We start from the raw sequence: 57,671 nt of genomic DNA, 5'->3' as shown, positions 1-57,671 counted from the left end.
CCCGCCTTTTGCGGAACCGTCTAGTTTAGTGAGTACTACGCCGGTTACATCTACTACTTCTGCGAATACTTGTGCCTGGCGTAAACCGTTCTGTCCGGTGGTAGCGTCCAATACCAGTAGTACTTCGGAAACTGGACCGCGTTTTTCCATTACGCGTTTTACTTTCCCAAGCTCATCCATGAGGGTGGACTTGTTTTGCAAGCGACCAGCAGTATCCACCAGTACTACGTCTGCTTCTACTTCTTGACCGCGTTTTACGGCATCGAATGCGACGGAAGCTGGGTCTGCGCCTTCTTGCTCAGAGCGGACGGTTTCAATCCCAACGCGGTCGCCCCAGGTGGTGAGCTGTTCTGCGGCGGCAGCGCGGAATGTGTCTGCAGCACCCAGTACTACCTTGCGATCTTCTGCAACGAACAGACGCGCTAGTTTACCCACTGTGGTGGTCTTACCCGTACCGTTTACACCTACCATCAGCACTACCGCTGGGTGACGCTTTCCTTCTGCGGTTTCGGTGACTGAGAGGTTCAGAGAACGGTCAAGTTCTGGATTTACCTGCTTTAGAAGCTCTGCACGCAGCAGTTCTTTAACTTCCGCTGGGTCAGTGGTGTTCTTTACCTGCACGGCTTTACGCAGATTCCCCAGGATTTCTTCAGTTGCGTCGAGCCCCAGGTCAGCCATGAGCAGGGTGTCTTCAAATTCTTCCCAGTCGGCTTCAGACAGATCGCCCTTGGAAAGAATTGCCAGCAGGGTGGCACCCAGGCGTCCGGATCCTGCCAGGCGAGAACGCAGACGTTCCATGCGTCCCACGGCAGTTTCTGGTTTGTCGTATTCTGGTTCTGCTTCAACGGGTGCGTCCACCGTTTCCACATTTTCGAGGGCGCCCTCTGCAGCTTCTCCGTGAGTTTCTGAAGCTTTAGGAGTTTCCAGCTGTGGTCGCTGCGGTGCTGGAGGTAGTTCCTTACGGGATTTAGCGACAGCAAAGCCCACGCCAGCTACGGCAGCTAAGCCAAGCACAACGTAAATAATGATTGCAAGAGTTGAAGTCAGAAATTCAGTCATACTGTCAATGATACTAAACCTCTGCTGTATCGATAGGTTAAGTTTTGTGGTGCTTAACCATTCCTTAGCTTATCCACAGGTTTTTGAATCTGGTTTCACTTTATGCCTACACGTAATAACCTTAAAGTAATAGGTAACAACATGTACTCAAGGAAGATGACATGCGTAAAAACCCTCTCCCCGCACTACTAGCACTGCTACTAGTCGCCACACCCGTTTCTTTAACAGCCTGCGGTACCTCAGACTCCGCTGACAAACACCCTGTTGTTGAACACAACAAGGTAATAGACAAACCTGAAAACCAGGATGAAACCCAGTCTAAAGAATACGCCACCGTTGATGAGCAGATTCAAGCGTGGAAAGACACGGGAGTCCTTAAACCCACCGATGACCCTAACGTGTGGAAAGCTACGAAACCACTGCCACGACCAGCTGCGAACCTGAAGTACCCTAAACCTGAATACCCCGCCAAAGGCTACGAACACACCCAAGAAGGTGCTGAAGCAGTAGCAATCTACCTGCAAGAACTAATCACATACGCATTCACAACCGGTGACCATACATACCTGGGGGAAACCTGTAGCGAAGCATCAGATATGTGCAACAAAATGGTTGCAGCAATCCAGAAAACGAAACAAACAAAGAATGGTTGGCTAACTACAACGAAACGAATGTCACGGTTCTAGGTGTAGGCATTCCTGACGGCGTTGAAAACCCCGGTGAAATATCATTCCGGATTTCATCCGATGTCTCCAAATATCTTGGTTACACAGCTCCGACTATGACATTAGAAACTATCCCTGCGGAAACACTTGTTAAGCGTGTAAGTTTCGCATTCGCTAATGGTAAATGGGTTGTAGTTGCGGCAAATTTGGAGCATTAAAATGAAAAAGTATGCTCCGCTTGCGGTGATTTTTTCGCTTACGTTTACCATTACCTTTTCTTATTCCGCCCTAGCAGTAGAAGTGCCTAAGAATTCACAAGATGATTCTACTGATAAGACTGGTGTTGTTTATACGGGTCGTTCTGATCAGTTTCATGGTTACTCACCCGACGGATACGAACTCCACCTACTCACCACCACCCCTACCCCACAAACCCAAACCCTAGACTCCGAACTCGGCAACGTAAACATCAAATGGATCCCCCAATCCTACACCTACAACTTCGGAGGCGGCACCCAACTACAAACCCAAGACCCCGGCAGCCCCTACCCCAACCAGACAGTAACCCACCCCTACGACAAAACCGGCATCTACTACCCAACACTCACTACCACCTGGGACGCGGAAGTAACCTTAAACAACATAACCCTACGCTTCAACGGAACCCACCAAACCCAAAGCCCACCACTAAAACTCGAAATCCTCAAAGCCCACCAAGACCTCACCGCCCTAGAAAACTAATTAATACTGCGGGAGAATTTTTATTAAAAATCCTCCCGCAAATTATGAAAAATATAGTTTTCAGACACTACGGGAGGAAGAGCTAAAAATCCTCCCGCCAGCAAAAACAATGGGTTAAAAGCTAATATTTTCTACCGCCGGTAGCTCAGCAGCTTCATTTGCTGAGGGATACACTTCCAAACAGGAAAGCTGGTTATCGTCGATGAATACTAGAATCCCCGCACCTTGAGTATCGTCAAAAGCACTGAGCACAATCCGGTGGTTAAATTTCGCTTTCGGATCGGTGAAATCGATGGTTGGACAGGCTCCGCATCCACATTCATGGACTACCTGCAAATTTGGAATTTGTGCTACCCACTGGTTGCGTAATTCCGCGGTTGGCTCAGTTTCTTGGTCGGAGCTGGCGTTCAGTAAGAGAACTTCTAATACTGCGGCTTCTGCTGCTGTCAGATTTCTTTCCATTTGTCTTCAGGGTTTTTGATAGTACGACGGGTGATTTGTTCCGGCAGAGTTAGTTCTTCAGCTGCCAGATAACCGGAGCCTTCGGTAGACTCATCGACAATGTCATAGAAATCAGCTTGTTCAGGGGTAACAGAAGCGTAAACGATTCCTTCTTCATCCTGTTGTTTCCACTGGCGATTTTCAGCAGTGTAATGCTCTTGCCAGCCGCGTAGGGTACGTCGGCTTACCAGCATACTTAGAATGATGCCTACTGCAAGCAGCAGGCTTAAGCCCATTACGAAACAGAAGATAATAATCAGTTTAACCACGGATTCATTCTACAATGAGACGCTGTAATTCACTGCGGAAACATGCGAGCTCTAGTTCCCATGCAACAAAAACGCGCGAACTTAAGTTCGCGCGTTAGTTGAAGTTAGAAAGCTCAGGCGGTTAGTTCAGGGAACCACAGGCCGATTTCACGTTCAGCGTTTTCTGGGCAGTCGGAACCATGCACAATGTTTTCAATATTGCCTGAGTTCCAGTCTCGTCCCAGGTCGCCACGGATAGTACCTGCAGGAGCCACAGTTGGGTCAGTTGGCCCCATGATTACGCGCATGCCTTCAATGACGCGGTCGCCTTCTACGACCATTGCTACCACTGGACCAGAAGTCATGTATTCAACGATGTCTGGGAAGAATGGGCGTTCTACCAGCTCAGTGTAGTGTGCGGTGAGTAGTTCTTTAGATGCCTGCATGAGCTTTAGTGCTACTACTTTGTAGCCTTTGCGTTCGATGCGACGGATTACTTCGCCGGTTAGCCCGCGAGCGTAACCGTCTGGCTTCACTACAATCAGAGTGTGTTGGCGGGTTTCGTCAAAGAATGGACGGCTCATTTTTTCTCCTTTGAAGATGGTTTATCTTGCCTTTAGTGTACCGGCTTATTTTCGCCTTAATTCGGTCTTTAGACACATGGTTTTGTTTTCCTTAGAGTGGATCTTTAGACAACCATAACTTTTCTTCCTTGGAATATTACTGGACTTCGATGGGTCTCTAACAATGTTGCTCGTTACGCTATCAGCTGCAGAAATAGGTGGGATGCTAAGGAAATAGTAAACATAGCGCGCATGTCCCTTCTGGGTTCTAACTACTGAAATTTATCTATGAAGCGGCTGGTTTAACCGGGGCTCCTACTCTGCATACGCACTCTGTTTTATACAGTGCGTGCAATCTTATGGAGATATTTTCACCTGGTGGATTATGCTAATGTTTCCCTGACGAATGCACCCGGAAATCTCTAAGCATAACTATTGTTTTGTCTAGCTGTTTCCCAATCTTTCTGATTCTAGCTGTCGTTCTTCACCACGCTTAGTAAAGTCTCATAGGTGATTTTGCTGGGTTTTGCAATAGAAAATTCGCCTGGGTAGGGTGATTGTAGTAGAGCTTGGGTTTTAATGGCATGAGTTATTTTTTATGCGCCAGCCATCCAGTCTGGACCTTAGTTTTAAGATTATGCATTGGCGTTTCCTGGATAATCAGGGTGAGAATTTGCTGATAGGAAGTGGTGTTAGCAGCATTTTAAGGATTTTACTGTGTTTCAGCGCGGTTAACTATTTGCGGTTTGAAGTACATTATCTGGCTCTGAACATAGTTACTGGAATTCACGTTACGCTGCGATTTGGCTAAGTTGTTTCCAAAGGATTCTAATAGTTAAGCCCTCCAACTTTTCTTGGAGGGCTTAACTATCTATTTCGTTAGCTGAGTTCTTTAACTACCGCTTCGATTGCCAGGGCCGCGTCAGGTCCAGTTGCGGCAACGGTAACGGTGTCACCGTACTTTGCTCCAAGTCCCATTAGTGCCAGTACAGACCGTGCGTCCACGCCGTTGACGGTTACTTGTGCGTCTTTACCGCTGGCGGCGCGAGCAACCATGGCGGCTGGGCGGGCGTGCAGACCATCTGGGTCAGCGAGCACTACGGTTGCAGTGGTTGCGTCTGTTGGCAAGGTTGCAGATTCTGCTCCCGAGGGCGTTTCTTCCACCTCTCCGTTTGAAGCATAATCCCACTGCGTGGCTGCTTCTTTAACAGCGTTAATCACGGTTACTAAGTCGCCGCCTTGCTGGGCAGCTACTGCTGCCAGGACAGCGCCTTCTACCAGTGGTCCATCCACCCATTGTGCTCGGTCATCGTCTAAGAATTCTAAGACGTTTTCCACGGTCATTGTGGCTGATCCCAGGTCAGACAGAATTACTACTTCCCCACTGGCAATCGCTTCATTAACGGCAGCGTCGATTTTGTCGAAGCTGGTGCCGACTCCACCTTCGTCGGTTCCTCCGGCAGGAAGAATCAGCACGTCTGGTGCCATCTGCTGAGCAACTTCAGTAACTCCGGCAGCTAAACCAACTGAGTGTGAAACGATTACCAGAGCAGTGTTAGCCATTTTATGCTCCTGCCTTAGCAGCTTTAACAGCCTGTTCGAAGATGATTGCAGAAGATACCGAACCAGGATCTAGGTGACCGATTGAGCGTTCTCCCAGGTAGGATGCCCGCCCCTTCGTTGCCTTCATCTCCAGGGTTGCTTCAGCCCCAGCTCGAGCAGCTAAAGCAGCTGCTTCCAGGGTTTCAACGGCGGATGCTCCGTTCGCTGCTGCAGCTTTAGCGGCTTCTAAAGCTGGAGTCCAAACATCAACCATAGTCTTTTCACCGGTGGTGGCTTTACCACGCGCCTGGATGCCGCCCAGTCCACCCTCGATAAATTCAGCGACGTCTGCTGGTTCCAGTTCTTCTTTCGCACACTTGCCAGCAGCTCGTAAGAATGCTGTGCCGTACAACGGGCCAGCAGCACCACCGACAGTGGACATCAGGGTCTTTGCAACCAGCTTCAGAACTGCTGCAATGTCAGGAGTTTCAGTGGTTTCCAAAGAGGTGACTACAGCAGTGAAACCACGATCTAGGTTTTCACCGTGGTCGCCGTCACCGATTTCGCGGTCCAGGTCAATCAGGTAGTCACGGTTTGCGTGAACTTCCTTCTGACAGTTGCGGATCCACTGCAGGGCCCACTGAGTATTCAAAGTCATTGATTACATTCCTTTCCGGTATGCAACAGTGTTTACTGGTGCGTCAAAGAGTTCCACAACATCGTCGTGGACCTTCAGCAAGCTGATGGAGCAACCTGGCATTTCCAGGGAGGTAACGTAGTTGCCTACCAGGGTGCGCACCGGGGTGATTCCATCGCGCTTAAGCAGTTCATGTACCTTACGGTTTACGATGTAAAGTTCGGAAACCGGGGTGCCACCCATGCCGTTTACTAAGACGATTACTTCGTCGCCTTCTGCGAATGGCAGGTCTGCCTTAATCTTTTCGTACATTTCTTCGGTGAGTACGTCTGCAGGTGCCATTGGGATACGACGATAGCCTGGTTCACCGTGAATACCGATGCCCATTTCCACTTCAGTTTCATCCAGTTCAAAGGATGGCTTACCAGCGTGTGGGACAGTACATGCGCCCAGTGCCAAGCCCATGGAACGGGTGTTGTCGTTTACCTTTTGTGCAATCGCACGGACGGTTTCCAGGTCGTCGCCACGTTCTGCGGCTGCACCAGCAATCTTTTCTACGAAGAAGGTACCGGCTACGCCACGGCGACCCGCAGTGTAGAGAGAGTCTTCTACAGCAACGTCGTCGTTGGTGATAACGGTGGCTACCTTGATGTCTTCCATGTCGCATAGTTCTGCGGCAGTTTCAAAGTTGAGGACGTCACCGGTGTAGTTCTTTACGATGTGGAGTACACCTGCTCCGTGGTCTGCTGCCTTGGTGGCTTCGACGATTGGGTCTGGGGTTGGAGAGGTGAATACTGCGCCTGGTACGGCTGCGTCGAGCATGCCGTAGCCTACGAATCCACCGTGTAGTGGCTCGTGTCCGGAGCCACCACCGGAAATCAAACCTACCTTGCCGGTTTCTTTCTTAACGGTACGGGTGATGAAGTCTGGGTCGTAGTGTACGGTGACTACATCTGCGTGGGCTGCTTCGAAGCCTTCCAGGGTTTCTTTCACTACGTTATGAACGTCGTTTACCAGCTTCTTCATTTTGGCTCCTTCTTTTATTTTCCACGTCGCCTTCGACGGTTAAAGCTTTGGGGTCTATGAGCGAACTGGCGTATTTTTTAATCCAGCTCACACTTTCAAGTTTTGCATAACTAAGCCCCACCTGCCAATGGCAAGCGGGACTTTAGGCGGATGTTCAAGTTAAGTTAGCTACTTGCACTGTTTCCCCAAAACCTGGCGTTTAACCAGGTGATATACCAGCCAGTAAGCAATGATTCCTAATGCTAAGAACTCCCAGTAGATAATCGGTTTAATATTTGGGGAAGTTTGATAAAGCTGCGCATAACCGTAAATCGCGCAAACCACTGCGAAAGCTAAAGCCCCTAAGCCAACGTAACGCATGATTTCAAGTAGTCTTGGTGGTTGCTCAGATTTAACGGAGACTGGTCTCAATCTTGCGAAATATATTAGCCACAGTAAAGCAATGATTCCCCATAAAACTGGGCCTATGAAGAAGGCAACCCCAGCTCCAATATTGGCGCCTCCGTTGGTGACTAGAAAGAAACTAACGATTACAACCATTAGAGGCACGCCCACCAGTAAGCTGATGGCGAAGTTAAAAACCTTAAACCCCCGCACATTTCCCCCTTACCATACACAAAATAGACAGTTTTCTTGTAAAACGATCTACCTACATTTCAAAAGCATTAGTTTCCAACACTTTTAGACAGTTTACCGAATTAATCGACTAAAACCGTACGAAAACATTAAAAGAACGCCCTCGGAAAACATTCCCGAGGGCGCCCCTTAAAACAAACCGCTACTTCAAAAGCAACTCACGCGCGCTACCAGCCAATACCACTGAACCGAAAACCACCACACCAGTTGAAGTTGCCGGATCAAGCGTCGCATCACTAAGCTCAACCGCCTTATCAACCGCATCCAGTAGCTTTCGTTCTACGTGCACGCGATCCTCACCAAACACGTCACGAGCAACCTCAGCAAGCTCTTCAACGTCCATCGCACGCGCAGAATTCATACCGGTAATCACGATTTCATCCAAAATAGGTTCCATCTCAGCCAAAACCGCTTCCACCTGTTTATCAGCCATAGCCGAATAAACACCCACGATATGCGAATAGTCGAAAGACTCCTGCAAAGCAGCCGCCAAAGCACTTGCACCATGCGGATTATGCGCAGCATCGACCAAAATTGAAGGTGAAGTACGCACAACTTCCAACCGACCTGGAGAAGTGCTCATCGCAAAGCCTTCCTCCACAATCCGGTCTTCCAACGCGCGACCACCATTGAAAGCTTCCAACGCCGCCAACGCTAAAGTAGCGTTCTGCGCCTGATGTTCACCATGCAACGGCACGAAAATATCCTGGTAAACCGCAGCCGAGGTCTGCACGGTAATCACCTGACCACCCACAGCCACCTTACGGTCTAGCAACTGCACTTCCTGGCCGATGAAGCGAATAACTGCGCCCACTTCCGCAGCTTTAGCTCGCAAAACTGCTTCAACCTCAGGTTCCTGCGGTGCAGAAACCGCAATCGCACCCGGCTTCATAATGCCAGACTTAATGCGCGCAGCACTCTCAGCAGTCGGACCCAAGTAGGCTTCATGGTCTACCCCAATCGGAGTAAATACTGCTACCTCAGCATTAATTACGTTAGTAGCATCCCATTCACCGCCGATGCCAACTTCAACTACTGCCGCATCAACTGGAATATCCGCAAAAGCAGCTAGCCCCGTGACTGTGAATACTTCAAAGAAAGACATCTGTGGACCGTTATTGCGACGCCCCAGCTCATCCACCATGCCAATGTATGGAGCTACATCAGCATAGGCTTCCAAGAACTGACGCTCACTGATGGGCTCCTCATTAACGCAAATGCGTTCCTTCATGGAAGTTAGGTGTGGGCTGGTGTAACGCCCAACCTTACGTCCTGATGCCTGCAGCAAAGCAGAAATCATCCGTGAAGTTGAAGTCTTACCGTTCGTACCAGTTACGTGTACGCTACGGTAGCTTAACTGCGGATCCCCTAAGAGGTTGAATGCCATAAGCATTCGATCCAAAGTTGGTTCAAACTTATGCTCCGGAGTCCGCGTCAAAATAGCTTCTTGCAAAGCTAAGTAATCGGCTTCCACCTGGGCAGCTTCCTGCTTTGACATTAGAGAAGTCTGTGGGCGCACGACTTCTTCTGAGTCATCGTCCAAATCGTCCTCGGGAATGCCAAAACGGTGTTCGTTGAAAAAGGCTTCCAACTCTGCCTGAACGTCGCGATTCAAAACCTCATCGACGATTTCAGCTGGAGTTGTTTCCTCTTGCTCAACCGTTTGTGCCAGGTAGCCCAGCATTTCTGGATCTAAACCAGCGCCTGGTTCAGTAAAGTCTTTGCTCAAGCGAGTTTCTCAACTTTCACAGTCAGTTCCTCGGCCACTGAAACCGTTGCTTCCAGTGCCAGGGTGTCTTCCTTAATCATTTCCAGGTGAGTTTCAACAGCTGCTACGCAGTCAGCTGGAACACCCAGTTCCAACTTAATACGGTCTGCAACGTACAGATCAGCTGCCTTACGTTCATCCTGAACTGCGCGGATAACGTCACGTGCGTAACCCTCTGCGATCAGGGCTTCATCCAAAGTGGTATCCAAGACAATGAAGGAACCAGAGGATAGTACAGCTGCGGAAGTACCTTCAGCTGCTTCAACCTTAGTAGACAGGCTGAATTGTCCGGCTTCCAGGCGAGCTGGGACACCGTCAACGTCGATTCCTGGGAAGACCACTGCGTCGCCGTCAACTTCCCAAGCACCACTCTTTTGAGCTGCGAATAGCTTAGAAGTTAGCTTACGAACAGCTGGTGGGAATTCGCGTGGGTTCAGCAACAGTTCTTCGCTTACCTTTAGACCGGATTCGTCTGGGGACTGCAGCTTAACTTCCTTAACGTTTACTTCGGAAGCAATCAAGGAAGCGTATGGAGCTAGCTCAGAAGCCAGTTCGGAAACCACGGTGAGAGTGTGCAGTGGCTGACGCACGCGAATCTTTTCTGCCTTACGCAGAGAGTGAGCGGCAGAAACTACTGCGCGAGTTTCATCCATGGTGGCAACCAGAGCATCATCAGCCCAGGCTTCCCCGATTACTGGGTAGTCGGTGAGGTGGACGGATTCGCCACCGGTCAGGCCACGCCAGATTTCTTCAGACAGCAGTGGTAGGAATGGTGCGGAGACGCGCATCAGTACTTCGAGGGCGGTGAATAAGGTGTCGAATGCGTCCTTATCTTCATCCCAGAAACGCTGACGGGAAGTACGCACGTACCAGTTGGTCAGCAGATCCAAGTGTTCACGGATTAGACCACAGGCACCTGGAATATCGAAGGCTTCCATGGACTGTGCAACAGCGGCAGCTAGTTCACGGGTACGAGCCAGCAAGTAACGGTCCATTACTGGCAGTCCGGCTACACGCGTAGCATCGTCAAAGCCGATTTCCTTTGCTACATAGCCTCCACCGCTGTTGCAGGTACCTGCGTAGAGGGTAAAGAAGTAGTAGGAGTTCCACATTGGGAGCAGAATCTGGCGGACAGTGTCGCGAATACCCTGTTCTGCAACGATGAGGTTACCACCACGCACGATTGGGCTGGACATCAGGAACCAACGCATTGCGTCAGAACCATAGTCGTTGAATACGCCGTTTACGTCTGGGTAGTTACGCAGGGACTTAGACATCTTGCGTCCGTCGTCGCCTAAAACGATACCGTGGGAAATACAGTTACGGAACGCTGGTCGGTCAAACAGCGCGGTTGCCAGTACGTGCAGGGTGTAGAACCAGCCACGAGTCTGACCGATGTATTCCACAATGAAGTCACCTGGGTAGTGGTTTTCGAACCACTCCTGGTTTTCAAATGGGTAGTGTACCTGCGCGAATGGCATGGAACCAGAGTCGAACCAGCAGTCAAGCACGTCTGGGATACGACGCATCATAGACTTTCCGGTTGGATCGTCTGGGTTTGGTCGTACCAGGGAGTCAATGAATGGACGGTGCAGGTCCTTTACCTCTACGCCAAAGTCAGCTTCCAGTTCTGCGATAGAGCCGTAAACGTCTACGCGTGGGTATTCTGGGTTATCTGACTTCCACACTGGGATTGGGGAACCCCAGAAGCGGTTACGGGAAATTGACCAGTCACGGGCACCTTCCAGCCACTTACCGAACTGACCGTCCTTGATGTGGTCTGGTACCCAACGGATGTCCTGGTTGAGTTCAACCATGCGGTCACGGAACTTGGTGACTGCTACGAACCATGAGCCAACTGCACGGTAGATGAGTGGCTGACGGCAACGCCAACAGTGTGGGTAAGAGTGTACGTAGGATGCCTGGCGTACCAGCACGGCACGTTCGTTCTCTGGGCGGCGGCTCAGCGGACCGGAACCGTCACGCAGGTCAGTGATGATCTGCTTGTTGGCGTCGAATACCTGCTGCCCTACGTAGTCTGAAACTTCCGCGGTGAAACGACCACCGTCGTCTACTGGGACGACTGGCAGAATCTGCGCGTCAACACAGATATTCATATCGTCTTCACCGAATGCTGGTGCAATGTGGACCAGACCAGTACCATCTTCAGTGGTTACGAAGTCACCTGGGATGATGTGCCATGCGTTTGGTCCAGGTACTTTGTCGTCCTTGCCAACGAAGTAGTCAAAGATTGGGGCGTATGCGCGGCCCACCAGGTCTTTACCCTTGCATTGGGCTACGACGGTTGGTTCTTCACCAAGTTCACGCGCGTAGGATGCCAGTAGTGCCTGTGCCAGGATTACCTTTTCGCCAGCCAGTACGCCTTCGGTTGGTTCTACGGTGACGTAATCTACGTCTGGACCAACAGCGATTGCCAGGTTAGAAGGCAAGGTCCATGGAGTGGTGGTCCAGATTAGTGCCAGTTCTCCGGTTTCCAGGCGCAAGCCGACGGTGACGGTGTTGTCCTGACGGTCTTGGTAGACGTCGTCATCCATTTTTAGCTCGTGGTTGGACAGTGGAGTTTGGTCATTCCAACAGTATGGAAGTACGCGGTGTCCTTCGTATGCTAGGCCCTTGTCGTAGAGGGTCTTGAATGCCCAGATGACGGACTCCATGTAGTCCAAGTCCATGGTCTTATAGTCGTTTTCGAAGTCTACCCAGCGTGCCTGGCGGGTAATGTATTCCTGCCATTCTTTGGTGTAGCGCATGACAGAGGTTCTACAGGCGTCGTTGAAAGCACCGATGCCGATGCCGCCTTCACCTTCGATTTGGGACTTATCTGTGATGCCTAGGATTCGTTCTGCTTCGAGTTCTGCTGGCAGCCCGTGGGTGTCCCAGCCGAATCGTCGTTCGACGTGTTGTCCGTGCATGGTGCGGTAACGTCCGACCAGGTCTTTTACATAGCCGGTAAGCAGGTGTCCGTAGTGTGGCAGGCCGTTTGCGAATGGAGGGCCGTCGTAGAATACGAATTCGTTAGCGCCGTTTTCGCCCGCGGGACGGTTACTAATGGAACGCTTGAAGGTATCGTTTGCTTTCCAGTAAGCCAGGGTTGCTTCTTCTAGCTGTGGGAAAGATGGGGCAGCTTCTACTGTTCCGTCGCGGTGCAACGGGTATTGAGCGGAAGTGTTCTGTGTCATTCCTTTTTCGTCCTCGGTAGGGCGGGCTTGTTAGCCTGCCAGCGTTTGCGCTTATTCTTCTTTTCCGAGGACGTCGCGTACTGGTATCAGTATCGCTGCGCGGTACCACCTCGCTTGCTTCTGCAGTTTCACAAAAGCCGCTTAATGACAGCTGTTTCGGGCTTACCCGTCTGGTTCTAATTGGCGTTGTGGTTTGGCAGAGTTGCTGTTTTTCAGAACTATCTGCGCTACTTCGCTGTTCTTCCAGAGGCTCGTCGGTGATACCCAGTGTGGGTGTTAGTCATACTGGCCGAGTCATAACCAGTTTTATCTTAGCGACTTTTGGTTTAGTTCAGCAACCGCAGAACATTCTCCGTAATGAAAAATCGCCTCAGATTTCTCTGAGGCGATTAGCCGGGTGGCTGACGGGACTCGAACCCGCGACGTCCTGGACCACAACCAGGTGCTCTACCAGCTGAACTACAGCCACCATCGTTGTTTTGTGACAACAGATAAAAGATTAGCAGGTTTCTATTTAGAAACACAAATTATCCACTCTGTTACCTGCATTACTCAATATCTGCGCGCGAACTTGCTTTCCCACGTTTCCCCTGCGCGTGAACTTGATTTCGCACGCAAAGTCCACAGAACAAAAGTGGCGGGAGGAACACCTCCCGCCACTTCAAAAGCAAGGCAAACTCACCAGTGAGCACGCACAGAAATCGCGTCGGCGAAGTTACGCAATGCCTCCGGGGAAGAGTTCAAGTAAAGCTGAGCGTCCACCAGGGAAACCTCCATCACCATGAAAGACCCCTTACCGTCAGGAACGATATCAACCCGATTAAACAAGAACTGCTCGTCCCGACCCAGACGTTCCTTCACGTAAGCGTGTACGGCACGGCGAATCTGCTCACCCCAAGCCCATTCTTCAGCGGTTGCTTCACGTGCTACAGAGAGGGTTTCATGCATTGCTGCGTCAGTCACCTCAGCTGGGTGCAGCATTGCTTTCTTTTCTACAGCGTGAGAAACCAAACCATTAAAGAACACTAGGGATATTTCGCCCTGAGTATCAATTTCTTCACGGTAACGCTGCAACATGACGTCACGACCACTTTCCAGCAGATCCATCACGTGCAGAACGGCTGCCTGACGGGAAGCTGGCTTAATCGCAGAGTAACGACCAATATCTCGCAGACCAGAAGAAACCGCTGGTTTAATAACGAAGTCTTGTAAAGCGGGGAAACGAGAATGCACACGGTGCTTGGAAAGGTTGTCCCTCACCTCAATCCAAGTAGTTGGAATAATTGGCAAACCATACTTTTCCAATACCTGCAGATAATGCTTATCAGTGTTCCATTCCAACACGTCAGGATGATTAAGTAGACGTGGGACAGAACGCGCCCAAGCTAAAAATTCTTCACGACGAGTTGCGTAGTCAGATACAGAACGGATCACTACCAGACCAGCTTCAGCCCAGTCTACTTCTGGGTCATCCCAGCATTTAATCTGTGGGTCACAGCCTCGTTCAGCTAGCAGGTCAACCAGACCAGCTTCATCTGAATATAGGTTTGGCATTTCTTTCGAGGTTACAAGCGTTACGCGTGGTTTCATATCTCTACCTTAGTTTAAATAGCTACACATTAAGCTATTTTTAACCCAATCGTCCTATTGTAAAAGCATTTAATACTAGCTTAGCGCAGTCCAACACGACGAGTAAGCGCCATGTCAATCAGATGCGTAACCAACTCTGGATAGGAAAGCCCCTGCTGCTGCCACATCGTTGGATACATAGAAAACGGAGTAAAGCCCGGCATCGTATTAATTTCATTCAGGGACAGCTCATCAGTTTCCTCATTGTAGAAGAAGTCTACTCGAGACAACCCTTCACATCCCAAAGCGTCAAAAACCTTCACCGCCGCTTCCTGCAGACGCATTCGCACGCCCTCGGGAATATCAGCAGGAATGGAAAGAGAAACTGCATCCGGATCTTGGTACTTAGTTTCAAAATCATAAAAATCTGCGCCACTAACCGTAATCTCACCAACAGCAGAAGCACGTGGACCATCTAAGAATTCCAAGACACCACATTCCAACTCACGACCCGGAGTTGCTGCCTCTACAATCACACGTGGATCATGCCGACGCGCTTCCTCAACCGCCGCTTCCAACTGCGTAAAATCAGCTACGCGAGTAATTCCCACAGAAGACCCAGCCCGGTTAGGCTTCACGAAAACAACCTCCCCTAAAGCCTTAATACGTTCCAAGCAGCCCTCACGATCTTGCAACCATTGACGATCAGTAATGAGTTCCCAACGACCAACTGGAATCCCCGCCTGCTGGATAATCGTCTTTGTTAAATGCTTATCCATTCCCGCCGCAGAAGCCGTCAAACCGCAACCAACGTAACGCACGTCCGCGGTATCCAACAACCCCTGGATAGTACCGTCTTCCCCAAAAGGGCCATGCAACAGTGGGAAAACTACATCAACTTCACCCAAATCTTTAAAAACTTCCGGGTTCGAAGCAGAAAATTCCACCAGTCGGTTGGTGCCCGCTAAAAACGCCACCTGAGTGCCCTGTGCCTCCACAAACGCACCTTCTCCGTCCTTTAACGCATAGTGCTGTGGATCATCCAGCGCAGGCACCCATTGTCCTTCTAAAGTAATGCCAACTGGGACTACTTCAAAACGTTCCCGATCAATCGCTGCCATCACCGCAGAAGCAGTAGCACAAGAAATCATGTGTTCCCCACTGCGACCACCAAAAAGTAGCATAACGCGAGTCTTTACAGTGTTTTCAGTCATTTCACTCACCTTTTCTGTGGTTTATTACAGTGGAATATAAGCGGAAGTTTTCGGATCCCACACTTGAGTTGGTACAGGCTCGCCACGCAGTTGCGCCACCATTTCACGTATAGCCGTTTCCATACGACGGTTCGCTTCCGCTACTGTTTCACGGTCTTCAGAATCATGGTTGAGGTCGCTTAGATCAATCGCTGGGCCAGCCATTACGTGGATATCATGACGTTTCCAAATATTTGCCAGCGAGTTACGGAAGCGGTGCATGATGTTGTGCCCACCCCAGTGTGCGACTGGAATGACTGGTGCTCCTGTTGCTAAAGCCAGGCGTGCAGCTCCAGTTTTGAATTGCATTGGCCATAAATCTGGGTCTTGTGTGAGAGTTCCCTCTGGGAAAAATGCAATGGATTCACCGGCTGCGATCGCACGTTTAGCGGCTTCTAAGGCTTCCCCACTGCGGGAGGTTCCACGAGCGACAGGTACCATTCCAGATTTGGACAGAATGGTCTTTAGTACCGGCACGCGGAAGAGGGAATCTTTCGCGAGGGCGCGCACTGCATGTCCTTCGTCAGCGATGAAATGCATAACCAGGAACGCGTCTGCTTCGGTTACGTGGTTCATGATGACAATGAACGGCTGGTTTTTAGGGAAATTTTCCTGTCCGGACCAGTTGCGCTTAGTGATTGCATAAACGAGTGGACGACAGGCAGTTAGTACAAATTTGTACATTCCTTCAGGTGGTTTACTCACCGTTTCCCCCTTCCTCTTCTGGTTTCTACCCAGTTAGTGCTTAACCCTGTTTTCAGCGGGTAATTAACTCTACGTCAGCGTTTAGGGCGCGTAGTTTGGTGATGAAGTGTTCATAGCCGCGTGAAATTACGTCAATGCCGTGTACTTGAGATTCGCCTTCGGCAGCCAAAGCGGCAATCAGGTAAGAGAATCCCCCACGCAGATCTGGAACGGTAATTTCTGCGCCTCGCAGAGGAGTTGGACCAGAAATAACTGCAGAGTGCGTGAAGTTTCTCTGCCCGAAGCGACACTGTAAGCCGCCAAGGCATTCACGGTAGGTTTGAATGTTTGCGCCCATTTCTTTCAGTGCGCGGGTGAAACCTAAGCGGTTTTCGTAGACGGTTTCGTGAACGATTGACAGCCCCTGCGCTTGAGTGAGAGCCACTACCAGTGGTTGTTGCCAGTCAGTCATGAAACCTGGGTGTACGTTGGTTTCTAAAACGATGGAGTTTAGTTCGCCACCTGGATGCCAAAAACGAATGCCTTCGTCAGAGATATCGAAGGCTCCCCCAACTTTACGGTAGGTGTTAAGGAAGGTAGTCATGTCTGGCTGGTGTGCGCCTCTGACGAAAATGTTCCCACGAGTTGCGAGTGCGGCGGACGCCCAAGAGGCTGCTTCGATGCGGTCTGGGAGGGAGGTGTGTACGAAACCTCCAAGTTCCTTAACGCCTTCGATGCGGATTGTACGGTCAGTATCGACGCTCATAATCGCACCCATCTTTTGGAGTACGTTAATGAGGTCCATGATTTCAGGTTCGATTGCTGCGCCGCTGAGTTCCGTCAGCCCTTCTGCCATGACTGCTGTGAGCAGGGTTTGTTCCGTAGCACCTACGGATGGGAATGGCAGGTGAATCTTGGTGCCGTGTAGGCCGTCTGGAGCAGATAGGCGAATCCCGCCTTCTAGTTTTTCAACGCGCGCACCGAAAGCACGTAGGGTTTCCAGGTGGAAGTCAATCGGGCGACCGCCAATGTTGCAGCCACCTAAGTCTGGGATGAAGGCTTCACCCAGGCGGTGTAGCAACGGACCACAGAAGAGAATTGGAATACGTGAGGAACCAGCCAAGGCGTCAATGTCAGCTACGTGAGCGGTTTCTACGTTGGATGGGTCTAGCTGCAGAGTGCCGGAACCCTGGTCGTAGTTTACGTGGACGCCGTGTAGGCTGAGGAGTTCTGAGACTACGTCAACGTCGCGGATGAGCGGCACGTTTGATAGTACTGAAGGTTTGTTACCTAGCAGGGATGCCACCATTGCTTTAGGGACGAAGTTTTTCGCGCCTCGGACGGTGATTTCACCATTTAGGGGCTTGCCGCCGTTTACCCGCAGAATGCGTTCCATAGTCTCTTTCCTTAAAATTTCAGTTCTAATAACTGATTCTACTCTGTCTCTTAGAGTAGCGTTTACATCTAGAAACTTCCCTCTTAACATTCGTTAGTTTTTTCTCATCCTTTACAGGGTTTCTTAAATGCCCTCGGAAATTGAAAAATTTAAGTTGATTTAGAAAAAAGATTTGTCATCTCGAAAAGTGAGATGGCATAATTTCCTATATGGAGGAAGAAGTATCAACCGGTTCTGGTGTAGGCGTTCTTGATAAAGCCGCCTTAGTTCTCTCTGCTTTAGAAAGCGGGCCCGCTACCCTAGCTCAGTTAGTTGCAGCTACCGAGCTGGCGCGCCCTACCGCCCACCGCCTTGCTGTTGCGCTCGAACACCACAGGTTCGTAGCCCGCGATATGCAAGGTCGTTTTGTTTTAGGGCCACGTTTAAATGAACTTGCTTCCGTAGCTGGCGAGGACCGGCTGTTGGCTTCCGCAACTCCTGTGCTTGTAGCGTTACGTGACCACACTAAGGAATCCACCCAACTTTTCCGCGCGCAAGGCGACCAGCGGATCTGTGTGGCAGCTGCAGAACGGCAAATGGGGCTACGTGATTCCATTCCAGTTGGTGCGACCCTCTCTATGAAGGTGGGTTCCGCTTCTCAGATTCTTTTGGCGTGGGAAGAACCCGACCGCCTGCACCGTGGTTTATACGGGGCTTCTTTCAATGCGACTATGCTTTCTTCTGTCCGCCGCCGTGGCTGGGCTCAGTCGGTGGGCGAACGTGAAGAAGGGGTTGCTTCCGTTTCTGCTCCAGTGCGCGGCCCGGGTGGCAAGGTGATTGCGGCACTATCTATTTCTGGTCCGATTGAGCGCATGGGACGCCAGCCGGGTCGCCAGTTTGGTCCTTCGGTGGTGGCTGCTGCTAACCGTTTGTCTGAGTTCTTGCGTCGCGCTGAAGAAGCTGGCTTGTAGGCTTTCGTGCGGATCGCACTGGTTTCAGACTGTTTTTTACCGCGCGTTGGGGGGATTGAAACTCATGTCGCGCAGTTGGCGGATGCTCTAGCGCAGGCTGGGCATGAGGTGCGGGTTCTCACTACGACGGCAGTTGGGAATGCGTCTTTTCCTTTTCCCAAGGGCGGTTGCCAAAACTTAGCGTATGAAATTTTCCGTTTCGACACTAAGTGGACGCTGGGGCTTCCGTTTAATCCTTTTGCTAAACCACTTTTAGATCCGCATTTGCGCTGGGCAGAGGTTATCCATATTCATTTTGGAATGGTGTCTCCTTTCGCGAAGCTTGCTGCTGATTTGTGTGTTTCGTTAGGTAAGCGGGCGTTAGTAACCTGGCATTCGCATTTGGGTGATGCTATTTCTTGGTATCGGTTTTATGTTCCTTTCAGTAAGTGGTTGCGGGCTGGTTTTAACTTCAGTGCGGTTTCCAATGCTGCCTGTGGGGCTTTAGTAAAGTGCGCTGCCGCTGGGGCTTTCGCACAGGAGCAGGCTCCCCTGGTGTTGCCTAATCCTGTGGATTTATCTCACTGGGAAGCAGTGCGACAGAAAAGAGCCTTAACTCTTGCAGAGTTCCCTAAGTCTAAAAACCGTAGTTTTAAAGCAGTTACGGCTGCGCGGCTTTCCAAACGCAAACGCATTGCTCCTCTCTTAGAGGTTTTCCCTACCCGCCCTTGGGAACTCACTGTGTATGGGGGTGGCGCTTCGCAAGCGACGCTCACTGCCAAAGCAGCCCGCTACGCGGATAAAAGCATTCATTTTGCCGGAGCAGTTTCTGCCTACCGTTTAGCAGCTGCTTATGCTGAGGCAGATTGTTTCGTGTCGTTAGTAGAGTTTGAAGCTTTTGGAATCGCTGCGTTAGAAGCGCGTGCCGCTGGCTTGCCGGTGTTATTCCGGCGCGGTAACGGTATTGGGGATTTCATAACTGATGGTTTTGACGGGATTGCGTTAGAAAGTGACGCGTCTTTACCTCAGGTTTTAGAAGAGTTCCAAACTCATCCTGAAAAGCTTCGGGAACTGCAACATAATGCTGCGAATACTCCTGTAAATCTTTCTTGGGAGGCACAACTTCCCGCGTATTTGCAGGCTTACCATACTGTGTTTAACTAGCGTAACGCTCATATTCTCGCAGGGCTTTCGTCGCAGCTTCGCAGGCTTCAACAATTTTCCACTGGTCCAGGCGCTGTAGCTTTTTAATCTGACGCCGGGTTAAAGCAGGGATTTGCATGAGAGCCGGGCTGGAATCTGGGGTGGGTTCCAACTTGATCCCTAGAACTGCTTCTAATGCTCCGAGTTTGCAAAGGGGCGTGGGCGCGTCTGGCAGGGAAACCCAGTCACAGCGTGGAAGCAGAACTGGCTCCCCTACTTTAATTTCTGCGACCACTAGGCTAAGTTCATCCAGATGCAAAATATAGTGCGGTGTTAGATTTTTAATCCCTGCGGTCGCGTAGGTGTTCAGGATTGCTTGACTGCGGTAGTTAATGTACGTGATGGAGGTTTCTGAGTCTGTGCCAAATGGTGGTACTTCCGCCCAGTCACCGTCGTTGAGGATGTAGAACTGTCGCAGCGCTGAATAGCGTGGGATTAACCAAAAACTGGGGTCGTCGATTAGGTTCCATTGGTCGGTGACGGTGTTGAGCAGGTGGCTGGGGTATTCGATTTAAAGTTCTTCCCGCATGGCTTCAGTTAGGGTGAGCCAGTCAACTTCTGCGGGATTAACTAGGTAGAGTGCGTCAGCATCCCACGGAAGCACCAGCCAGTTTACGCCGGTTTCAGCATATTTCTGCGCGAGGATACGGCTCATTTCAAATTCATCAAAGAAACAGGCTGCGCTATTCCCGGGCAGGTTAGTTACTTTCCAAAGCCCCTTGAGCCAGCGGCTGGGTGCTAACTGGATACCTCCATCGGCAGTGATTTTTTCATGCAGGTTGAGGCGCGCATAGATTTGGAAGTCAGTTGATTGGGCTTCGGTTTGTAGGTGTTTGCTGAGTTCTTTGAAACTGAGGAGTTTTTCGGTGACGTTTCCGGTGTAGATGCATACGCCCATGGTTAGTAGCCCGTGTAGGTTTCCTTGGTGCCAGGGTTTTTGCGGGTTTGCGTTACTGCAGTAGTTGGCGGGTAGCAGGCGCGGCAGGATGGTTTCCAGGTCGAAGTTGAAGTCGCAGTTGCGTAGTTCGTAGCCGACTCCGTAGGCGTTGATTGAGTCTGGGTAGTCCCACATAGTTTTTCCTTTCGTTGCGGGTTTTCCTTGACTTTAGTGGGTTTTCCCGAGGGCGTGAAGTCCAGCTCTCTCATTTTGTGGATAACTTGACTGCCATAAACCGCCTGTGTACACAGAATTTAACTTTGACTCAATAAAGCTGTGGCTGGGAACACAGGTTTGCAATTTGCTTGTTACCAGCTAAGTCCGGTAGAGTTATTAAACGTGCCACGGGTTATAGAGTTTACCCGCGGAACACACCATGGGGTATGGTGTAATTGGCAGCACGAGTGATTCTGGTTCATTTAGTCTAGGTTCGAGTCCTAGTACCCCAGCGAAGTGTTTCAGTCATTAGACTTAACACCTTAGGCTCCCATCGTCTAGCGGCCTAGGACACCGCCCTCTCACGGCGGCGACACGGGTTCAAATCCCGTTGGGAGTACCACATTTTCGCCCGGAATACCGGGCTTTTTTAATACCCTCCCCAAGCTGTGTCTATACCCGCAGCTACATAAAAAATATCCGAGGACACTTACTTAATGCCCTCGGATATTTTATACGAAACGTAAACGACGTAGCCTAAAAACTGCTAAGTTAAGCAACTACTCAACGCAGAGCCGCACTCAATTTCTTGAAGCGCTCAATCGTAACTTCCTTGCCCAGAATCTCAATGGATTCAAACAATGGAGGGGAAACTGGACGACCAGAAATCGCCAGGCGCAGTGGGCCGAATGCGAAACGAGGCTTCAAGCCCATTTCGTCAATCAATGCTACGCGCATAGCAGCTTCAATAGTTTCAGTGGTGAAGTCAGAAACAGTTTCTAGAACTTCAATCCCCTTTTCCAGCACAGCCACAGCATCATCCCCAACCTTGGAAAGGGACTTTTCGTCATACTCAACAGTTTCAGTACCCAGAAATAGGAAACCAAGCATGCCAGTTGCTTCACCAAGCAACTGAATACGAGTCTGAATCAGCGGTGCACCTGCTACCAGGATTTCCTTTTCACGGTCAGTGAGTGCATCAAAATCAGTTGCAGACACCAGACCGTCAGTGTGCAGGTATGGAACGCAACGACGCATGAAGTCGTCAGTGTCAAGGCGACGAATGTGCTCAGCGTTAATAGCAATACACTTCTTCGCGTCGAAACGAGCTGGGTTTGGGTTCACGTTGTGAATATCAAACGCCTTAATCATTTCTTCAGGGGTGAAGATATCGTAGTCTGGGCTGATGGACCAGCCTAGCAAAGCCAGGTAGTTCAGCAGACCTTCACGAATCATGCCCTTTTCGCGGTGTAGCAGCAGGTTAGATTCTGGATCACGCTTGGAAAGCTTCTTGTTGCCTTCACCCATAACGTAAGGCAAGTGACCAAACTCTGGCATCTGCTGAGCAATACCCAGTTCCAACAGCGCGCGGTAAAGCACAATCTGTCGTGGAGTGGAAGACAGCAGGTCTTCACCACGCAGCACGTGGGTGATGTCCATGAGAGCGTCATCCACTGGGTTTACCAGAGTATAGAGTGGGTCGCCGTTGGCGCGAACAATTACGTAGTCTGGCACGGAGCCAGGCTGGAAGGTAATCTCACCACGTACCAGGTCAGTGAAAGTGATTGGCTCATCCGGCATGCGCATACGCAGAACTGGCTGACGTCCTTCTGCGCGGTATGCTTCCTTCTGTTCTTCGGTCAGGTCGCGGTCGAAACCGTCGTAGCCCAGCTTTGGATCACGCCCTGCTGCACGGTGGCGAGCTTCGATTTCTTCTGGAGTTGACCAAGATTCGTAAGCGTAACCAGCTGCGAGGAGCTTTTCAGCTACGTCCTTGTAAATATCCATGCGCTGTGACTGACGGTATGGTTCGTGCGGGCCACCCTTGAGGATACCTTCGTCCCAGTCCAGTCCCAGCCAGGTGAGGGAGTCAATAATCTGATTAAACGATTCTTCAGAATCGCGTGCCGCATCCGTATCTTCAATACGGAATACGAAAGTTCCACCAACGTGGCGCGCCCACGCCCAGTTGAAAAGGCAGGTACGCACCATACCTACGTGAGGGGTGCCAGTTGGTGAAGGGCAAAAACGAACGCGGACCTTGCCGCTAGTATTAGTACTCATAATATGTATATTTTACTCTTTTCTAGCGTCGGTATTAAATACTGTGTGAAATACTAGATGAGTAACTCCAAAAATTAAGGAACGAATATGAGTGAGCTCCTCACAACACCATCAATTTCCCAACTTCAATCAGCAGGTTCATTGAAATGGACCGCACCAGATTTCCTCCCCGCTTCTGAAATGCCCGTACGTGGTCACTGGGTGGCAGAAATGGATTATGCAACTGCACCGGTAGTACAAGAAGCTATTGAAAAAGCCGTTAAACAACAGTTCTATGGTTATCCTCCTGCCTGGCTAAATGCAGACTTACAGCGTGCAACTGCAAACTTCCAAAAACAGCAGTACGGTTGGGATGTGGCAGAAGAATCCGTGTATCCAGCTGCATCGGTTTTAGATGTGTTCCGCGCATTTTTAAAACTCTTACCCGCTGGCTCAAAAATTCTTGTCCCTACTCCTGCCTATATGCCATTCCTCTCGATTCCGCAATCTTTCGGAGTGGAAGTCGTACAAGTAAATGGCCGGTTCCGTGGTCGTGAATGGCGTTTAGATTTTGATCGCCTACGCTTATTAGCTGAATCTGCTGAGGCTTTAGTTCTATGCAACCCCTGGAATCCTACCGGCCGTGTTTTCACCCGGGAAGAGCTAGAAATTATCCGGAATATAGCGGTTGAAAAGGAACTGCTGGTTTTCGCAGATGAAATTCACGCGCCTCTAGTTTTACCTGGTTTTTCACATACTCCGTATGCTTCATTACCCGGCACCGCAGATCATACTGTTACTGCTACGGCTGCGTCTAAGGCTTTTAACATTCCTGGCTTACATTCAGCACAGGCTTTAGTTGCTGCTGATTCAGCGTTAGCTGGTCGCTGGTCTGAAGTTACAGGTTTTCTGGGTTGGTCAGCACCGTTAGGGTCTTTTGCGACGATCGCAGCTTATGATTCTGGTGAGCCTTGGTTGCAGGAAGTACGTGCTTATTTAGCAGATAACCTAGAGTTAGCGAAGTCGATTTTAATTCCTGAATCCGGTTGGTCTTGGCAAGTTCCGCAAGGCGGCTACCTTGGCTTCTTATCTTACGATAGTGGTCTAGCAAATTTCGCAATGCTTGCCGAGGGCGGTCTATCAGGAGTATTTTTCAAACGAACTGGTGTCGCCACTGTTCCAGGTAGCGCCTTAGGAGTTGGCTTCTCTTCTGGTGTCCGGTTTAACTTTGCTTCTTCAAAAGAAGTTTTAACAGAGTCTTTAGAAGCTTTAGCTAGCTTCAATTCCCTACTCTAACGTAGGTGTTAATAGTCAGTGGCGTTTATTGATGTGGGAACCTAAAATTCACTATTCATAAACGCCACCAGTTCTATTAACCGGTAGCTGAAATCAGACTCTCAAGTTTCACTATCTAAAACACGATTAGTTTTTACAGTAGCTGTTGCCTGCCAGGGATCTTCTGGCCACGGATGCTTCGGGTAACGACCACGCATTTCAGCGCGGACGGTTACATAAGTTTCATTAAAGAAATGCGTTAAATCACCGGTTACTGCTAGTGGACGGCCAGCGGGAGAAAGCAGCTCAATACTGATTTGCTTACCTAAAATAGTGGGGACGTTACGCCATCCGAAACATTCCTGTAGCTTCACTGAGATTGTTGGCCCCCGATCCGGATCAATAGTTACCGGTACTTCCCTGCCACTAGGGACTTTAACGACTCTAGGAACTAACTGTTCAATCTGCATAGCGGTTTCCCAACCTAAACTCAGACGCAGACCAGTCAAAGCATCTACTTCCGCACAAGGCCTCCCCACGCTTAGTTCTGTAATGGAAGTTCCCAAGAAAATTTCAAGGTTTTCACTTATCCAAGCAGAGTTAATCTGCGGATACGCATCATCTAAAGAATGCAAGTAGTTACAGGTGTCTGCCAGTTGCAGTGCAGGTTTCGTAGGTTTAAAAATACTAATCCAACCAGCTGGCTCACAATGTTGCAAAGCTTCAGCTAAGCAATCATAAACTTCCGTATCTGTTGCACTCACAGGCTTTTGGTGCAACGGTAAAGCTCCTAACGAAACTGTTTCAATCGCTTTGATAACGCCATTATTTACTTGCACTGAACGACTCACCTGCCGGTAAGCATCCGCTAAAAATAAAGCGGTTGGTTCAGAAATTTCCGCGCCTAAGCGTAGTTTGACTACCCCGTTTACACCTTGCACACTGGCTGCTGCCAGCCACTGGGCGGAAGCCAATTCAGATTCAGCTTCTACCTCGAACCCGGTTCCTCCCACGGAAGTAAAACGCACAGGCTTTAAAGTGGAAACCACTGTTCCCGGGTTAACCCGGCAGATACGTTGTGGGTAAGCAGCTCCAACAACAAGTCCTGGCCAATCCGCCTCAGATAGGCGACGTTTTGGAGCCTCAATCACCTGCGTATAGTCGGAACCCCATTGGGTGACTAAAGCTTTGAAACGTTTCACCAGCTGTGGGTCAGCACTGCGCATTGCAGAGTCTACAGACACCGCCCTCGGGAAAATCTGCGAGCCGGAAAGTACCGCCGCCACACGGGCCGCAACCTCGCTAGGGACGCCCCAAACGCAAGCGGAAAGTAAACCATGCGCCACCTGCGGCACCGTGGGAATGCTACTCAGAATCCGCCCCGAAGCAGAAATCTGCAGTCTATCAGCAGCAGTTTCCAACGCCCCAATGCCGCGCAAAGTGGCCTCTGCGCGAGCTAAAGCAGCAACAGGGAAAGCATCCAGAAGTTGCAAATCCGCTGGGCAACTCCACGCGTACGCCAGTAGCGTCGCCTCAGTTAAATCCGCAGCCAAAATCTCTGGAACCGCGTAACGCAACGCCCGCGCATAATCAGACTCAGAAAACGCTCGGTAAACTACGCCCGGTCCAGTACGGTTCGCACGACCTGCACGCTGCTGCATCGCCGACTGGCTGGCACCAACCGTCACCAAGTGAGTAGTTCCCGACGCCACCTCAAAACGCGGTACTCGCGAAACCCCCGCATCAACTACGCAATTCACACCGGGAACTGTCAGCGAAGTTTCTGCTATCTCCGTCGCCACAATCACACGTGCATCACCCGTGAAAGACAACGCCGTATCCTGCTCAGCTGCAGACAACTGCCCGTGCAGTGGGAAAGCTGGTACGCCCCGTTCCGTAAGCATAGTTACTAGACGCGTCGTATTTGCAATCGAATCTACAAACGCCAGCGCTGAGCCGTGTGCGTTGAAAGCACGCTCAATTACCGAAGCTAAATACTCTAAGAACGCAGCACTCAACCCACCCGCAGTTAAACCAGCCTCACGAAACGGAACCCACTTCGTTTCCAACGGGTACGGAGGTGTCTCAACCGAAATCAGCGGGCAATCTCCCAGAAGCTTCTGAAAACGCGCGGCATCCGCGGTTGCAGACATAGCAATAAGACGCAAATCATCGCGCAATAAAGCCGAGTCTAAGGCAAAAGCTAAACTTAAATCCGCGTCTAAATGGCGTTCGTGGACTTCATCTATAATCACCGCAGATACGCCAACTAAATCTGGGTCAGCAAGTAAACGCCTCAACAGAGTCCCCGTGGTAGTGAACTCAATGCGCGTAGACGCCGACACCCGCGTATCTGCACGCATCCGCCAGCCAACGGTTTCCCCAACAGGCTCCCCCAGTAAAGAAGCAACGTAACTGGCTGCTGAACGAACTGCCACGCGACGCGGTTGCGCCACAATAATCCGCCCCGCTTCGGCTGGTAGCGATTCTAAAAGCATCAGCGGAACCATAGTGGTTTTACCCGCGCCCGGAGACGCTGTTAAAACCAGTTGGTTTGAGTCTTCCAGGACGCGGTTTAGCCCGCTGCGGACCTGCATAATCGGCAGATCACAGCGGGCTAGAACCTCTGTAATCAGGCTTTTAGTCACTTAAACTTAGCGGCGCACAACCTGGTTGCGTAGTACGCCCAGGCCCTCGATTTCACATTCCACCACATCGCCGGCTTTGATTTCACCGTTGCCAGCTGGTGTGCCTACCAAGATCATGTCACCTGGTAGCAACGTGCAGGTGTGGGAAATGTATTCAATCAGTGCGGGAATCTTATGGATCATGTCGCGAGTATTACCCTGGTGGACAACTTCCCCGTTAATGCGGGTGGTGACTGCCAGGTTATAGACGTCTAGTTCAGGGTCGATGGTAATCCATGGGCCGACTGGGCAGGAGGTGTCGAAAGTCTTTGCACGCAGCATGGTGCGGTCTGCCAGTAAGCGGTCACGAGCAGTTACGTCGTTAGCGATGGTGTAGCCAAAGATTACGTCCTGCGCATCAGCTGCTTTAACGTCCTTGCAGAGGGTTTTAATGATTACGGCTACTTCCGTTTCAAACACGACTTCATTTGTCCATTCGGGCAGTACGATTGGGTCGTCTGGACCGATTACCGCGGTATTGGGTTTCATGAACACGATAGGTTCTTTGGGTTCTTCTGCGCCGGGGTTTGCTGGGTTGCGGAAGTTGAAAGCGGCACCCAGTACTTTGGAGCGTGGGATCATTGGGGAGAGTAGGCGTACGTCGTCGAGTTCCAGGATTTCGCCGGATGGTTCCACGGTTTGGAATAGTGGGTCACCTTTGAGAACCACAAGTTTAGTGGATTTTTCTTCGAGGGCGGCGTATTTTGGGTCTCCGCCGGCGCTAAAGCGTACAACTTTCATGGGGTCCTCCGACTTCATTGGTTTGAGGCTTTCTGTACCGTTTCTTATTATAGTCGGTTCTGGGGGTATGAGGGTTTATAAATCTTTGGGGTATGTTTTCGATTGAAAACATACCCCAAAGCTGTTGTCTTATTAAGTTACTTCCAGATGTCGCCTGGCAGTCCCTGTGGGAAGAACTCGTTGTCAGTTACCTTGAATACTGGCACTTCACCTGGTTTCTGCTTTAGCTGGGATTCCCAGTCCTTAAGTGCGCCAAGCGCATACTTAGAGAGCAGGAATAGAGAGAAGATGTTCAGCAATGCCATAAAGGCGGTAGCGATATCCGCGAGGTTCCAGGCGGAAGACAGGGACATGACTGCGCCCAGACCGATTGCTACTAGAACCATTGCCTTTAGTGGCAGCTGGGAAGCTTTCATGCCACGTAGGAAGTTCCAGTTGATTTCCGCGTAGGTGTAGTTACCCAAGATGGATGAGTAGGCGAATACGAAGATGATGATTACCATTGGGGTGCCTACCCAGTCGCCCAGGGAGTGCTGTAGGGATTCTACAGTTAATGCTGCACCGTCGTTGATGGACTGTCCTGGATGGTACAGACCAGAGAAGAGCACGATACATGCGGTAGCGGTACATACTAAGATGGTGTCTACGAATACGCCCAGTGACTGGATTAGACCCTGCTGTACCGGGTGCTTAATGGTCGCGGTTGCAGCGGCGTTTGGTGCGGACCCCATACCGGCTTCGTTTGAGAACAAACCGCGCTTGGTACCGTTGGTGAGGGCTGCGAAGAATGCACCTGCAGAACCGCCCACAACCTGATCGAAACCGAATGCGGACTTTACGATGAGTGCTAGTACTGCTGGGATTTCAGTGAAGTTAAGTACCAGTACTGCACCTGCCAGAAGCAGGTAAGCTAGCGCCATGGCTGGTGCCATAAGTTCTGCAATACGCGCAACTGGGCGGAGTCCGCCAAAGATGATTGGTGCGGAAAGGATGATTAAACCTAATGCAACTATCCAGGGTTCGTAGCCGAAATGGGCGTGAGCGACGTTTGCTATGGTGTTTGCTTGTACCATTTCAAATGCGAATCCGAAAGCGAAAATCAGGAATATCGCAAAGGTTGCGCCCCAACCTTTTGATCCTAAACCGTCTCTAATATAGTAGGCTGGCCCGCCGCGGAAGGTGTTGTCTGGACCACGTACTTTGAATAACTGTGCGAGTACGGCTTCCATAAAACCAGTTGCCATGCCTAGGAAGGCGATTACCCACATCCAGAAAATAGCTCCTGGCCCACCGGCGACAATTGCGATTGCTACACCAGCAATATTACCGGTACCTACTCGAGAAGCAATACCGATGGCAAATGCTTGGAAAGAAGAAATGCCGCCATTTGAATCTTGTCGTGATCCGAGGACGGCTTTTACGGCAGCTGGGAATAGGCGGATTTGCACTGCTTTTGACTTGATAGTGTAGTACAAGCCTGCGGTTATCAGGGCGAAGATGATATTCATCTCCATTGGGTTAGAGTAGATAGCTGCAAAAATATTTGCCAAGGTGGAGTCTACCTGCGTAAAAAGTGACTCACTTGGCAAGATAGTGCTATAGTGCCCGCTCATTGTTCCCTTTCATTTACTCTGTTAATGAGGATTACCTTCTCACACTACACCCAAAGTTGAATAATACACAACCTCGACTTGACCTTCTCTTTACCAATTGGTGTGCTGAACATAAACCGGGTGCGCAGCATAACCTGCGCACCCGTTCAGTTTTCCAAAGAATTATCCCTGATAAACATCTTTTAGCTCCGGATAAATCGAAGCATCGAAAACCAAGGTTCTTCCTTCAGACTTACGCTTATTCCAGTCATGCAAAACTAAACGCGCATACTTAGCTAAAAGAATTACAGCAGTCAGATTAATCAACGCACCCAGCCCCAACAGTAAATCAGATAAGGCCCATGCCGTAGGTAATGCCACCATTGCCCCTGAAGAAGCCACCACCACGGATACTGCTCTAAAAATCCAGACAACAGGCTTAGAAGAAGTCAAATGTGAGAGTGCTACTTGACCATAATAGTAGGCACCATAGGCGGAAGTATAACCAAAAATCAAGATGATAAAACTTACTGGCAACGCCATCCAATCACCTAAAACAGTGGTCACAGCAACAGCTGTTAAACCACCAGCAGCTTCAGCTTCTAAGCCGGGATGGTAAACCCCAGAAACCAGAATTAGTAACGCGGTTGTGGTGCAGACAATCATTGTATCGACAAACACACCAAGCGACTGTACCCACCCCTGCTCTGCAGGGTGTAAAACAGTTGCAGAACCTGCTACGTGAGGTGTAGTTCCTAAACCTGCTTCGTTTGAGAAAAGACCACGCCGCACACCATTTACTAAAGCTGTGAAAACACCACCGACGATACCGCCACTTACTGGGCCAAATCCGAACGCGGATTCCAGTATCAACACCAGCGCATTCCAAGCGGCCTGTGGGTGTAAAGCAATCACAACCACAGTAATTAGCAGGTAAGCTCCCGCCATAAAAGGAGCTAAAAACTCAGATACACGCGCAATAGAGCGCATGCCACCTAGGATAACTGGCGCTAACAGCGTAAACATTAATAGCATTGAAGCCCAGGTAGGAATGTTGTGACTGGTTTCCAGGGTTGCAGAAATGGTATTTACCTGCACCATAGGTACAGCCAGTCCAGTGGCAATGACCGCGAAAACGGCAAATAGTGTAGCTGGAAGTTTCCATCCCAGTCCACGGGTCATATAGTCGGCTGGTCCACCACGAAAAGTTCCATCTGCTTGTCGTACTTTGAAAACCTGTGCTAATACCGATTCGGCGTATGAAGTAGACATACCTAGAAGCGCGACTACCCACATCCAGAAGATCGCACCTGGGCCGCCTAGAATCAGCGCAAGGGCAACTCCAATAATATTGCCAACTCCAACTCGGGTACCTACTCCAATGGTAAATGCTTGGAATGAGGACATTCCTGTTCCAGAGGAGGTGCGGGACCCATTTAAAGAAGTGAAAATATCCTTGATATTACGAAACTGTGGGAAGTTTAAGAAGAAAGTAAGATAAACACCAACTCCGACGAGTAGGAAGAGCAGCACCCATGAATATAGAAAGCCGACTGATACGTTCAACGCGTCAGTTAATGCTTTGAGGATTGTGTTTATCATGTTTTTTCCTTCACTTGGTTGTTACCATAACAAATAATAAATGGACGTCAGCCACTTAGTGGATAACGCCCATACTTTAAAACTGTGTCCGGACTTAGTGGTCCCATACAGAAATCGGAAGTTCCCGTGGCAGGTGAGGGTTTTTAAAGGTATAAAATCGGATTTCCTTTTCAGCTGTTTGGGCTTCAAAGTCACGTAAAGCACCGGTACCCCATTTATAGAGGTACACCAGTGCGATTAGGTTAGAAACAGTCATCACGGCCATAGCTATATCCACGGCGTTCCACACTAGAGGCAGAGAAGCTACCGCTCCCAATCCAACTGAGGCCACAGATACTAGGCGTACAGCTAGTCGCGCGTAGCGGTGTTCAGTAATGAAAGCCATATTAACTTCCGAGTAGACATAGGCCGCGATGATGGATGAGAAAGCTAGTACGAAAATCATCAGTGCCATTGGGAATACTGCCCAGTCCCCTAAATGGTGTGCTACCGCGAGGGTAGTTAGATTTGCGGGATTCACTCCCTCAGCTCCCCAGGTTTCTGGTCCCGCTAGGAGAATGACTACCGCGGTAGCGGTACACACGATGATTGTGTCTACGAAAACTCCTAGGGATTGTATTAGCCCTTGTTGGACTGGGTGTGCGACGGTTGCGGTGGCAGCCGCATTAGGCGCGGTTCCCTGTCCTGCTTCGTTTGAGAATAGGCCGCGTTTTGTACCATTTATGAGGGCGGCAAAAATTCCGCCTCCTAATCCGCCAACCAGCGGTTCTGGCGCGAATGCCGATGCCAGTATCAATGAAATCACAGAGAAAAATTCGCTAATGTTCATCAAAATGATGACTGTTACCACCGCTACGTAGAATGTGGCCATTACCGGTGCAACGATTTCTGTAACTTTCGCAACTGAGCGTATTCCTCCGAAAACAATTGGGCCTGTGAACGCTACCAGTAAAGCTGCTACTACTAGGGTAGATTTCGGGGCAGCTGATTCCAAGGTAGAGGCGATTGCGTTTGCCTGTACGGAAGTAATCGCAAATGCGCAGGTAATTACCGTAATCAATGCAAAGATGGAAGCTAAGACTTTACGATTCATGCCGTAGTAAATGTAGTAGGCTGGACCACCACGGAATGATCCGTCTGTTCCTTTGATTTTGAAGATTTGCGCTAAGGTTGCTTCAAAGAAAGCGGTTGCCATACCAACTAGTGCGACTATCCACATCCAGAAGATCGCTCCGGGCCCACCGAACATTAGTGCTGCAGCAACGCCGAATACGTTACCGATGCCGACTCGGGCAGCCAAGGAAATAGTAAACGCTTGGAATGATGAGATTCCGTTTCCGGCCCCGTTCCTTGAGCGAAGCACAGTAGATACCATTCGCGGAAAGTGTCTTAACTGTACTCCGCGGCTTACCACGGTTAAAAACAAACCTACACCTACCAGCGCCCACATAGTGACATGTAGGGTTAGCCAGTCTGCAACAGTGCCAATAGATTCAGTGAGGCTTTCAAGGGTTGCAGGGAGGATAATAAGTTCCATTACTTATTCCTTTCTGAATCAGGCACTTTTAACTTTAGCTACGTTACTCTACTTTCGCCTTTAGTCATAAAATGTCTCAGCTTACGGGCTTTAGTAACGGTTTGGTCTCAACCTACTTGTTGGTGTCTCAGGGGTTTAAGAAACTGCCGTCCGCTAGTTAAGTTTGTTAATGAGAGCTGTTTTTCCTTTCTAATTACGCTTAGCTTCTTTGTCTCCGTATCCCGTGCGAAGATAGAGGTATGAGTTATCCGCTAAATGATTTGCTTGACCAACTTGAAGATTCTGGCCGTTTAACTGATTGTGATGCTATTTATGAGGCTTTTTCTGGCTGGGCATCTGCTGGGGGGCGTCCGCTTTACCCACATCAGGATGAATCTTTTTTACATTTGCTTGATGACTTACACGTTATTGCCGCTACCCCAACTGGCTCAGGTAAGTCTTTGATTGCTTTAGCTGCACATTTCATTTCCTTAGCACGGGGCGGTCGTTCCTTTTATACTGCTCCGCTTAAAGCGTTGGTAAGTGAGAAGTTTTTTGAGTTGGTTCGTATGTTCGGTGCTGACAATGTCGGCATGGTTACTGGGGACGCTTCTGTGAATGCGGACGCACCGATTATTTGTTGCACGGCAGAGATTTTAGCTAACCAGGCTCTACGCGAGGGTGCTGAGTTAGACGCGGATATGATTATTATTGACGAATTTCACTTTTATGGTGACCGCGAGCGGGGTTGGGCATGGCAAGTACCGTTGCTTGAACTGACTAAGCCACAGTTCGTGTTACTTTCGGCAACTTTGGGTGCTGTGGATTTCTTCCAAGAGGACTTGTTGAGACGTACTGGGCGGGAAGTTGCTTTGGTGAGTGCTGCCCAGCGTCCGGTGCCACTAGAGATGTCTTATTCGGTATTCCCGTTAGCTGATAGTGTTGCTGAGCTGATTGAGTCCGGGAAGTATCCGATTTATATTGTGCATTTTGGGCAGAAGGCTGCTTTAGAGACGGCTAACAATCTGGCGACTCCTACTTTGGTTTCTAAGCGTCACCAGGAAAAGATTAAGGAAGCTACTGCCGGGTTTAGGTTCGGTAAGGGTTTTGGGCAGACGTTACGGAAGCTGTTGCATCAGGGCGTGGGGATTCACCATGCGGGGATGTTGCCTCGCTATCGTTTGTTGGTGGAGCATTTGACTCAGCAGGGGTTGTTGGCGGTTATTTGTGGTACGGATACTTTGGGCGTGGGCATTAATGTACCTATTACTACGGTGTTGATTACGTCTCTTGTAAAGTTTGACGGGGTGCGTCAGCGTACTTTGTCGGCTCGTGAATTTCACCAGATTGCGGGTCGTGCGGGTCGTGCTGGTTTTGACGAGGTCGGCTGGGTTGTGGTGCAAGCCCCGGATCATGTGATTGAGAATCGCCTGTTGGAGTTAAAAGCTGGTGATGATCCTAAGAAGTTGAAGAAGCTGGTTAGGAAGAAGCCAGCTGAGGGGCAGGTTTCGTGGTCTGAGTCTACTTTTAACCGCCTGGTCGAGGCTACGCCTGAGGCATTGGTGTCTCAGTTTGAAATGACTCATGCGATGGTTTTAAATGTTTTATCTAACCGCGAGTCTGTGGTTAATCCTTCTGAACGGTTGTGGTTTTTAGCTACTAAAAACCATGATAAGCCAACGGAATCTAACCCACATTTGCGGCGCCTTGGTCAGATTTACGTGTCTATGCGTAAGTCGGGGGTTGTTGAGTTGATGGGTTCAGACAGTGTTGTTGAGGGTGCGGATCGGCTTCGTTTGAAGTTGGATATTCCGGAGTCTTTTGCTCTGAACCAGCCGTTGTCTCCTTTTGCTTTAGCAGCGTTTGAGGTGTTGGATCCGGATTCAGATTCGCTGGCTTTGGATGTGGTTTCTGTAGTTGAGGCGGTGTTAGAGGATCCGCGTCCTTTGTTGTTTGCGCAGCAGCGGGAAGAACGTGGGGCCGCGATTGAGGCCATGAAACGTGCTGGCGTTGAATATGAGGAGCGGATGTCAGCGGTTGAGGATATTATGTGGCCGATGCCGTTGAAGGAGTTGTTGGATCCTGTTTTTCATATTTTCCGAGGTGCTAATCCTTGGATTGGAGATTTAGAACTGGCACATAAGTCTGTTGTGCGCATGATGGTTGAGAATGCGATGACTTTCTCTGATGTGATTTCTCGTTATGATATTTCAATGTCTGAGGGTGTGTTGTTGCGTTATTTGACGGATGCTTACCGCGCGTTGCGTCAGTTGGTGCCTGAGTCTTTGCGTTCTGAAATGGTTGAGCAGATTATTGAGTGGTTGGGTGGTTTAGTTCGTTCGGTGGATTCTTCTTTGTTGGATGAGTGGGAGTCTTTAGCGAATCCGGCAACGGGTAAGGCGGAGTCTGCATTGGAGGTTTCGGAGTTACCTTTTGGCGCGGATGAGAATGGTGTGGTGCGTTTAGATTCGAATCCGTTGGTTTTGCAGGCTGCGGTGCGTAAGGAAGTGTTTGCGCGTGTTAGTCGTTTTGCGTTGGATGATTTAGATGGTTTGTTAGATTTTGGCGATTCTGATGGGGTTGCGGCTTGGTCTGAGGATCGTTGGGCGGATATTTTAGATGCTTATTGGGATGAGTATGATTGGCTTGGTTCTGGTTTGGAAGCTCAGTCGAAGTCTCGTTTCACTTTTGTTTTTAATCCGCAGTTGGCTGATTATTTAGATTTTGGGGTACGTCCGGGGGCAGCTTTGGACGCGGCTTTGGAGATTGGTTCGGCTTGGTTGGTTTCTTATGTTTTTGAAGATCCCGAGGGCGATGGTGCTTGGCATTTGGTTGCGGGGGTGGATGTGAGGGCGTCTGGTGATGAGGGCGTGCCGGTTATTAATTTGCTTTATGTTGGTAGTTAGTTTTCGTCTTAGTTTTGTCTTTGTTCTTTAGGCGTATAGGATAGTTTGTCATTATTTATTTATCGATAAAACACATAGGGTAAACTGAAAAAGCTAACTTATTTAAGTTGTTTTAGGCGAGTAAGTGATTTTATTAGGCGATTATGCAAGGAGAAACCAGTATGAAGAGGACGCTTTCTTTGTTCTCAGCAACTGCCCTGATCCTGGCGGGACTGTCCTCAGGGATTGGGGTTGCAAACGCTACTGGCGGAAAAACTATTTTTGTTAAGGATTCCGGTAGCGGTGATGGATCTTCGGTTGAACAGGCATACGGCAGTTTGGATACTGCTATTCAAAATGCTGCTGACGGCGATGTCATCCAAATCGAGGGAACAGTAACTCGTCAGGGGGGAACCGACCTTAAGATCGATAAGGCTGTAACCATTCAGGGGGGAACGCTTGTTCTTCGTACTGATTCAACTAAGAAGACTTACATCACTAAGGATGTAACTTTTAAGAACATTCAACTTGAGTCACGTCCAGAATCAAATAGCGCATTCCGTATTTTTGCCAATGGGCATAAGCTGACTTTCGATAATGTGACTACTGTTAATAATACTTCTTCTAATGCTCCTACCATCTATACCGGTGCGGTAAAAGAAAAGGATGGTGTGGGTAATAAAGCAGAGGTAACTGTTCAGAATTCACCTGCGAATACTCAGCTGGCTGGAGTTATTACTTCAGATGAAGATACTAATTCACCCACAAACATTGATGCTACCGTTAATTTAAAAGACAATGTTGTGCTTCCACAGGGAGCTGACATTGTTCTTGGTCCAAACAGTGCAGATAAGGTAATCCTAAATTTACATAACGCTAATTTTAATAAGATTATCGGCACCGATGCGCCTAATAACCGCGTAAATATGCAGGGTGGTTCAGTAGAGGCAGATATTATTGACGTTCCAGCCCTTTCCCTATTGGAAGGCAACCTTGTCTTAGGTCCACTTTCAACTCTAACTGAAAATGTACAGGTTCAAACTGGTACCAATCTTGATGTTCGCAAGCCTATGGCGGCACGCAATGGAGTTTTCGAGATTCCTGGTAACCTTGTTGGCGAAGGCAATATCCTTATTAATGGTGGACAAAGCACTCTTCAAATCAATGGTAAAAGTGCAATTATTAATGTGATTATCCAGAATGTTGATAAAGCTAATGAACCACTCAATGATCATCAGTATGTTGCTTACATTGGAAATCAAGTTACACTGAAGGCAGCAAATGCAGCACCCGAAGGATGTACTTACAACTTCGGAAATGGTATTGCTGAAGTTGAATGCCGTGAAGTAAATAAGACTGCAAGTTTAAGCGTTGTTAAGGTTGGCGAAGATGATCCTGTAATCGTCTTGGATAATGTCGAATTTGAAGGCGATTTTACTGCTGCAAATCTTTTCTCTAAGTTGGTTGACGAACTGAAAAAGAACCCCACTTTGGTAGTTCTAACCGAAGACAGAGATAACGCTCCTGTAGTGGAAGACGGCCAAGCAAAAACCATTGAATGGAAAGCTAAGGAAGCTGGTTCTTTCCAGGTTACCGGTGGTCAAAAAGTACCATTCACTGTTGAAACCACTGCGGATGGTCAGGTAGTTTCTTACACTCTGCCTGCTGCTCCACAGGGTAAGCAGTACAAGGATAAGACTGTTACTCCAGAGCAAAAAGTTGTCGTAACCGGCGAAGATCGTTTCCTGGATAAAGTATTTGAACTGGAAGAGATCCCAGCTGCACCGGAAGATCCTAAGGAAGATCCTAACGCTCCAGGTAATGGTGGCCAGGGTGACAACAACCCAGGCACTGAACAGCCCGGTGGCGATAACGCCGGAGATAACGCTGGCGATAACGGAGCTACCCCAGGTGATGGTTCTAAGCCTGACGAAGGTAAAGATGACGGAAACAACCAGCCTGGCGACAACACCAAGCCCGGTGGCGAAAAGCCCGGCGACAACACCAAGCCTGGCGACAGCAACCAGCCGGGTGCTGATTCTAAACCTGAAGGTGGTAAGGACGAAAGCACCAAGCCAGCTGAACCAGTTTGGGCTGATATTGTACTTGGCACCCAATCAGCTAAATACTACTGGGGTGAAGAGCTTAAAGCCACATTCACCATGCCGAAAGCAAATGGGGAAACAGAAGTAATCTTCTACCTGCATTCTTCCCCGCTGAAACTGGGAAAGCAAGCTCTAACCACCCTACCTGACGGATCCGTACTGGCTACTGTCAGCTGGAAGGTTCCAACCGACTTCCCAGTTGGCGCACACCATATAGTTGTTACTGACGTTAAGGGTAAGGAACTGGCTCGCGTAGGCGTAGAAATCCTCAAGCGCCCAGCAAAAGCACAAACCCCTGTCGCTACCACTGTCCCAGTGGCAGTACCACCACGTTTAGCTAACACCGGCACCGCTGCCGCAGCACTCGCTGTTCTAGCTGGTCTGCTGGGACTGGTTGGTATTGCAGGCGTTGTTACCCGTCGCAAGCACAATAACTGATTCAAACTAAAAAACCGTTTGAGTTAGCTCAAGGGTGGTGAGTGCAAAGCACTCACCACCCCACTTTTGTATCCGCGCTGACACGGTAATAAAATAGCCTCCACCAGGCGCTTTTAAGCAAATCCAGCGGAGGCTAAAAAACTCTAATTTAAACGAAAGCCTCAGTGGTTCCCCACTGGTTTCCACCTAGTTTTGTGAGTGGGTTGAGTTGTGCGAAGTCTGCGAAGCCTTCTGGGGATACCAGGCCTTCTGCGGTGTGAATAGCTTTAACTGCTCCGTAGACGATGGTGGATTCTCCGATTTCTTTAGTATCGATTACTTCGCATTCAAATGATGCTTGGGTAAGTTCGATTACTGGCGCGTCTACTTTTTCGCCCTTACGTGTGTGGATGCCACATTGTTCAGCTTCAGATTCGTTCCGTTTTAATGGTTTCGCACTGGTGATTACTAGTTCTTTATGGCGTTGTGAAGGAATGTTGAATCCAAAGGCTTTACGGTCCATCGCGTTAAAGTAGGTGTCTTTTTTACCGATGGAGCAAAACTCAACGATGAGAGGATTGATTGACACTACTCCGCTCATTGCGTATGGTGCAATATTCACGCTTTCGTCAGAGTTGTATGTTGAAACCCAGGCAACTAGGCGTGGGGCTACGATACTCATCGCCATGTCGTAGGTTTCTGCTGGGGTTAGCTCTTCGACGTAATGTACTTTACGCATGGTTTTCCGTTCTGCTGGCACGTTGTACTTTATATTTTCAATGCCTTACCATATCACGCTCCCTTGCTTTTTTCATTCCTTTTTCTTCCTTCTTATACTGGTTAATATGACTCCAAATTTCGCTCACATTTACCAGAATGTATCGGAAGTTCTTGATAAAATCCAGGCTTGCGCAGAGATGAATCATCGTCATGCCGCTGAAATTGAGCTGGAAATCGCAATTAAAACGCGTTCTGCAACAGAAGCTTTACACGCTGGTTTAGCTCTTGAAGCAAGTGGACGCCGGGCGTTACTGGCGCATAATCGTGTTCAGGAAGCGCAGGCGACCACCCCGATTCTTCGTGATGGCCCGCTTTCTAGTTTTCATTCCGTTCTGATTGGGAATCTCCAGAGGAATAAAATTAATGCGGCTGTGAGGGTTTTTGATGAAATTGAGTCTGTGGACTCTTTAGCGTTGGCCCGGGCTCTGAGCCAACGTTTAGATCCTACTGAGCAGCTCCCAATCATGCTTCAAGTCAATACTTCACGCGAACTTTCAAAATCAGGTTTAGTTCCTGAGGTAGCTTTGGAAACTGCTTTAGAAATAGCTGACCTTCCTGGCTTATTAGTCACGGGGTTCATGACTATTGGCGCACACACTACTGATCAGGCTTTAATCGGGAAGTCTTTCGCTAACTTACGCGCGATCCGTGATGAGGCTATAAAGCACCCTTCGCTAAAAAAAGCAATTAATCTTTCAATGGGGATGAGCTCTGATTTTGAATTAGCCATTGCGGAAGGCAGCACTCGCATCAGGATTGGCAATGCTGTGTTTGGACCTCGGCTTTGATGTTTTCAGACGCCTTTGGAAAATTCGCCCCAGATTACTAATCCGAACCGACGGTGTAGGGCAACCGCTAGAGAGGTTAAAACCCCATAGGCTACAAACGAACTAACTACTAGCAGTGTAGCTGACTCTGCAGGGAGAACCATTATGTCACTTCCCAACGCACGTAGAATCTGATTTAGCCAGCCGGGTAGATCAGTAAAAACCCATACTGCATAAAGCACGAACGGAATCAGATAAGCAACTACTACTGGTATTTGTTTACGAATGTTAAATAAGTTTTTTAAGTGCCATTGCAACCCTACTGCAGGTACTACGTATAGAACTGATATTAGATTTCCTATTCCTAAGAAAAGTAGCATCGGGTATAAAATACCGGGAATAGTTCGCAGCAGTTGCGCATCTACATATAAGTATTCTGTCCAGGCATAAGTAATTAGTAAAAACGGCAGAATAATAACTAAAAACTGTATAACATTTTTACGCATTAAAATCGCTCTGAAGGATTCGCCTTGTTGAAGTTTACGCCAGGTTCGCTCTAAATCTGCACCAAAAATATTAGTAGTAGTTACGTCTGCCATTATGAAAGTTGCAAAATAAACTGTGTAAAGTAAAACCGTGTCATATTTAGGGTTTGCTTCCAGAGTCCAAAATAAACGATAGACTCCTGCTAAAACCAAGTTTATAAGCACCCCTTGTAACCAAGTCATTGGTAACGTAAAAGTCCACTTCAATTCCTCTTTTAATGCAGTGAAACACATTCCGCTATTATCCTACTTTCAACTATGCACTACTTGTTTAATCGTACTAGAATCAGAGCCAACCTCTCCTTGTAGAGAAAATAAACCTTCGAAAGGACTAATAAAATGGAAATCGGCGTATTTTCAGTATCCGACTTAACCACTAACCCAGTGACTAACGAACCAGCTGATGAAGCACAGCGTATTCAAGAAATCGTGCAGATCGCTAAGGCAACTGAAGCAGCTGGCCTGGATACTTTCGGTTTAGGTGAACACCACAACCTACCTTTCTTCTCTTCCTCTCCAACTACCACGCTTGGTTTCATTGCTGGTCAGACCACTAAACTGCATCTGACTACTGCAACCACTTTGATTACTACTAATGACCCTGTAAAAATTGCTGAAGATTTCGCGATGCTACAGCACATGGCAGGCGACCGTGTTTCTGTGATGCTAGGTCGTGGCAACACCACTGCTGTTTACCCTTGGTTTGGCAAGAGCCCGTTTGATGGCTTGGAATTGGCAGAAGAAAACTATGGTTTGCTACACCGCCTATGGCATGAAGATGTAGTTAATTGGGAAGGTAAGTTCCGTACTCCACTGGTTAACTTCACTTCTACTCCTCGCCCGCTTAACGGCAAGGCGCCTTTCGTGTGGCATGGTTCCATTCGTTCTGTTGAAACCGCTGACTTAGCTGCTCGTTACAAGGATGGTTTCTTCCATAACAACATTTTCTGGAACATGGAACATACTGCTTCCCTAATTAACCTCTACCGTGAACGCTGGGAAGCTTACGGCCACGGCGCTAAGGAAGACGCTATCGTGGGTATTGGTGGTCAGGTTTACATGGCTGATACTGAAGCTGAAGCAAAGCGTATTTTCCGCCCATTCTTTGATAACGCTCCTGTTTACGGTCACGGTCCATCTTTGGAAAGCTTTGAACAGGCTACCCCACTGACCGTGGGCACTCCAGAAATGGTAATCGATCGCTACGCGAAGATGAAGGATCACTACGGTGATGTTAAGCGTCTACTGTTCCTGATTGACCACGCTGGTCAGCCTGTAGACATGGTTTTGGAACAGATCCAGATACTGGGCGAAGTTGTTGCACCAGCTTTGCGTGAGGTTTACGGTAAGTGATTAAAATCCCCTGGCTGGCGCTAAAAATTCTTTGCAAGCACCAGCCAGGGGATACTTATATCAGACCCCTAAGAGCAGAATAAGTGCGACGGGAAATACTCAAAGTAGCATTCCTATGGCAAAATACCCCACAGGCGTTTCCAGTTCCCAGTATCGCAGCCCCTGCACTTAACGGTAAACTACACAGCACCAGTGATCCCCCACTAGCCGGTGGAAGATCACTATTACTAGGGCGCCAAATGCTAATACCATAGCGATTAAGCTAATGGTTTTAGCTTTTTAGAAAACACCAAATGATTTTTCGGTTCCCCTTTTATATAAATCATTTAGAATCTCCTAAGGTGGTTGGGCAAATAAGTTCCGTTTGGCGTAAAACAGCTAATCCGTTAGTGCATTAGGCTAAATGACTGCACGATACTTACCCGCAATAATGTCAATTATAATGTTATTCACAAGTTCAGTATCACGCTTCTTTACAAAGTACCCATACCTTCGATAATGTGCGTCATGCATTGCACCTATAATCTAATAATTCCACGGGTCTATCTAGGTTGCTCTGACCCGGACCCCAGTAACGCCCATGTATTGGAAAGCTCAAATGAGAGCATCTTCTATAACTACGGAAAACTCTAGAAGCAAAAGTGCACACATTCCAAAGTTTTTATTAGATCAACTGTATCTTTGATCCGGCTCGCCTGGCCCGATACGAAGCAAAACTCCTTCTCAATTCTTCTTCGTTAAAACAGCATCCTGCAATACAGTTTCAGTACTAACACACAACTTCAGATAGTAAAGTGTTATCTCTATCCATGCCCTTCATCTTACGCGCCTACTCACAGCGTCAATCGCCATTGTATGAGATACTCATTAGTCATCTTTCATTAATAAGATAAGATTAAGCATATTTTGGCCAGTTCAGCCATTATTAAACTACAGTTTTAAGGAGTTATTCCATGCCTATCCCCCTGCGTTCAGCTACCTCCACCAGTGGTCGTAACATGGCTGGAGCTCGCGCGCTTTGGCGGGCTACCGGCATGGGCGATGATGACTTCGGCAAACCAATCGTAGCAATCGCTAACTCTTTCACCCAGTTTGTCCCCGGACACGTGCACCTGCGTGACATGGGTAAAATCGTCGCCGCAACCATCACTGAAAACGGTGGGGTTTCCAAAGAATTCAATACCATTGCCGTAGATGACGGTATCGCCATGGGACATGAGGGAATGCTATATTCCCTACCCAGCCGTGAAATCATTGCAGACGCAGTAGAGTACATGGTGCGCGCCCACTGTGCTGATGCCCTGGTCTGTATCTCAAACTGTGACAAAATCACCCCAGGTATGTTGCTCGCCGCACTACGCCTAAACATTCCGACAGTATTTGTCTCTGGCGGGCCAATGGAAGCCGGTAAAAATATTGACCCTAGCCTGATCGTCGGCCCATCCGAACATGGACGTGGCAACCTAGTTACAGTTATGAACGCCACAGCTGATGATTCAATCTCTGACGCGGCCATCTCCGCCCTCGAAAAAGCAGCCTGCCCCACCTGCGGAGCCTGCTCAGGCATGTTCACCGCGAACTCCATGAACTGTTTAACCGAAGCCCTGGGGCTATCCCTGCCGGGTAACGGCTCAACCCTGGCCACCCATAAATCACGCGAAGCACTATTTGAAGAAGCCGGGCGCGTAGTCATGCAACTGGCACGCGACTACTATCAGCATGAGGATAAGAGTGTCCTGCCCCGTTCGATTGCCTCCAAAGACGCTTTCTACAACGCTATGACTCTTGACATGGCAATGGGAGGATCTTCTAACACAGTCCTACACCTACTGGCAGCCGCAGTGGAAGCAGGCATAGATTTCAACATTGACGATATTGGCGCATTAGGCGACACCGTTCCATGCCTATCAAAAGTAGCTCCAAACCACAATGACTATCATATGGAAGATGTACACCGTGCAGGTGGTGTACCCGCGTTATTAGGCGAACTGGACCGAGGTGGGCTACTTCGCCATACTGTTCGTTCCATCCATTCTAGGGACCTGCGTTCCTGGTTGGACGACTGGGATATTCGCGGAGGGCAAGCTACCGAAAAAGCCCTGGACTTATTCCACGCTGCCCCTGGTAATAAACGCACTACGGAAGCATTCTCTACTGACAATCGTTGGTCCACTTTAGATACTGACGCTACAAGAGGTTGTATCCGCGATGTAGCACACGCGTACACCCAAAATGGTGGCTTAACCGTTCTGCACGGCAACCTAGCTGCAGATGGCGCAATCATTAAAGCTGCTGGTATTGATCCTTCCCTCTTTCATTTTGAAGGTGAAGCAATAGTTTTTGAGTCTCAAGAAGAAGCCATTGAAAAGATTTTAGATAAAACTGTCCAAGCCGGACACGTCGTAGTTATCCGCTACGAAGGCCCCTCTGGTGGTCCCGGCATGCAGGAAATGCTTTACCCCACTTCCTTCATAAAAGGTCGTGGCTTAGGTAAGGAAGTTGCTCTGATCACTGATGGTCGTTTCTCTGGCGGCACTTCAGGTATTTCTGTGGGACATATTTCCCCTGAAGCAGCAGCTGGAGGCGTGATTGGCCTAATTGAAAACGGAGACCGCATCGTAATTGACGTACAGCAACGCCTATTGCATTTAGATGTATCGGATGAAGTCTTAGAGGCTCGTCGACAAACCCAGTTACAGCGTGAGCGCCCGTGGACACCTTTAACACGTAACCGCCAGGTATCTGCGTCGTTGCAGTTATATGCTTTAACTGCAACTTCTGCTTCATCAGGGGCCGCACGCGATATTTCACAAATCCAGCGACTTAACTAAAGTTTCGCCTGCCAGTTCCTTGGTTTATCCTAAACTGGCAGGCGTTTCCTATCTGCAATCCGCATTACCCTGTACGGGGCTACACTAAACGATACAACCAACCATACTTATCAGGTCGAGTCCCGTTTTGGATTCCAGTTAGTTCATCGTAAATCCACTGAGTAACTTCCCCGCCCTTTGGGCGCGCCTTAAAATTTTCTCCACCTAGTTCACCTATAGGAGTAACTACTGCAGCCGTACCACAGGCAAACATTTCAGTCACTTCTCCAGTTTGAATCCACTTAACCAGGTCGTCCACCGCAATCTGCGTTTCAAAAACTTCCCTACCTGAATCGTGTAGCAACGTAATAATCGAAGAACGCGTACCGCCTTCTAAAATCGTGCCTGTAACTGCAGGTGTTAGTATGCTTCCGTCGTTGCGTACAGCGAATACGTTCATCCCACCTAACTCTTCTAAGAAACGATTTTCTATTACGTCTAGGTAGCACACTTGATCGTATCCACGTGATGCAGCTTCCTGTTGTGGAAGTAACGATGCCGCATAATTTCCAGCGGTTTTCGCCGCTCCCGTTCCACCTGGTGCAGCCCGGTGATATTCTGTGCTAACCCAGATTTTCACTGGCTTTAACCCAGAAGCAAAATATGGTCCCACTGGGGAAGCAATCATTAGGTAAGTAATTTCTTTTGCAGAGTGAACACCTAAAAATGCTTCTGAAGCGAACATGAACGGGCGTAGGTAAAGTGAAGATCCATTAGTTTCAGGAACCCAAGTGGGATCTGCACGCACTGTGTCGATAATAGAGCTGAGGAAGTCTTCAACTGGCAGTTCAGGCATTGCCATTCGCCGCGCAGAGGCGTTGAAACGCGCGGCGTTAAACCCTGGTCGAAAACTCCAGATTGATCCATCCGCATGACGGTAGGCTTTTAATCCTTCAAAGACTTCTTGCCCGTAGTGTAGCACTGCTGCCGCTGGGGAAAGCTGGATTGGACCGTAAGGTTGAATGACTTTTTGTGTCCATCCGGTCTCAGGGGTCCACACTGCCCGAGCCATGTAGTCACTAAACATTTGACCAAACTTTAAATCTTTTAGGATTTTTATTTTAGCTTCCAAAGGTGTGGGATTAGGATGTACCGTTGGTTTAAAACGACCGGCAATTTCTGTGGCAACTGGAACCGACTGATTCCCCAGTTCTTCCAGGTAACTACGGGTTGGTTGAGTACTCATCTACGTCCTTTCCGAACCTGTTTTACAAAAGCCCATAATCATTTTCGAGGGCGGATTTTTAGCGTTCTTCGTATTATGAAGTTCGCCCTTCCGTCTACTTTAAAGGATTAGGAAGGGCGAACTCTCATGGGTTAGTTTCAGCGCGCTGCGGAACCGTCAGTGTAGTCTTCGTCGCGTGAAGACCAGCCGAAACTCTTTCGCAGAGCCTGACCGGTGGCTTCAATTGGGTGGGATTCGCCTTTAGCACGCAGTGCCAGGAATTCTGGAGCGCCAGCATCCTGGTCGTCGATGAAACGCTTTGCGAAAGCACCGGACTGAATGTCTGCCAAAACGTCCTTCATGTGGTCTTTTACGTCTGGGGTGATTACTCGTGGGCCGGATACGTAGTCTCCGTATTCTGCAGTGTCAGAGCATGACCAACGTTGCTTTGCCAAACCGCCCTCGTTAATCAGATCTACGATGAGTTTCAGTTCGTGACAGACTTCGAAGTAAGCGATCTCTGGCTGGTAGCCGGCTTCCACCAGGGTTTCAAAACCGTACTGGATTAGTTGGGAAACACCGCCGCAAAGAACTGCTTGTTCACCGAACAGGTCAGTTTCAGTTTCCTCGTTGAAAGTGGTCTTTACTACGCCCGCACGAGTTGCACCTACTGCCTTTGCGTAAGAGAGTGCCAGATCCCAAGCAGAACCAGAAGCATCATTTTCAACTGCTACGATTGCTGGCACGCCACGACCTTCCTCATACTGGCGACGTACCGTGTGTCCTGGACCTTTTGGCGCTACCATGCAAATGTCATGGGAAGCATCCGGGCTGATGTATCCGAAACGGATATTAAAACCGTGTGCGAAAAACAAAGCTGCGTCTGCTTTGAGGTTTGGAGCAATCTCAGAAGCATAAACGTGGCGTTGCACCTGGTCTGGGGTGAGGATCATAACTATGTCTGCACTGGCAACTGCCTGGGCGATTGGCGCTACTTCCAACCCTTGTTCTGCTGCTTTATTCCAAGAAGTGGAGCCTTCACGCAAACCTACTACTACCTGTACTCCGGAATCGCGTAGGTTAAGCGCATGTGCGTGCCCTTGTGAACCGTAGCCGATAATGGCAACTTTCTTATTTTGAATTAGTGACAAATCTGCGTCGTCATCGTAAAACATTTCAGCCATGATTATTCTCCTTTTAGTTGATCCAGGATGGCTTCTGGTCCACGGCTGATTGCCACTGAACCGGATTGGACAATTTCGATTAAACCATACGGAGAGAGAGCTCCCAGCAGGGCATTAAGTTTTTCTTCGTTTCCGATAGATTCGATGACTACGGATTCAGGGGAAACATCAACTACATGTGCGCGGAATAGTTCCACGATTTGTAGGACCCCGGTACGGCGACTTTCGTCGGCTCGTACTTTAATCATCATTAGGCGCCGTTGTACAGCGGGAATTTCTGAAAGGTCGACGATTTTTAGCACGTTTATGAGCTTATTGAGCTGTTTTACGATTTGTTCTACTTCGTTGTCGCTAGCTTCAACTACTAAAGTAATACGTGACACTTTAGGATGTTCTGTTTCTCCCACAGCAAGAGACACGATGTTGAAAGACCGTCGGGCGAACAGAGCTGTTACGCGGGTGAGTACGCCGGGCTTATTTTCTACGAGGACGGAAAGTGCGTGTTTTGCAGGCATTTTAGATCTCCTCATCCCATTCTGGTGCAATACCGCGAGCGTACTGGATTGCGTCGTTTGAGACTCCTGCTGCAACCATTGGCCATACTTGTGAGTCCTTAGATACGCGGAAGTCTATGAACACTGGACGGTCGTTCACGCTGAGCGCCCACTTGATCGCTTCATCTGCTTCTGCTTCAGTGTATACCCGTTTTCCTTCAATTCCGTATGCTTCTGCTAATTTTAAGAAGTTTGGTACTTCTTGGCCTGGTGTAGATAGTACGGTGTTTGAGTAGCGACTGTTGTAGAACAACGTTTGCCACTGCCTTACCATACCTAGTACCGAGTTATTTATGAGAGCTACTTTGATAGGAATGTTATTGATTACACAGGTAGCTAATTCTTGGTTCGTCATCTGGAATGATCCGTCACCATCAATTGCCCAAACTTTCGTACCTGGGTTGCCAACTTGGGCTCCCATAGCTGCAGGTATGCAATAGCCCATGGTTCCAAGTCCGGATGAGGATACGAATGATCCGGGGTTTCCAAATTCGATGAATTGGGCACTCCACATTTGGTGTTGGCCGACACCGGTTACGTAGATGGCTTCTGGCCCGGTCAGGTCAGAGATTCGTTTGATGACGTATTGTGGGGCGAGCATTCCGTCTGTGGGTTCTGCCCATCCCAATGGGTAGTCTGCTTTGAGTTTGTTAAGGAAACTCCACCAATTGTCTAGGTTTGGTTTGCCGTGTTCTTTATAGGCGAGTGGGATTTGCTGTTTTAGGGATTCTAGAACTGGTAGCAGGTGTCCAACTATTGGAGCATCTGCATGGCGTAGTTTCGAGATTTCTGCTGGGTCAATATCTACGTGGATTACTTTCGCGCGGGTAGCGAAGGAGTCGAGGTTACCGGTTACTCGGTCGTCAAAACGAGCACCGAGGGAGATTACTAGGTCTGCACGTTGTAGCGCTCCAACAGCTGGGACACTGCCGTGCATGCCTGGCATCCCTAGATGATGTGGGTCGGTGTCTGGGAATGCGCCTCGGGCTGGTAGTGTTGTAACGACTGGAATATCGGTGATTGCTACCAGGTCTTTTAAGAGGTGCGCTGCCTGTGCACGTACCAGTCCTCCACCAACGTAAAACACTGGTTTTTGTGATTGTGCGATGAGTGTAGCAGCTGCTACTACTTCGTCTTCTTTGGGTTCGTGGGCTGGGGAGTAACCCGGCAAGTCCATTACGGGTGGCCATACGAAGTCAAGCATTTCATTTTGCGCTGACTTGGTGATGTCTACTAGGATCGGGCCTGGGCGACCGGTATTTGCTAAGTGAAAGGCTTCTACGATTCGTGCTGGAATGTCTTTTGCTTCACGGACTATGAACCCGTGCTTTGTGATTGGCATAGCAGCTCCAATCACATCGGCTTCTTGGAATGCGTCGGTACCTATGAAATTCGTAGCAACCTGACCAGATATAACCACGATTGGTACGGAGTCCAAGTTTGCGTCAGCTAGGGCGGTGAGAGTGTTGGTTGCTCCAGGTCCTGAAGTTACGATGGCACACCCAATTTTCCCAGTTGAGATTGCATAGCCTTCTGCTGCGTGTCCAGCTCCTTGTTCATGGCGAATCAGAATGTGGCGTAGGTTTGATTCCATTAACGGATCGTAGGTGGGGAGGATAGCGCCACCGGGCATTCCAAATACGTCAGTTACCCCCAGGTTTTCTAATGTACGGATAATCGCTTGCGCTCCGGTTATACGTTCGGGAGCGGCTTGTAGGGTTTCTTCAGTATTCGCCGGTTTTTTCATGTCTGTGTCCATTCTGCCAGTGCTTATTTTGACTATAAAAAACCCCTTTCGGATGCTTCTAGCTTCGAAAGGGCCTGGCGTGTGATTCACCTATTTTCAAACAGCAGAACTCACACGCCATGACACAATGACCACGGCGTTAATAATGACTACGCTGTTTAGACTCATAATAAATTATTATACGCACCACATTTATTTTCTGAAAGCTGTCTCTTATTTTGGATATCTTCCCTCCAATCATCAATAGAGCATTCCTCATAAACAAAACCCTATAGCGCTTTTCGATACCAGCTCGTCTCTTTCCTCACAAACCATATAGGCATGCTTTTAAGCGTCGTTGCCCAGTCATAAAATTATTTCCGTGTTAAAGAAAATTATTGATTCGCTAAAGCGTAATAACCCTAGCCAAGCTAATACTCCTGTTGTATCCCCTGCAGAAAACACGGCTTCACACTTAACCGATAAAGAGTTTCACGACCGCTTAGCCCAGTTCTCTGCAAGTCAAACTGAACTTGCTGAACGACAAGCGGCAGCAGACCGCCTGATTGCACAAACTAACCTCGTAATTAAACTCGGCACGCTACTAATGGCTGCCGGAGCTGGCGCATACCGCGTAAAAACCGCTATGGCTCGCTTAGCCGCAGCAGTCGGCATTGAAAAAGTTCAATCTCAGGTAGGTCTTACTGAACTTGCTCTTACCGCGCATACCTCAGGCACATTCCGCACTGAAATCGTGGAACAACGCATCGTTGGCGTAAACGCTGACCGCATAGATGCCTTGCGAGTCTTCCTCCGCGATCTACAACCCGGCATGATTGTGGAAGATCTCGACCGAAAACTCGATGAGATCGCTGCCAAGCCTCACCTGTATTCCCGCCTACAACTGGCTCTCGCGTCAGGTTTCGGATGTGCGGGATTCGCTTTTTTAAACAAAGGCGGCGTTGTTGAATGCTCCGTAGTTCTCTTCGCAGCTTTCATTGGTCAATATTTGCGTTCCATCCTCTTAGGTAAACGCTTCAACCATGTCGCTACCTGGTTAGCCTGCGCAGTACTTTCCACCAGCTTCTACATCGCAGTCGTCTCTGTCCTACTCCAAACTACTATCATTGACAGTTCCCACCAGTCTGGCGTTATTTCCACGATTCTTTACCTCGTCCCAGGTTTCCCACTGGTTACTTCCATCCTTGACCTGGTTCGTCTAGATATGCTGGCGGGCATTGCACGTGGATTCTACGTAATGACTCTGATGGTTTCAGCTGGCGTAGCAACTTGGGCGGTAGTAAGCGTTACAAATTGGTCGGTGGAACCAACTGTGCACGTCCCTTCCAACCTGGTACTACTATTCGTAATGAATGCTTGCGCTACTTGGATAGCAGCGTTCTGCTTCGCAATTCTATTTAACTCCCCACTAAAGGTTGCGTTCACGGCTGGTTTAGTAGGGGCGATTCTTAACCCAATCCGGATTCTGCTAGTTCACTTTGGACTACCAAACCAGGGTCTGGTGGCGCTCACTGCCCTGCTAGTTGGTCTGGTAGCTTCCGCTATCGCTGCACAGACTTACTTCTCACGTGTTTCCTTATCCGTTCCCGCTGTGGTCATCATGATTCCTGGTGTGCCATTCTACCGCGCTATCACGGCATTGAACCAAGGTAGTTTCGAAACTGCTATGGCATCCGTTATGGAAGTTACATTCGTGATCTTAGCTATCGGCGCTGGTTTAGGATTGGCTCGCATTCTTACCGACCGTGGTTGGGCATTCGATCAAGTTAATCTACGTGCCGCTAAGCTGTCTCCGGAGTCCATACACACTGTCCGTTAGCCTTTTGAAAATTAGTTTCGGTGTAACAACCTACCAAAAAGGATAATGCACCGTAACTAAGTAACTAACGCATTACTGCTGGATTAACTTGCACAAGAATAATCAAGATTAACTGGCGTGTGGTGAAATACCACGCGCCAGTTTTCTATATTCTGCTTCTTTAACACGTAAACACATACACCCACGTAACCAAAAGATACAGATCTTATTTCGTATGTTTAAAACAAATAGGGTGGGACTTGCACTGAAGTCCCACCCTATTTGTTTTAAAACCCTAGGTTTTACAGACCACCCAGGATCTGCGCTACCAAAATCTTACCAATCATCGCAGCTGGGTAAACCAGTGCGTAGCCCAAAGCTACACGAGGATCAGCTCCGGTACGCGCATTTGCGAAAGCCAGAACTGCCGGCTGAGTCTGTGCACCACCCAGGATACCTGCGGTTTTAGTGCCACCCATCTTAAATACCCAACGCATAGTAACGTACAGACCAGTTGCCATGATGGTAGTTACTAGCATACCTAGAAGTAGGATCTGTACCCACTTGCCACCGGTAAAGGCTTCTGCAATCTGACCGCCCGCGGTAGTACCAGCCATTGCCAAGAAAACCAACAGACCAAACTCAGCTAATACTGCAGCTGCAGAAGATGGAATAGTGGTTACCAGCTTACCGATACGACCAATCTTGCCAAAGATCAAACCAACGATCAGAGTACCTGCTGCGGAACCGATAGAGAAGTATTCGCCAGTTGGAGTCAAAATTGGAAGTTCACCCAAAAGCACACCCAGAGTCATTCCCAAGCCCATGGCAATCGGGTTGATGTCTGTCAAGCCACGCGCGGAGTCCCCAAAGAATTTGGTAACTTCCTTCATAGTGTGGGTTGGAGCAACAACACGAACACGGTCACCCTGTTGCAGTACAGTGGTTGGTTCAGCGACTAAATCAATGTCACCACGACGAACACGGGATACGGTTGCATTGAACTTAATATCCAAGTCCAAAGATTCAATGGTACGGCCAGCGATCTTTGGATCAGAAACCGTAATACGACGGAAGTCTAGGAAGCGACGGTCAGCAATCAGAGAGTGAGTGGATGCATGTCCCAGTTCGTTTGCCAGAACCGTGATTTTTTCGTGTGGGCCAACAATGGTGATCAAGTCATCTTTATCCAAGGTGTCTTCCATCGCTGGAGTAAAGATTGGTCCGGTTTCACCGCGACGCAGACGAGAGAACGTCACTTTCTTATCTGCCAGTTCGTAAAGGGAAGCGACAGTTGGGCTGTCCGTACGTTCAACGCGGATAGTGCGGTTGCTTACTTCAGATGGCTTGTCAGTATCGTACTTGCCGTATGCTAGAGCAGCCAGCGAAGCAATCAGCATGCCAATCACGCCGAATAGGTACGCAACTGCGTAGCCGACAGTGGCAGTACCCGGGTCGCCAGATGCATGCTGAGCAGCGTGCAAAGCTGGAGTGTTAGTGGTTGCACCCGCAAAAGTACCTGCAATCAGTGCGATTGGCATCTTGAAAACGTATTTACCTACGCCATAGGCTGCGCCCGCAGCCACAACGTAGAGCGTAAGCATTGCGAAAATTGGTCCCAGAGCCGTCTTCAAATTGTGGAAGAAACTTGGACCAGAAGTTATACCAATTGCGAAAGCAAAAATGGCGAGGCCAAGAATACCTAGTTCATGTGGAATACGTACTTCGATCTCGTAAGCTTGCGCCCAAGCTGATAATCCGATTGCGAAGAAAAGAACTGCGGCAGCACCGAGGCTGACGCCCTTAAGCTTAACGTGGCCAAATGCCATACCAACGCCGAGCACCAGGAACAGCGTCAAAATAGGCTGGTCAGCCAAAAAATGAAAAACAGTAGTCACAGTAGATCTCTCCTGATTATGGTCAAGGCCTTCCTAGTATCTCATTAAAAAAATCAACCTAATGAGTAATAGTGCCTAGAGCGCCAATTCTACGACGTGAATTGGCTATTGTATAGGTCAGCATAAAATCCTCCCTTTGCTAATAGACAAGAGTGGTTTCCGCTTTCTAAAATGTCGCCGTCTTTCATCACCAGAATCAAGTCCGCGTTCTTAATTGTCGATAAACGATGAGCAATAACAAAAGAAGTACGTCCGCGCATTAACTGATCCATCGCTTTTTGCACGATCAATTCAGTTCGGGTATCCACTGAAGAAGTTGCCTCATCTAAAATTAAAATCGGCGCATCCTGCACCATTGCCCGAGCAATAGTGAGAAGCTGCTTCTGCCCCACAGATAGCTGCGTGTTATCATCTAAGACCGTGTGGTAACGTTGCGGCAAGGCTTGAATAAAATGGTCAATGCCTACGGTTTTACACGCAGCCTCAACTTCTTCCAAAGTTGCCGTTGGTCTACCGTAAGCAACATTTTCATAGACACTACCAGCAAACAGCCAGGTATCTTGTAATACCATGCAAAATTGCTCACGTAGGTTCTTACGACTTACGTAGGTAATATCCACCCCGTCAACTAAAATCTGTCCACTCTCAAGCTCATAAAAACGCATGAGCAGATTCACCAGCGTAGTTTTACCCGCACCAGTTGGCCCCACGATCGCAACCTTTTGCCCGGGGTGAGCATATGCACTGAAATTATTAATAACCGTTTTACCCGGCTCATAGCCGAAATGAACGTTACGAAACTCCACAGCCCCCTTTACAGCTCCTAAAGACTGTAACTGGTAAGGAACGCCCTCGGAAGAAATCCCATCAGGCAAAATCTCTTCCGCTTCTAAAAATTCAAAAATGCGTTCCGTAGCAGCACCTGTACGCTGCAAATTAGCAGCAGCCTGCGCAAACTGCTGCAAAGGCTCGTTCAACATACGCAAGTAAAGAGTGAAAGCAACAATCACACCGAAGGTAATCTGCCCATAGAAAACTAAAATACCACCAGCAACTGCCACCGATAAATACCCAAGGTTTCCCATAAAACGCATGATTGGCATCATCAACGAAGACACCCAACCCGCCTTCCAAGCTGCGTTGTACAAGTTATCGTTAGCGGCCCTAAATTTTTCTAATTCCTTTCCGAAACCGTTATACACCTTAACTACCTGGTGGTTTGAGAAAACTTCTTCAATATGCCCGTTAATCTCGCCCAATAGTTTCTGCTGCGCCACAAAATACTTACGCGATTTTTTCATTATCACAGTGGTAAGACTCATCCCAATCGCTACCGAACCTAACGCTACCAACGCCAGGATCCAGGAGGTGTAGAACATCAGCACCAGCACGGAAATAAACATTACTACCGAAAAGAAAAGATTCCCCAGGCTTTGGTTCAGCGTCTGCGCAATCGCGTCTACATCATTTGCTACGCGACTGATAATGTCACCGTAAGTAGCGTTATCAAAGAACTTAAAAGGCAGGCGGTTGATCTTTTCCGAAATACGGCGACGCAGATCCTTACCGATTCGTTGGGAAATCTCCGTTAAAAGGACTCCTTCAACTTGAGTAAAAACCATATTCAGCAGGTAAATTCCCAATAGGATCAGCAGAATCTTATTGACTGCTTGAAAATCAATACCGGTTTTAAAACCGGCGAGCATCAGGTCCGTCAGCTGCTTAAAATACCCAGGTGCCAGCGCGGTGAATAGAGTCGCAATTGAGGTGCCGGTAATCGCAACTACAATTATGGGCGTGAAGCGTTTAGAGTCTTTCGCCAGTTTTCGCAGTGCTGGACCAAGGTTTTTTGCTTTTTCTGGCATACGTGAATGAGGGCCGGCCATTCTATTCCCCTTCCAGTTCTGCGACGCTGAGCTGCGAGTTCGCAATTTCTTGATAAACGTCGCAGGTGTGCATTAGTTCTTGGTGGGTTCCTTGCCCCACAATGTGCCCGTTATCCATGACAATGATTTGGTCTGCGTCTCGGATTGAGCCGACGCGTTGTGCCACAATCAGTGTCGTCACATCTGCGGTGTGTTTTTTGAGTTCATTTCGTACCTGTCGGTCGGTACGGTAGTCCAAAGCTGAGAATGAGTCATCAAAAATGAGGATTTGTGGCTGCTTCGCGATTGCGCGGGCAATGGCGAGGCGTTGTTTTTGCCCACCTGATACGTTTTTACCAGCTTGTGCGATTTCAGTTTCGATTCCGTCAGCTTGGCTACTAACGAAGTCACTTACTTGTGCTATTTCGAGGGCGTTGTAAATACGCTTTTCGGTTTCTTCCTGGGTTTGAGTATTTTTGATACCGTAGCTAACGTTTGAGGCGATAGTTCCTTTAAATAGGACTGCCTGCTGGGTGACGTAGCCGAGTTTCTCATAGAGTTCTTCTAAAGCTAGATCTTTAACGTTTTGACCATCGATGAGGACTTGTCCGCCGGTGGTGTCATAGAAACGTGCAATTAGGTTTACTAGTGAAGTTTTTCCGCTTCCGGTTGCTCCGATAATGCCTACGGTTTGGCCAGGCAGAATCTGGAGGTTAATGTTCTCTAACGCATCTTCGCTGGCGTCGGGGAATCGGAAAGTGACGTTACGAAATTCAATTTCCCCTGCCTGGATTGGCTGCTTCTGCGCGGTGCCTGCAGGAGTATCTGCAATACTTGGTTCGGTTTCTAATACTTCTTTGATACGTCCGGCAGCTACAGAAGCACGTGGGTAAATGAATAGCACCATGGACATCACCATGAATGCCATCATGATTTGCATAGTGTAGTTTGAGAATACGACCATATCTGAGAATATTTGTAGTTTCTCTGGTTCTGTTGCTCCGTCAATGAGCTGGGCACCAACCCAGTAGATGGCTACAGTCAGTAGGCTGACGGTGGTAAAAATCATTGGGAATATAGTTGAAAAGCTCAGTCCTGTGAAGCGAGTTGCTGAAGTGAGTCGTTGGTTGGTAAGCGCAAATTTTTCTTCTTCACGTTTTTGGGAGTTGGTAGCATGTACTACTGGTAGCCCGACGAGGTGTTCACGAGTAACTCTTGAAATGTCGTCGGTGAATTCTTGCATTTGTTTAAAACGCGGAATTACTAGACGTAGCATTAGTCCCAATAGTGCAGCCATGGTAAAGACTGCGAGAGCGGTTACCGTTAGCCAGGCGTCACCTTTCCCAGCGATTTTGGTAACGGCGAGAATTACCATAACTGGCCCGCGTACCAACGACCATACGGCTGAGGAAATTAGCATCTGCACTTGAGAGACGTCATTGGTGGAGCGGGTGATCAGGCTGGCTGTTGAGAATTTGTTGATTTCTGCAGCACTAAAGGAGTTTACGCGGGTGAATAGGTCGTGGCGCAGAGACCGGGAGAAGCCAGCGGCAGTGCGTTCTACTATGTAGGCGGAGCTAAGCGAAGATAATATGCTTCCGAGTGCACAAAGTAGCATGAGTGCGCCGATACGCCAGATTTCTTCCAGGTGATTTCCGGGTGTTTGAGTGAGGATCGCGATATCAGCCATATAGTCTGGGATTTTTAGGTCGAACCAGACTTGGCAGATGATAAGTCCGACTACCAGGGTGAGACTTGCTCGCTGATTTTGGTTGAGGCGTTTTAGTAGGCTTCTCATTGTTTTTCCTCCTGGTAGTTGGCTTGGGTACTGCGGGCTAGTTTCCCAAGGATTCTCACGTATTCGGTGGCATCGTTAATGCCGATGCTGGCGAGCATTTTTTCAATGTAGTGCATTACCGAGGCATGGAATTCTTTGGCAGCTTCGCATCCGGTTGTGGTGAGTTCTACCAGGCAGCGTCGTTGGTCGCTGGGGTCGGTGGTGCGAGTAATCAGGGCTTTCTTTTCTAGGGTTTTCAAGATGGTGGCTATTCGCGCGCTGGTTAGGTTGGCGTGTTGTGCTATTTCCGAGGGCGTTACTGCCTGGTCTTGATGCATTAGGTAGCCTAACACCATGCCTTCACCACGTTGGGATTCAGCAAACTTTTGGTTGAATCCGTACTTGTTGAGGACGTGTACGTGGTGGATTAAGTCTACGGCTAGTGAAGTATAGTCGTTATGTGTGTAAGTCGTACTCAAAATCATTACCTAATATTATTAGCTATTTTCTTCTGAGAGTAATCATCTAATAGTATTAGGATTCTTTCAAGTTAAACTCCTTTAACGTGGGCTACCTTACCCTCACCAGTGACTAATACCCGGCTATTCTCAGTCAAGAAGGCAACTTCGCCTTTCTGTAAACAAAGATTCTGCACGTGAGTATCAATCTCTACCGAGCCTTCTAAACAAACTAAAAGCTCATTCAACGTATTCGTAAGCGCAACTTGCCCGCCCTCGAAAGAAAAAATCTCCACCCCAAAGTCAGCTACCGGCACCGCATACTGCACCACTGACACCCCTTGAAGCTGCTGTGCCACTGGAGTAATAATCGCCGGATCTTCGCTGTGGAAATTAGCACAGGACGCTAAACCCTGCGGATCAACATGTTTCTTCGTCAAACCAGCACGCAAAACATTATCTGAAGATGCCATAACTTCGAACCCAATGCCAGACAAGTAAGCATGCAGAGTTCCCACCGGAACAAACATTGCTTCACCAGCAGATAGCTTTACATGATTCATAGCCAACGCTAAGAGTAAACCAATGTCATTTGGAAAATGCTGATGTAAACGTAAAATCAGCTGCGCACGCTTCTGCACTCTGTCACAAACAGCAGAACCGGCGAGCTCACCGCAGCGAGCAACTGTTTCAGCAATCGCAAACGCAGAGATACTCACTTCGCCAGTGAGCACGCTTCGCAGATACTCGGCTAAACCAATTCTTTCAATATCAACTAGCGCTACGCGAGCATGACGCGTGTCCAAGGCAGTCAAGAACTCTGCAACCTCAGTTTCAGAGGTTATTCCGACCAGCGCTTCCCAGTCAGAGAGCGCAACTAAAAGCTCTGGCTTATGATTCCGGTCTTTAAAAATACGAGTAGGATCATTAAGCGGAATGTGTAGCATTTCCTCTTTACTATAGCCTGCCATGGCCTGAGTTTTAGAAGGATGTACCTGTACGGAGAGCGGCACGGCTGGCGCCAAAAACTTAACCAGGTAGGGAAGGCCAATATAATCTAGGAAGCCAGAACTGACTGGCTTCATAAAGCCAGTAGGGTTAGAAACCATCGTGATGAGTGGAATACCGTTTGATATACTGCTCTGCCCTTTAGGGTGGGTGCCGAACCAAAGTTCCGCGAACCTTTCGCTACCACGGTGCCAGCCAAGAAAATCGTAAAGGGTACGCTTATCACCCCAAGCATAATACTTGGGGTGCCCGTTTACCTTAAATAACTTTCCCATTCTTTTTATCTTAGCAGTGATCAAGTAGGAAAACTCAGCCGATGCTTGTCCTGC

Annotated in this window: 44 protein-coding genes and 3 tRNA genes (1 of these 47 running past the window's edge); 13 read left to right on the top strand and 34 right to left on the bottom strand. The window is 48.9% G+C overall.

Annotation, left to right across the window (positions count from 1 at the left end):
- On the bottom strand, positions 1-1,059 hold the 5' portion of the coding sequence (gene ftsY, locus HMPREF0044_RS01520) for a signal recognition particle-docking protein FtsY (RefSeq protein ID WP_006546335.1). It extends 120 nt beyond the left edge of the window; only the first 1,059 of its 1,179 coding nucleotides appear in the window; the start codon lies at positions 1,057-1,059; the stop codon falls past the left edge of the window.
- 161 nt (positions 1,060-1,220) lie between these two features.
- Between ftsY and HMPREF0044_RS01515 the strand changes: the two genes are divergently transcribed.
- On the top strand, positions 1,221-1,745 hold the full coding sequence (locus tag HMPREF0044_RS01515; RefSeq protein WP_006546334.1) for a DUF6318 family protein: 525 nt from the start codon (positions 1,221-1,223) through the stop codon (positions 1,743-1,745).
- A 279-nt stretch (positions 1,746-2,024) separates the two neighbouring features.
- Positions 2,025-2,465, top strand: coding sequence for a hypothetical protein (locus tag HMPREF0044_RS07785; protein WP_141553806.1), 441 nt, complete (start codon positions 2,025-2,027; stop codon positions 2,463-2,465).
- A 114-nt stretch (positions 2,466-2,579) separates the two neighbouring features.
- On the opposite strand, the gene HMPREF0044_RS01505 is transcribed toward HMPREF0044_RS07785, so the two are convergent.
- The 14 genes from HMPREF0044_RS01505 to murA form a co-directional block, all read right to left on the bottom strand.
- Positions 2,580-2,927, bottom strand: coding sequence for a hypothetical protein (locus tag HMPREF0044_RS01505; protein WP_006546332.1), 348 nt, complete (start codon positions 2,925-2,927; stop codon positions 2,580-2,582).
- Complete coding sequence (locus HMPREF0044_RS01500) at positions 2,912-3,235, bottom strand: hypothetical protein (RefSeq protein ID WP_006546331.1); 324 nt, start codon at positions 3,233-3,235, stop codon at positions 2,912-2,914. The genes HMPREF0044_RS01505 and HMPREF0044_RS01500 overlap by 16 nt, the downstream gene beginning before the upstream one ends.
- A gap of 113 nt (positions 3,236-3,348) precedes the next feature.
- Positions 3,349-3,798 carry a nucleoside-diphosphate kinase gene (gene ndk, locus HMPREF0044_RS01495; protein ID WP_006546330.1) on the bottom strand — a complete coding sequence of 150 codons (450 nt, stop codon included), beginning with the start codon at positions 3,796-3,798 and terminating at the stop codon, positions 3,349-3,351.
- 858 nt (positions 3,799-4,656) lie between these two features.
- On the bottom strand, positions 4,657-5,340 hold the full coding sequence (gene dhaM, locus HMPREF0044_RS01490; RefSeq protein WP_006546329.1) for a dihydroxyacetone kinase phosphoryl donor subunit DhaM: 684 nt from the start codon (positions 5,338-5,340) through the stop codon (positions 4,657-4,659).
- A gap of 1 nt (position 5,341) precedes the next feature.
- Positions 5,342-5,977: a dihydroxyacetone kinase subunit DhaL gene (gene dhaL / locus HMPREF0044_RS01485; protein WP_006546328.1), complete on the bottom strand. Its 636-nt coding sequence runs from the start codon at positions 5,975-5,977 to the stop codon at positions 5,342-5,344.
- A 3-nt stretch (positions 5,978-5,980) separates the two neighbouring features.
- The gene (gene dhaK, locus HMPREF0044_RS01480; RefSeq protein ID WP_006546327.1) at positions 5,981-6,982 is read right to left on the bottom strand and encodes a dihydroxyacetone kinase subunit DhaK; all 1,002 of its coding nucleotides are present in this window, start codon (positions 6,980-6,982) and stop codon (positions 5,981-5,983) included.
- 168 nt (positions 6,983-7,150) lie between these two features.
- Complete coding sequence (locus HMPREF0044_RS01475) at positions 7,151-7,579, bottom strand: hypothetical protein (RefSeq protein WP_006546326.1); 429 nt, start codon at positions 7,577-7,579, stop codon at positions 7,151-7,153.
- Between the two features lie 181 nt (positions 7,580-7,760).
- Positions 7,761-9,347 carry a bifunctional folylpolyglutamate synthase/dihydrofolate synthase gene (locus tag HMPREF0044_RS01470; protein ID WP_006546325.1) on the bottom strand — a complete coding sequence of 529 codons (1,587 nt, stop codon included), beginning with the start codon at positions 9,345-9,347 and terminating at the stop codon, positions 7,761-7,763.
- The gene (gene ileS / locus HMPREF0044_RS01465) at positions 9,344-12,583 is read right to left on the bottom strand and encodes an isoleucine--tRNA ligase (protein WP_006546324.1); all 3,240 of its coding nucleotides are present in this window, start codon (positions 12,581-12,583) and stop codon (positions 9,344-9,346) included. Before ileS ends, HMPREF0044_RS01470 begins: the two co-directional genes overlap by 4 nt.
- A gap of 396 nt (positions 12,584-12,979) precedes the next feature.
- Positions 12,980-13,052 (bottom strand) — tRNA-His (locus HMPREF0044_RS01460).
- A gap of 209 nt (positions 13,053-13,261) precedes the next feature.
- Positions 13,262-14,173, bottom strand: a complete 912-nt coding sequence (locus tag HMPREF0044_RS01455) for an ATP-grasp domain-containing protein (RefSeq protein WP_006546323.1) — start codon at positions 14,171-14,173, stop codon at positions 13,262-13,264.
- A gap of 80 nt (positions 14,174-14,253) precedes the next feature.
- A complete protein-coding gene (locus tag HMPREF0044_RS01450) occupies positions 14,254-15,366 on the bottom strand; it encodes a D-alanine--D-alanine ligase family protein (protein ID WP_006546322.1) in 1,113 nt (370 codons plus the stop codon).
- A gap of 24 nt (positions 15,367-15,390) precedes the next feature.
- A complete protein-coding gene (locus HMPREF0044_RS01445; protein WP_141553805.1) occupies positions 15,391-16,110 on the bottom strand; it encodes a lysophospholipid acyltransferase family protein in 720 nt (239 codons plus the stop codon).
- A gap of 52 nt (positions 16,111-16,162) precedes the next feature.
- On the bottom strand, positions 16,163-17,485 hold the full coding sequence (murA, locus tag HMPREF0044_RS01440) for a UDP-N-acetylglucosamine 1-carboxyvinyltransferase (protein WP_040312673.1): 1,323 nt from the start codon (positions 17,483-17,485) through the stop codon (positions 16,163-16,165).
- A 209-nt stretch (positions 17,486-17,694) separates the two neighbouring features.
- On the opposite strand from murA, the gene HMPREF0044_RS01435 reads away from it, so the two are divergent.
- Both HMPREF0044_RS01435 and HMPREF0044_RS01430 read left to right on the top strand, forming a co-directional pair.
- A complete protein-coding gene (locus tag HMPREF0044_RS01435) occupies positions 17,695-18,435 on the top strand; it encodes an IclR family transcriptional regulator (protein WP_006546319.1) in 741 nt (246 codons plus the stop codon).
- A gap of 6 nt (positions 18,436-18,441) precedes the next feature.
- Complete coding sequence (locus HMPREF0044_RS01430) at positions 18,442-19,578, top strand: glycosyltransferase family 4 protein (RefSeq protein ID WP_006546318.1); 1,137 nt, start codon at positions 18,442-18,444, stop codon at positions 19,576-19,578.
- On the opposite strand, the gene HMPREF0044_RS01425 is transcribed toward HMPREF0044_RS01430, so the two are convergent.
- Both HMPREF0044_RS01425 and HMPREF0044_RS01420 read right to left on the bottom strand, forming a co-directional pair.
- Positions 19,571-19,852: a hypothetical protein gene (locus tag HMPREF0044_RS01425; RefSeq protein ID WP_141553804.1), complete on the bottom strand. Its 282-nt coding sequence runs from the start codon at positions 19,850-19,852 to the stop codon at positions 19,571-19,573. The genes HMPREF0044_RS01430 and HMPREF0044_RS01425 overlap by 8 nt on opposite strands.
- Positions 19,853-20,128: 276 nt before the next feature.
- Positions 20,129-20,689, bottom strand: a complete 561-nt coding sequence (locus HMPREF0044_RS01420) for a hypothetical protein (protein ID WP_006546316.1) — start codon at positions 20,687-20,689, stop codon at positions 20,129-20,131.
- Positions 20,690-20,931: 242 nt separating this feature from the next.
- Here HMPREF0044_RS01420 and HMPREF0044_RS01415 point away from each other — a divergent pair.
- Positions 20,932-21,003, top strand: a tRNA-Gln gene (locus tag HMPREF0044_RS01415).
- A 34-nt stretch (positions 21,004-21,037) separates the two neighbouring features.
- Positions 21,038-21,113 (top strand) — tRNA-Glu (locus HMPREF0044_RS01410).
- Between the two features lie 161 nt (positions 21,114-21,274).
- Here HMPREF0044_RS01410 and gltX read toward each other — a convergent pair.
- The gene (gene gltX / locus HMPREF0044_RS01405) at positions 21,275-22,774 is read right to left on the bottom strand and encodes a glutamate--tRNA ligase (RefSeq protein WP_040312671.1); all 1,500 of its coding nucleotides are present in this window, start codon (positions 22,772-22,774) and stop codon (positions 21,275-21,277) included.
- Positions 22,775-22,861: 87 nt separating this feature from the next.
- Here gltX and HMPREF0044_RS01400 point away from each other — a divergent pair, with 87 nt between their 5' ends.
- Positions 22,862-24,049 carry a MalY/PatB family protein gene (locus tag HMPREF0044_RS01400; RefSeq protein WP_006546314.1) on the top strand — a complete coding sequence of 396 codons (1,188 nt, stop codon included), beginning with the start codon at positions 22,862-22,864 and terminating at the stop codon, positions 24,047-24,049.
- Between the two features lie 101 nt (positions 24,050-24,150).
- On the opposite strand, the gene hrpB is transcribed toward HMPREF0044_RS01400, so the two are convergent.
- From hrpB to HMPREF0044_RS01375, 5 genes are all read right to left on the bottom strand, one after another.
- Positions 24,151-26,676, bottom strand: coding sequence for an ATP-dependent helicase HrpB (gene hrpB, locus HMPREF0044_RS01395; RefSeq protein ID WP_141553803.1), 2,526 nt, complete (start codon positions 26,674-26,676; stop codon positions 24,151-24,153).
- Between the two features lie 6 nt (positions 26,677-26,682).
- Entirely contained in the window at positions 26,683-27,456 is a 774-nt protein-coding gene (locus HMPREF0044_RS01390; RefSeq protein ID WP_040312669.1) for a fumarylacetoacetate hydrolase family protein, read from the bottom strand.
- A 137-nt stretch (positions 27,457-27,593) separates the two neighbouring features.
- The gene (locus HMPREF0044_RS01385; RefSeq protein ID WP_006546311.1) at positions 27,594-29,069 is read right to left on the bottom strand and encodes an alanine/glycine:cation symporter family protein; all 1,476 of its coding nucleotides are present in this window, start codon (positions 29,067-29,069) and stop codon (positions 27,594-27,596) included.
- Between the two features lie 162 nt (positions 29,070-29,231).
- Positions 29,232-30,650 carry an alanine/glycine:cation symporter family protein gene (locus tag HMPREF0044_RS01380; RefSeq protein WP_006546310.1) on the bottom strand — a complete coding sequence of 473 codons (1,419 nt, stop codon included), beginning with the start codon at positions 30,648-30,650 and terminating at the stop codon, positions 29,232-29,234.
- 94 nt (positions 30,651-30,744) lie between these two features.
- Positions 30,745-32,187, bottom strand: a complete 1,443-nt coding sequence (locus HMPREF0044_RS01375) for an alanine/glycine:cation symporter family protein (protein ID WP_006546309.1) — start codon at positions 32,185-32,187, stop codon at positions 30,745-30,747.
- A 239-nt stretch (positions 32,188-32,426) separates the two neighbouring features.
- Between HMPREF0044_RS01375 and HMPREF0044_RS01370 the strand changes: the two genes are divergently transcribed.
- Positions 32,427-35,072: a DEAD/DEAH box helicase gene (locus HMPREF0044_RS01370; RefSeq protein ID WP_006546308.1), complete on the top strand. Its 2,646-nt coding sequence runs from the start codon at positions 32,427-32,429 to the stop codon at positions 35,070-35,072.
- A gap of 161 nt (positions 35,073-35,233) precedes the next feature.
- Entirely contained in the window at positions 35,234-37,594 is a 2,361-nt protein-coding gene (locus HMPREF0044_RS01365; RefSeq protein WP_040312667.1) for an LPXTG cell wall anchor domain-containing protein, read from the top strand.
- Positions 37,595-37,742: 148 nt separating this feature from the next.
- On the opposite strand, the gene HMPREF0044_RS01360 is transcribed toward HMPREF0044_RS01365, so the two are convergent.
- Entirely contained in the window at positions 37,743-38,312 is a 570-nt protein-coding gene (locus HMPREF0044_RS01360; RefSeq protein ID WP_006546306.1) for a flavin reductase family protein, read from the bottom strand.
- A 106-nt stretch (positions 38,313-38,418) separates the two neighbouring features.
- Here HMPREF0044_RS01360 and HMPREF0044_RS01355 point away from each other — a divergent pair, with 106 nt between their 5' ends.
- A complete protein-coding gene (locus HMPREF0044_RS01355; RefSeq protein ID WP_040312665.1) occupies positions 38,419-39,141 on the top strand; it encodes a YggS family pyridoxal phosphate-dependent enzyme in 723 nt (240 codons plus the stop codon).
- Between the two features lie 5 nt (positions 39,142-39,146).
- On the opposite strand, the gene HMPREF0044_RS01350 is transcribed toward HMPREF0044_RS01355, so the two are convergent.
- Positions 39,147-39,899, bottom strand: coding sequence for a hypothetical protein (locus HMPREF0044_RS01350; protein ID WP_006546304.1), 753 nt, complete (start codon positions 39,897-39,899; stop codon positions 39,147-39,149).
- Between the two features lie 105 nt (positions 39,900-40,004).
- Between HMPREF0044_RS01350 and HMPREF0044_RS01345 the strand changes: the two genes are divergently transcribed.
- Together HMPREF0044_RS01345 and ilvD are read left to right on the top strand one after the other, a co-directional pair.
- Positions 40,005-41,018: a CE1758 family FMN-dependent luciferase-like monooxygenase gene (locus HMPREF0044_RS01345; RefSeq protein WP_006546303.1), complete on the top strand. Its 1,014-nt coding sequence runs from the start codon at positions 40,005-40,007 to the stop codon at positions 41,016-41,018.
- A 953-nt stretch (positions 41,019-41,971) separates the two neighbouring features.
- On the top strand, positions 41,972-43,849 hold the full coding sequence (gene ilvD, locus HMPREF0044_RS01340) for a dihydroxy-acid dehydratase (protein WP_006546302.1): 1,878 nt from the start codon (positions 41,972-41,974) through the stop codon (positions 43,847-43,849).
- Positions 43,850-43,928: 79 nt separating this feature from the next.
- Here ilvD and HMPREF0044_RS01335 read toward each other — a convergent pair whose 3' ends face one another.
- The 4 genes from HMPREF0044_RS01335 to HMPREF0044_RS01320 all read right to left on the bottom strand — a co-directional run bounded on the left by HMPREF0044_RS01335 (position 43,929) and on the right by HMPREF0044_RS01320 (position 48,538).
- A complete protein-coding gene (locus tag HMPREF0044_RS01335) occupies positions 43,929-45,074 on the bottom strand; it encodes a branched-chain amino acid aminotransferase (RefSeq protein ID WP_006546301.1) in 1,146 nt (381 codons plus the stop codon).
- Positions 45,075-45,211: 137 nt separating this feature from the next.
- Positions 45,212-46,237 carry a ketol-acid reductoisomerase gene (gene ilvC / locus HMPREF0044_RS01330; RefSeq protein ID WP_006546300.1) on the bottom strand — a complete coding sequence of 342 codons (1,026 nt, stop codon included), beginning with the start codon at positions 46,235-46,237 and terminating at the stop codon, positions 45,212-45,214.
- A gap of 2 nt (positions 46,238-46,239) precedes the next feature.
- Positions 46,240-46,752, bottom strand: a complete 513-nt coding sequence (ilvN, locus tag HMPREF0044_RS01325) for an acetolactate synthase small subunit (RefSeq protein ID WP_040312662.1) — start codon at positions 46,750-46,752, stop codon at positions 46,240-46,242.
- 1 nt (position 46,753) lies between these two features.
- Complete coding sequence (locus tag HMPREF0044_RS01320; protein WP_050754334.1) at positions 46,754-48,538, bottom strand: acetolactate synthase large subunit; 1,785 nt, start codon at positions 48,536-48,538, stop codon at positions 46,754-46,756.
- Positions 48,539-48,899: 361 nt separating this feature from the next.
- On the opposite strand from HMPREF0044_RS01320, the gene HMPREF0044_RS01315 reads away from it, so the two are divergent.
- Complete coding sequence (locus HMPREF0044_RS01315) at positions 48,900-50,357, top strand: threonine/serine exporter family protein (RefSeq protein ID WP_006546297.1); 1,458 nt, start codon at positions 48,900-48,902, stop codon at positions 50,355-50,357.
- A gap of 281 nt (positions 50,358-50,638) precedes the next feature.
- On the opposite strand, the gene HMPREF0044_RS01310 is transcribed toward HMPREF0044_RS01315, so the two are convergent.
- The 5 genes from HMPREF0044_RS01310 to manA form a co-directional block, all read right to left on the bottom strand.
- Complete coding sequence (locus HMPREF0044_RS01310) at positions 50,639-52,234, bottom strand: aspartate:alanine exchanger family transporter (RefSeq protein WP_006546296.1); 1,596 nt, start codon at positions 52,232-52,234, stop codon at positions 50,639-50,641.
- A gap of 89 nt (positions 52,235-52,323) precedes the next feature.
- A complete protein-coding gene (locus HMPREF0044_RS01305) occupies positions 52,324-54,120 on the bottom strand; it encodes an ABC transporter ATP-binding protein (RefSeq protein ID WP_050754330.1) in 1,797 nt (598 codons plus the stop codon).
- 1 nt (position 54,121) lies between these two features.
- Positions 54,122-55,897 carry an ABC transporter ATP-binding protein gene (locus HMPREF0044_RS01300; RefSeq protein ID WP_006546294.1) on the bottom strand — a complete coding sequence of 592 codons (1,776 nt, stop codon included), beginning with the start codon at positions 55,895-55,897 and terminating at the stop codon, positions 54,122-54,124.
- On the bottom strand, positions 55,894-56,355 hold the full coding sequence (locus HMPREF0044_RS01295; RefSeq protein WP_211205069.1) for a MarR family winged helix-turn-helix transcriptional regulator: 462 nt from the start codon (positions 56,353-56,355) through the stop codon (positions 55,894-55,896). Before HMPREF0044_RS01295 ends, HMPREF0044_RS01300 begins: the two co-directional genes overlap by 4 nt.
- A gap of 71 nt (positions 56,356-56,426) precedes the next feature.
- Positions 56,427-57,617, bottom strand: a complete 1,191-nt coding sequence (gene manA / locus HMPREF0044_RS07780) for a mannose-6-phosphate isomerase, class I (protein ID WP_141553802.1) — start codon at positions 57,615-57,617, stop codon at positions 56,427-56,429.
- Positions 57,618-57,671 lie beyond the last annotated feature (54 nt).

Source organism: Gleimia coleocanis DSM 15436, from assembly GCF_000159015.1.
Taxonomy (GTDB): domain Bacteria; phylum Actinomycetota; class Actinomycetes; order Actinomycetales; family Actinomycetaceae; genus Gleimia; species Gleimia coleocanis.
Note: the sequence above shows the minus strand (reverse complement) of the source record. Positions and strands in the feature narration are given on the sequence as shown.

Coding starts and splice junctions, on each gene's coding strand:
- HMPREF0044_RS01515 (WP_006546334.1), top strand. CDS start 1,221: ATGCGTAAAAACCCTCTCCCCGCACTACTAGCACTGCTACTAGTCGCC.
- HMPREF0044_RS01505 (WP_006546332.1), bottom strand. CDS start 2,927: ATGGAAAGAAATCTGACAGCAGCAGAAGCCGCAGTATTAGAAGTTCTC.
- ndk (WP_006546330.1), bottom strand. CDS start 3,798: ATGAGCCGTCCATTCTTTGACGAAACCCGCCAACACACTCTGATTGTA.
- dhaM (WP_006546329.1), bottom strand. CDS start 5,340: ATGGCTAACACTGCTCTGGTAATCGTTTCACACTCAGTTGGTTTAGCT.
- dhaL (WP_006546328.1), bottom strand. CDS start 5,977: ATGACTTTGAATACTCAGTGGGCCCTGCAGTGGATCCGCAACTGTCAG.
- dhaK (WP_006546327.1), bottom strand. CDS start 6,982: ATGAAGAAGCTGGTAAACGACGTTCATAACGTAGTGAAAGAAACCCTG.
- ileS (WP_006546324.1), bottom strand. CDS start 12,583: ATGACACAGAACACTTCCGCTCAATACCCGTTGCACCGCGACGGAACA.
- HMPREF0044_RS01455 (WP_006546323.1), bottom strand. CDS start 14,173: ATGAAACCACGCGTAACGCTTGTAACCTCGAAAGAAATGCCAAACCTA.
- HMPREF0044_RS01450 (WP_006546322.1), bottom strand. CDS start 15,366: ATGACTGAAAACACTGTAAAGACTCGCGTTATGCTACTTTTTGGTGGT.
- murA (WP_040312673.1), bottom strand. CDS start 17,485: ATGGAACGCATTCTGCGGGTAAACGGCGGCAAGCCCCTAAATGGTGAA.
- HMPREF0044_RS01435 (WP_006546319.1), top strand. CDS start 17,695: ATGGAGGAAGAAGTATCAACCGGTTCTGGTGTAGGCGTTCTTGATAAA.
- HMPREF0044_RS01420 (WP_006546316.1), bottom strand. CDS start 20,689: ATGTGGGACTACCCAGACTCAATCAACGCCTACGGAGTCGGCTACGAA.
- gltX (WP_040312671.1), bottom strand. CDS start 22,774: ATGAGTACTAATACTAGCGGCAAGGTCCGCGTTCGTTTTTGCCCTTCA.
- HMPREF0044_RS01400 (WP_006546314.1), top strand. CDS start 22,862: ATGAGTGAGCTCCTCACAACACCATCAATTTCCCAACTTCAATCAGCA.
- HMPREF0044_RS01390 (WP_040312669.1), bottom strand. CDS start 27,456: ATGAAAGTTGTACGCTTTAGCGCCGGCGGAGACCCAAAATACGCCGCC.
- HMPREF0044_RS01385 (WP_006546311.1), bottom strand. CDS start 29,069: ATGAGCGGGCACTATAGCACTATCTTGCCAAGTGAGTCACTTTTTACG.
- HMPREF0044_RS01380 (WP_006546310.1), bottom strand. CDS start 30,650: ATGATAAACACAATCCTCAAAGCATTAACTGACGCGTTGAACGTATCA.
- HMPREF0044_RS01375 (WP_006546309.1), bottom strand. CDS start 32,187: ATGGAACTTATTATCCTCCCTGCAACCCTTGAAAGCCTCACTGAATCT.
- HMPREF0044_RS01370 (WP_006546308.1), top strand. CDS start 32,427: ATGAGTTATCCGCTAAATGATTTGCTTGACCAACTTGAAGATTCTGGC.
- HMPREF0044_RS01365 (WP_040312667.1), top strand. CDS start 35,234: ATGAAGAGGACGCTTTCTTTGTTCTCAGCAACTGCCCTGATCCTGGCG.
- HMPREF0044_RS01360 (WP_006546306.1), bottom strand. CDS start 38,312: ATGCGTAAAGTACATTACGTCGAAGAGCTAACCCCAGCAGAAACCTAC.
- HMPREF0044_RS01355 (WP_040312665.1), top strand. CDS start 38,419: ATGACTCCAAATTTCGCTCACATTTACCAGAATGTATCGGAAGTTCTT.
- HMPREF0044_RS01350 (WP_006546304.1), bottom strand. CDS start 39,899: ATGTGTTTCACTGCATTAAAAGAGGAATTGAAGTGGACTTTTACGTTA.
- HMPREF0044_RS01345 (WP_006546303.1), top strand. CDS start 40,005: ATGGAAATCGGCGTATTTTCAGTATCCGACTTAACCACTAACCCAGTG.
- ilvD (WP_006546302.1), top strand. CDS start 41,972: ATGCCTATCCCCCTGCGTTCAGCTACCTCCACCAGTGGTCGTAACATG.
- HMPREF0044_RS01335 (WP_006546301.1), bottom strand. CDS start 45,074: ATGAGTACTCAACCAACCCGTAGTTACCTGGAAGAACTGGGGAATCAG.
- ilvC (WP_006546300.1), bottom strand. CDS start 46,237: ATGGCTGAAATGTTTTACGATGACGACGCAGATTTGTCACTAATTCAA.
- ilvN (WP_040312662.1), bottom strand. CDS start 46,752: ATGCCTGCAAAACACGCACTTTCCGTCCTCGTAGAAAATAAGCCCGGC.
- HMPREF0044_RS01320 (WP_050754334.1), bottom strand. CDS start 48,538: ATGAAAAAACCGGCGAATACTGAAGAAACCCTACAAGCCGCTCCCGAA.
- HMPREF0044_RS01305 (WP_050754330.1), bottom strand. CDS start 54,120: ATGGCCGGCCCTCATTCACGTATGCCAGAAAAAGCAAAAAACCTTGGT.
- HMPREF0044_RS01300 (WP_006546294.1), bottom strand. CDS start 55,897: ATGAGAAGCCTACTAAAACGCCTCAACCAAAATCAGCGAGCAAGTCTC.
- manA (WP_141553802.1), bottom strand. CDS start 57,617: ATGGGAAAGTTATTTAAGGTAAACGGGCACCCCAAGTATTATGCTTGG.